Annotated in this window: 45 protein-coding genes and 1 tRNA gene (2 of these 46 only partly in view); 20 read left to right on the top strand and 26 right to left on the bottom strand. The window is 50.9% G+C overall.

All coding sequences use genetic code 11. The features are described 5' to 3' along the window. Positions 1 to 874 carry the 3' portion of a LacI family DNA-binding transcriptional regulator gene (locus KDX31_04675; protein ID UTW04310.1) on the top strand. It extends 197 nt beyond the left edge of the window, so only the last 874 of its 1,071 coding nucleotides appear in the window; its start codon lies beyond the left edge, outside the window; the stop codon is at positions 872 to 874. Between the two features lie 190 nt (positions 875 to 1,064). Here KDX31_04675 and KDX31_04670 read toward each other — a convergent pair whose 3' ends face one another. After that, the gene (locus KDX31_04670) at positions 1,065 to 1,997 is read right to left on the bottom strand and encodes a carbohydrate porin (protein ID UTW05302.1); all 933 of its coding nucleotides are present in this window, start codon (positions 1,995 to 1,997) and stop codon (positions 1,065 to 1,067) included. A 564-nt stretch (positions 1,998 to 2,561) separates the two neighbouring features. Between KDX31_04670 and pgi (KDX31_04665) the strand changes: the two genes are divergently transcribed. Then, positions 2,562 to 4,217, top strand: coding sequence for a glucose-6-phosphate isomerase (gene pgi / locus KDX31_04665; protein UTW04309.1), 1,656 nt, complete (start codon positions 2,562 to 2,564; stop codon positions 4,215 to 4,217). Between the two features lie 183 nt (positions 4,218 to 4,400). On the opposite strand, the gene KDX31_04660 is transcribed toward pgi (KDX31_04665), so the two are convergent. From KDX31_04660 to edd, 9 genes are all read right to left on the bottom strand, one after another. Next, positions 4,401 to 5,339 (bottom strand): helix-turn-helix domain-containing protein, encoded by a 939-nt coding sequence (locus tag KDX31_04660; GenBank protein UTW04308.1) that lies wholly within the window; start codon positions 5,337 to 5,339, stop codon positions 4,401 to 4,403. 112 nt (positions 5,340 to 5,451) lie between these two features. Next, on the bottom strand, positions 5,452 to 6,567 hold the full coding sequence (gene ugpC / locus KDX31_04655; protein UTW04307.1) for a sn-glycerol-3-phosphate ABC transporter ATP-binding protein UgpC: 1,116 nt from the start codon (positions 6,565 to 6,567) through the stop codon (positions 5,452 to 5,454). Positions 6,568 to 6,619: 52 nt separating this feature from the next. Next, a complete protein-coding gene (locus tag KDX31_04650; protein UTW04306.1) occupies positions 6,620 to 7,498 on the bottom strand; it encodes a carbohydrate ABC transporter permease in 879 nt (292 codons plus the stop codon). Then, positions 7,491 to 8,459, bottom strand: coding sequence for a sugar ABC transporter permease (locus KDX31_04645; GenBank protein UTW04305.1), 969 nt, complete (start codon positions 8,457 to 8,459; stop codon positions 7,491 to 7,493). The genes KDX31_04650 and KDX31_04645 overlap by 8 nt, the downstream gene beginning before the upstream one ends. A gap of 93 nt (positions 8,460 to 8,552) precedes the next feature. Then, entirely contained in the window at positions 8,553 to 9,812 is a 1,260-nt protein-coding gene (locus KDX31_04640; GenBank protein ID UTW04304.1) for a carbohydrate ABC transporter substrate-binding protein, read from the bottom strand. Positions 9,813 to 10,038: 226 nt separating this feature from the next. After that, positions 10,039 to 11,442, bottom strand: a complete 1,404-nt coding sequence (locus tag KDX31_04635) for a HAMP domain-containing protein (protein UTW05301.1) — start codon at positions 11,440 to 11,442, stop codon at positions 10,039 to 10,041. A gap of 38 nt (positions 11,443 to 11,480) precedes the next feature. Continuing rightward, complete coding sequence (locus tag KDX31_04630; GenBank protein UTW05300.1) at positions 11,481 to 12,179, bottom strand: response regulator; 699 nt, start codon at positions 12,177 to 12,179, stop codon at positions 11,481 to 11,483. A 186-nt stretch (positions 12,180 to 12,365) separates the two neighbouring features. Next, on the bottom strand, positions 12,366 to 13,331 hold the full coding sequence (locus KDX31_04625) for a glucokinase (GenBank protein ID UTW04303.1): 966 nt from the start codon (positions 13,329 to 13,331) through the stop codon (positions 12,366 to 12,368). Beyond that, complete coding sequence (edd, locus tag KDX31_04620) at positions 13,332 to 15,158, bottom strand: phosphogluconate dehydratase (protein ID UTW04302.1); 1,827 nt, start codon at positions 15,156 to 15,158, stop codon at positions 13,332 to 13,334. 171 nt (positions 15,159 to 15,329) lie between these two features. Here edd and gap point away from each other — a divergent pair, with 171 nt between their 5' ends. The 3 genes from gap to KDX31_04605 all read left to right on the top strand — a co-directional run bounded on the left by gap (position 15,330) and on the right by KDX31_04605 (position 19,767). Beyond that, positions 15,330 to 16,334 (top strand): type I glyceraldehyde-3-phosphate dehydrogenase, encoded by a 1,005-nt coding sequence (gap, locus tag KDX31_04615; protein ID UTW04301.1) that lies wholly within the window; start codon positions 15,330 to 15,332, stop codon positions 16,332 to 16,334. Between the two features lie 13 nt (positions 16,335 to 16,347). After that, positions 16,348 to 17,781: a pyruvate kinase gene (gene pyk, locus KDX31_04610; protein ID UTW04300.1), complete on the top strand. Its 1,434-nt coding sequence runs from the start codon at positions 16,348 to 16,350 to the stop codon at positions 17,779 to 17,781. A gap of 1,038 nt (positions 17,782 to 18,819) precedes the next feature. After that, the gene (locus KDX31_04605; protein UTW05299.1) at positions 18,820 to 19,767 is read left to right on the top strand and encodes a carbohydrate porin; all 948 of its coding nucleotides are present in this window, start codon (positions 18,820 to 18,822) and stop codon (positions 19,765 to 19,767) included. A gap of 105 nt (positions 19,768 to 19,872) precedes the next feature. Here the strand turns inward: KDX31_04605 and KDX31_04600 are convergent, their stop codons facing one another. After that, the gene (locus KDX31_04600; GenBank protein UTW04299.1) at positions 19,873 to 20,445 is read right to left on the bottom strand and encodes a hypothetical protein; all 573 of its coding nucleotides are present in this window, start codon (positions 20,443 to 20,445) and stop codon (positions 19,873 to 19,875) included. A gap of 402 nt (positions 20,446 to 20,847) precedes the next feature. On the opposite strand from KDX31_04600, the gene eno reads away from it, so the two are divergent. From eno to aroE, 9 genes are all read left to right on the top strand, one after another. Next, positions 20,848 to 22,143, top strand: coding sequence for a phosphopyruvate hydratase (gene eno, locus KDX31_04595; protein ID UTW04298.1), 1,296 nt, complete (start codon positions 20,848 to 20,850; stop codon positions 22,141 to 22,143). Positions 22,144 to 22,308: 165 nt separating this feature from the next. Then, positions 22,309 to 23,274: a carbohydrate kinase gene (locus KDX31_04590; protein UTW04297.1), complete on the top strand. Its 966-nt coding sequence runs from the start codon at positions 22,309 to 22,311 to the stop codon at positions 23,272 to 23,274. A gap of 305 nt (positions 23,275 to 23,579) precedes the next feature. After that, positions 23,580 to 24,539, top strand: a complete 960-nt coding sequence (locus KDX31_04585) for a carbohydrate porin (GenBank protein ID UTW04296.1) — start codon at positions 23,580 to 23,582, stop codon at positions 24,537 to 24,539. 501 nt (positions 24,540 to 25,040) lie between these two features. Further along, positions 25,041 to 26,078: an L-threonine 3-dehydrogenase gene (tdh, locus tag KDX31_04580; GenBank protein UTW04295.1), complete on the top strand. Its 1,038-nt coding sequence runs from the start codon at positions 25,041 to 25,043 to the stop codon at positions 26,076 to 26,078. 27 nt (positions 26,079 to 26,105) lie between these two features. After that, the gene (locus KDX31_04575) at positions 26,106 to 27,311 is read left to right on the top strand and encodes a glycine C-acetyltransferase (GenBank protein ID UTW04294.1); all 1,206 of its coding nucleotides are present in this window, start codon (positions 26,106 to 26,108) and stop codon (positions 27,309 to 27,311) included. 357 nt (positions 27,312 to 27,668) lie between these two features. Beyond that, positions 27,669 to 28,691, top strand: coding sequence for a sugar ABC transporter substrate-binding protein (locus tag KDX31_04570; protein ID UTW04293.1), 1,023 nt, complete (start codon positions 27,669 to 27,671; stop codon positions 28,689 to 28,691). A gap of 75 nt (positions 28,692 to 28,766) precedes the next feature. Next, complete coding sequence (locus tag KDX31_04565) at positions 28,767 to 29,846, top strand: ABC transporter permease (protein ID UTW04292.1); 1,080 nt, start codon at positions 28,767 to 28,769, stop codon at positions 29,844 to 29,846. 2 nt (positions 29,847 to 29,848) lie between these two features. Further along, entirely contained in the window at positions 29,849 to 30,646 is a 798-nt protein-coding gene (locus KDX31_04560; GenBank protein ID UTW04291.1) for a sugar ABC transporter ATP-binding protein, read from the top strand. Between the two features lie 60 nt (positions 30,647 to 30,706). Continuing rightward, positions 30,707 to 31,564: a shikimate dehydrogenase gene (gene aroE, locus KDX31_04555; GenBank protein ID UTW04290.1), complete on the top strand. Its 858-nt coding sequence runs from the start codon at positions 30,707 to 30,709 to the stop codon at positions 31,562 to 31,564. A 160-nt stretch (positions 31,565 to 31,724) separates the two neighbouring features. Here aroE and KDX31_04550 read toward each other — a convergent pair whose 3' ends face one another. From KDX31_04550 to KDX31_04540, 3 genes are all read right to left on the bottom strand, one after another. Continuing rightward, positions 31,725 to 32,591: an ABC transporter substrate-binding protein gene (locus tag KDX31_04550; GenBank protein UTW05298.1), complete on the bottom strand. Its 867-nt coding sequence runs from the start codon at positions 32,589 to 32,591 to the stop codon at positions 31,725 to 31,727. Positions 32,592 to 32,677: 86 nt separating this feature from the next. Next, positions 32,678 to 35,314 carry a PAS-domain containing protein gene (locus tag KDX31_04545; protein ID UTW04289.1) on the bottom strand — a complete coding sequence of 879 codons (2,637 nt, stop codon included), beginning with the start codon at positions 35,312 to 35,314 and terminating at the stop codon, positions 32,678 to 32,680. Between the two features lie 27 nt (positions 35,315 to 35,341). Further along, positions 35,342 to 36,079 carry a response regulator transcription factor gene (locus tag KDX31_04540; GenBank protein UTW04288.1) on the bottom strand — a complete coding sequence of 246 codons (738 nt, stop codon included), beginning with the start codon at positions 36,077 to 36,079 and terminating at the stop codon, positions 35,342 to 35,344. A gap of 186 nt (positions 36,080 to 36,265) precedes the next feature. On the opposite strand from KDX31_04540, the gene pgi (KDX31_04535) reads away from it, so the two are divergent. The 5 genes from pgi (KDX31_04535) to KDX31_04515 all read left to right on the top strand — a co-directional run bounded on the left by pgi (KDX31_04535) (position 36,266) and on the right by KDX31_04515 (position 41,485). Further along, a complete protein-coding gene (pgi, locus tag KDX31_04535) occupies positions 36,266 to 37,975 on the top strand; it encodes a glucose-6-phosphate isomerase (GenBank protein UTW04287.1) in 1,710 nt (569 codons plus the stop codon). Further along, positions 37,972 to 38,394, top strand: coding sequence for a VOC family protein (locus KDX31_04530; protein UTW04286.1), 423 nt, complete (start codon positions 37,972 to 37,974; stop codon positions 38,392 to 38,394). The genes pgi (KDX31_04535) and KDX31_04530 overlap by 4 nt, the downstream gene beginning before the upstream one ends. Positions 38,395 to 38,435: 41 nt before the next feature. Then, positions 38,436 to 38,732 carry a SemiSWEET family sugar transporter gene (locus tag KDX31_04525; GenBank protein ID UTW05297.1) on the top strand — a complete coding sequence of 99 codons (297 nt, stop codon included), beginning with the start codon at positions 38,436 to 38,438 and terminating at the stop codon, positions 38,730 to 38,732. A gap of 303 nt (positions 38,733 to 39,035) precedes the next feature. After that, positions 39,036 to 40,457, top strand: coding sequence for a YcjX family protein (locus KDX31_04520; GenBank protein UTW04285.1), 1,422 nt, complete (start codon positions 39,036 to 39,038; stop codon positions 40,455 to 40,457). Continuing rightward, positions 40,448 to 41,485: a DUF697 domain-containing protein gene (locus KDX31_04515; protein ID UTW04284.1), complete on the top strand. Its 1,038-nt coding sequence runs from the start codon at positions 40,448 to 40,450 to the stop codon at positions 41,483 to 41,485. The genes KDX31_04520 and KDX31_04515 overlap by 10 nt, the downstream gene beginning before the upstream one ends. A gap of 566 nt (positions 41,486 to 42,051) precedes the next feature. Here the strand turns inward: KDX31_04515 and KDX31_04510 are convergent. Then, positions 42,052 to 43,947 (bottom strand): GGDEF domain-containing protein, encoded by a 1,896-nt coding sequence (locus KDX31_04510; protein UTW04283.1) that lies wholly within the window; start codon positions 43,945 to 43,947, stop codon positions 42,052 to 42,054. Between the two features lie 292 nt (positions 43,948 to 44,239). Then, positions 44,240 to 45,073 carry a LysR family transcriptional regulator gene (locus tag KDX31_04505; protein UTW05296.1) on the bottom strand — a complete coding sequence of 278 codons (834 nt, stop codon included), beginning with the start codon at positions 45,071 to 45,073 and terminating at the stop codon, positions 44,240 to 44,242. A 220-nt stretch (positions 45,074 to 45,293) separates the two neighbouring features. Between KDX31_04505 and KDX31_04500 the strand changes: the two genes are divergently transcribed. Then, complete coding sequence (locus KDX31_04500; GenBank protein ID UTW04282.1) at positions 45,294 to 47,030, top strand: SulP family inorganic anion transporter; 1,737 nt, start codon at positions 45,294 to 45,296, stop codon at positions 47,028 to 47,030. A 133-nt stretch (positions 47,031 to 47,163) separates the two neighbouring features. Here the strand turns inward: KDX31_04500 and folD are convergent, their stop codons facing one another. The 10 genes from folD to KDX31_04450 all read right to left on the bottom strand — a co-directional run. Further along, positions 47,164 to 48,000: a bifunctional methylenetetrahydrofolate dehydrogenase/methenyltetrahydrofolate cyclohydrolase FolD gene (gene folD / locus KDX31_04495; protein ID UTW04281.1), complete on the bottom strand. Its 837-nt coding sequence runs from the start codon at positions 47,998 to 48,000 to the stop codon at positions 47,164 to 47,166. A 227-nt stretch (positions 48,001 to 48,227) separates the two neighbouring features. After that, the gene (gene hypE, locus KDX31_04490; GenBank protein UTW04280.1) at positions 48,228 to 49,274 is read right to left on the bottom strand and encodes a hydrogenase expression/formation protein HypE; all 1,047 of its coding nucleotides are present in this window, start codon (positions 49,272 to 49,274) and stop codon (positions 48,228 to 48,230) included. A 15-nt stretch (positions 49,275 to 49,289) separates the two neighbouring features. Continuing rightward, positions 49,290 to 50,417 (bottom strand): hydrogenase formation protein HypD, encoded by a 1,128-nt coding sequence (gene hypD / locus KDX31_04485; protein ID UTW04279.1) that lies wholly within the window; start codon positions 50,415 to 50,417, stop codon positions 49,290 to 49,292. A gap of 33 nt (positions 50,418 to 50,450) precedes the next feature. Then, the gene (locus tag KDX31_04480) at positions 50,451 to 51,167 is read right to left on the bottom strand and encodes an SIS domain-containing protein (protein UTW04278.1); all 717 of its coding nucleotides are present in this window, start codon (positions 51,165 to 51,167) and stop codon (positions 50,451 to 50,453) included. A 17-nt stretch (positions 51,168 to 51,184) separates the two neighbouring features. Continuing rightward, positions 51,185 to 51,463, bottom strand: coding sequence for a HypC/HybG/HupF family hydrogenase formation chaperone (hypC, locus tag KDX31_04475; protein UTW04277.1), 279 nt, complete (start codon positions 51,461 to 51,463; stop codon positions 51,185 to 51,187). 46 nt (positions 51,464 to 51,509) lie between these two features. Next, a complete protein-coding gene (gene hypB / locus KDX31_04470; GenBank protein ID UTW04276.1) occupies positions 51,510 to 52,541 on the bottom strand; it encodes a hydrogenase nickel incorporation protein HypB in 1,032 nt (343 codons plus the stop codon). Positions 52,542 to 52,543: 2 nt separating this feature from the next. Beyond that, on the bottom strand, positions 52,544 to 52,885 hold the full coding sequence (gene hypA / locus KDX31_04465; GenBank protein UTW04275.1) for a hydrogenase maturation nickel metallochaperone HypA: 342 nt from the start codon (positions 52,883 to 52,885) through the stop codon (positions 52,544 to 52,546). 297 nt (positions 52,886 to 53,182) lie between these two features. Then, complete coding sequence (gene hypF, locus KDX31_04460) at positions 53,183 to 55,498, bottom strand: carbamoyltransferase HypF (GenBank protein ID UTW04274.1); 2,316 nt, start codon at positions 55,496 to 55,498, stop codon at positions 53,183 to 53,185. Positions 55,499 to 55,802: 304 nt separating this feature from the next. Continuing rightward, positions 55,803 to 55,878, bottom strand: a tRNA-Ala gene (locus tag KDX31_04455). 725 nt (positions 55,879 to 56,603) lie between these two features. Next, positions 56,604 to 57,671, bottom strand: the 3' portion of a protein-coding gene (locus KDX31_04450) for a glutamate--tRNA ligase (GenBank protein ID UTW04273.1). Its footprint extends 426 nt past the window's final position; the window shows 1,068 of its 1,494 coding nt (coding positions 427–1,494); the start codon falls outside the window, past its right edge; the stop codon is at positions 56,604 to 56,606.

The following is a 57,671-nucleotide window of genomic DNA, read 5'->3' as shown; positions in this document are numbered from 1 at the left end:
CGGTAACCAGGGTGTTATCGGCATAGTGCTGCCAGACTGCCTCAGCTATAACCTGAACGACAGTGTTGCCAATCAATTCCTCAATGGCGTCACCACCGAGTTAGAAAGCCAGCATCTGAGCATGCTACTGATCCACTCCCGGGAGCTATCCAGCACTAACCAGGTGCGCCGGCTACAGTCATCCGTCGATGGTTTTATTGTCTACGGACACATTGAAGAGGAAGCAATTTTTGATCAGCTCACGCTGCAAAGTAAAAAACTCATTGCCGTCGACTGCGCTATGGGGAATCACAGCAGTGTAGCCAGTGACAATTTCGGAGGCGCATTCAATAGCGCAAATCTGGCACTGCAACATCATCCAGAATACCCAGCCATACTGGGATTACGCATCATTGACTCTAAACATGTGTGCCGGGTCTACAACGATAACGATCTGTTCAGCAACACCATTTCTGTCGCTGCGCTGCGCCTGCAGGGATACCGTAAAGCGCTGAGTGAACACAATATGATTTTGCCCAATGAGCGAATCTGGCATATCCCGGATAACACTGAAGCCTCAGCCCTGCTCGCCGTGCGTGAAGCACTGCAATGCACCCCCCGGCCTGATGCTCTTTTTTGCATGACCGACACCTATGCACTGACCGCCATTAAAGAGGCAACCAGAATGGGAATCAGAATCCCACAAGAACTTAAAATAATAGGTTTCGATGGTGTCCCCGAGTCGCTTACCAGTTCGCCATCACTGACAACGGTTAAGCAGGACAACTTTGCCAAAGGCGAGATTGCTGCAAGCCTGTTTACCAAACCTGACACCCCTCACGAAACAATACTGGCAACAGAACTCCTCATCCGCGAAAGCTGCCCCCTACCCTGATGTCGGTATAAACCGGTATAAAAAAGCCGACAGAAATCACGGATCTCTGTCGGCAAATGGCACAGAAGCTTATGAGTTAACCCTGCTTGCAGCCGCCAGCCCATAAACTTCCCAGGTGAATCAGCCCCTGCGAGGTTGTAATAGGAAGGGGTTCCATTGCAACAGCTCGCCCGGGGCAAAACGTCAGCTATTAAAACGTATAGTTTAAGCGTATACGCAGTGCCGTCGCTTCATCATCAGCGACATTATCAGCTGAAGAGAAAGAACCTGCGAACGTAACGGAAGCTCCTTCGATATCAAGCAGCGGAACGGTGTACGCCAGATAAGTGGTGGTGACCTTAGGATCAGCACTGCTACCCTGATCAACATCTGAACGAATTACACCAGCACCAAAGTTACCGTAAACCATGTTCGCAATGTAAGAGGTGACTTTCTCGTCAGTATTCTCATCTTTTGAGCGGGCAGCTGCGATGTTGATGTTAGCCGCGCCCAGATCAAAGTTAGTACCGATACCGAAACCACTTTTATCTTGAGTACCACCTGCGGTCAGATCATATTTAACTTTCTCGTAACCCGCAAACAGGCTGAATCCATCAGTACTCCAGGTGATGGCAGGGCGTACACCGGAAACAGCGGTAGTGTCATCGCCCGAAGCATTCTCATCACCAAAAATGGTTGCCAGTTCAAATTTAACATTGTCGTTTGCATTGTAGTGCAATGCGAACTGACCACCGCCATCACCGATACGACCACGCACCATATTGGCTTCATAGACGCTCACACCGCCCGCATGAACAATCAGAGTATCCTTCGCTTTTGGGAACAGATTTACAGCCTCAAAACGCCCGGCCTGCAGATCCCAGGTGTTTGATCCGAACTGAACATATGCATCATCAACAGCTGTTGAGCCATCAACGGTGAGTAGCACAGTCCCCTTTGCCTGAACGAAATATTCACCTTTTTCACGACGGGAAAGAACGTTGACCTCGACCCGGCCATTCTGATCATAAGTAGTCTCTGCTGCAGTATCCGTAGCATCAGTATCTAATTCGAGGTTAGCATTGAAATCGGTACCGGCCATGGACTGACTGGACAAAGCCACCAGAATTGCCGCTCCAAGCATCGACTTTACAAACTTTTTCTTATTGTAATTCACTTCATACTTCTCCGTCTTTTTTTTATATATGTAACCGGAAATAAAGTATTAACTTCCGATTATCACAGGAAGGTAAATTCTTCAGGATCAATAAATCCTTCGATAGATATTATAAAAACGAGTAACAGCCGCAATAAAAACCATCTAAACGCAGTATCTTAAATATCTAAAACCATCTAAACGCTTACTAAAATGCGCAATAATTTAGTAAACAAACCAAAACCCCATAAAACCCATCATCATCAATAAAACCTGAGCAAGCCAAAAAATGCAGAATCTGACATCGTTCACAGCCCATGCTCAGACAGATCGCACACGCAATAATTTTGTTTTTATTACTAATAATTAATGGTATATTCATAATAAATTTTATATTTATATGTTTTATTACTATCTTATGATGATCTGGCAGCAGCTCTTTCCATGCTACAGTGGACCTACCTGCTATCAGGCATTACAGCGATGACGTCATGAAAAGTCACAGTCAGCGGCACCTTTAATTGATGCCAACAATAAAAAAGAGACATATTTATGTATCAGCTCAGCTCTTCAGTTACCTGGAAAAAACTCGTCAAACTGGCTGAAAAAAACAGCAACGACAAAATTTCAGATTATTTTAAAAACGACCCTGAACGTTTTAATAAAATGAGCCTCCAACTGGGGGGAATATTTCTGGATTATTCAAAAAACAAAATCAGTGATGAGGCACTTAAAACATTAATCACGCTTGCAGATCACTCCCCCCTTCATCAGCGCCGTGCACAGATGTTTTCCGGAGATATTATCAACGTAACGGAGAAACGGCCGGTATTGCATACCGCACTGCGCAACCGGGGTGAAGAGCCGGTGGTCGTTAATGGTGAGGATGTCATGCCTTCCATTCGCGCCAGTCTGAAAAAACTGGAAGCGTTCAGCGACAAGGTCAGAAGCGGTGAGTGGAAAGGTTTCAGCGGCAAACGGATCCGCAGTATCGTCAACATCGGTATTGGTGGTTCCGATCTGGGTCCCAATATGGTGTGCCGTGCGCTGCTAAACTACAAGCATCCCGAGCTGAGTTTTCACTTTATATCCAACGTCGATGGGCAGCATATAAAGAAAGTACTGGCCAGTCTTGATCCCGAAACCACCCTGTTTATCGTTTCAACCAAGACGTTTTCAACCCAGGAAACACTGCTGAATGCCAGCACGGCACGACGCTGGTTTATTGACAACACCGGTCAGTCTGACATTGGCCAGCACTTTGTTGCCCTGTCGACCAATCAGGCGGCAGCGATGGAGTTTGGTATCCGCCGGGAAAACATCTTCGAATTCTGGGCCTGGGTGGGTGGACGTTACTCTCTCTGGTCGAGTATCGGTCTGGCAATCGCCCTCTCCATCGGTTACGACCGTTTTATCGAGCTGCTGGAAGGCGCCTACGAAATGGATCGCCACTTTGTCGATGCACCACTGAGCAAGAATATGCCGGTATTGATGGCCCTGATTGGCATCTGGAATATTAATTTCCTGGGGGCCGAAACCCAGGCCATCATCCCTTACGATCAGGCGCTCCATCAACTGCCGGCATTTCTGCAACAGCTGGACATGGAAAGTAATGGCAAATCGGTTGATATGGAAGGTCACCCGGTAGACTTTGCAACCGGCCCTATCATCTGGGGCCAGACCGGCTCCAATGGGCAGCACGCCTTTTTCCAGCTGCTTCACCAGGGTACACGTTTCGTTCCGATCGATTTTATCGCCTCCCTTGAGCCCGATGAGGAAACCGAAGAGCACCACTTTGCCTTGCTCACCAATATGCTCGCCCAGGCCAACGCGTTTATGAACGGTGATCAGCAGGAAGGGATTCTGGACTATCAGACCTGCCCGGGCAATCGTCCCAGCAACACCCTGCTTCTGGATCGGTTAACGCCACACAACCTGGGCGCTCTGATCGCCCTGTATGAGCATAAAGTGTTTGTTCAGGGGGCGATCTGGAACATCAACTCGTTCGATCAGTGGGGCGTGCAACTGGGCAAGCGTCTGGCGACTGAGATCAGCCGTAATATTGAGCTAAAGAGTTCTGAATATGACCCGTCGACTCAGGGCCTGATGAATATCGTACGCAGTAAAATGAGGACTAAACAGCCACCAAAACCCGCTCAAAAGAGGCCAGATCAGGATGCCAAAAGTGCGGCCGTTGTTAAAAAATAGCGCCTTACGGCCTTTAAAACCGCATAGCTGGGGCGGGCCTGTATAGCCCCTCCTCCCTCTGCTGTGCGGCTTTCTCTATATCCGGCTATCCAGTAAATAGCCATTCAGACTAATCAAAACCAGCATCTCAGGGCCAAACCTTTCCAGTCAGAGATCCCCTCCCGGTAGTAGCACTCCCGGGAGTTACTGACTGGCTATAAGGCAGCTAGCACCGGTGAAAGACTTATGACCGTATAAAGATTTAAAGGCGACCCTGCGATATTCAGAGGGTGTCATTTTTTTCACATCGTAAAAGCGCCGATTGAAGTTGGCAATATTATTAAAACCTACATCGAAACATATCTCCGTAATTGACCGGTCACTGTGCGTCAGCTGCTCACAAGCCTTATTGATTTTAATGCCATTAACAAAATCAATATACCGACAGCCTGTCTCCCGCTTAAATAACCGGGAGAAGTGTCCGATACTCATCTCAATATGTGCGGCAACCTGTTCCAGCGTAATCCCGGTATTATAATTTTCAATAATGTAGGATACCGCCCGGTCCAATCGTGCTGATTTTGTTTCATCCTTACAGGACAAATAGGAGGCATCCGACAGTACCCGGTATTCGGTCACTGTCGCTAGCAGATCAATCAGGAACCAGAATCGCAGTACCCGGCGAAATCCGGTTAATGCTGCAATATCATCAAAAATCTCTTTAATCTTAGCAATCGCGTCAACATCAAGAAACTCAATACCATATTGCGCTCTCTCCCAAAAAGGGGTCAACGCCTGCATTTCTGGCACCCCCTTCGTATGGGCCAGAACAAGATCCTGAGAGAAGTTAATCACCCTCTCGGTACAGCCCTGCCCGCCATTGCCTCCTGACTGGTTTACCCAGCAATGCGGCAGATTCGGACCAATCAGTATCAGGCTCTGAGGTGCTAAATGACCAATGTAGTCACCCACAAAGACCTTCCCTTCGCCACGCGTCGTCAGATGCAACTCATAGTCTTCATGATAGTGAAGACAGCTATTCTGGCTTGTTGACTGATCCTGTTCAAAATATCGTATCGACGTTCCTCCCAGAGAATCCAAGGGCTTAAATTCTGGCTGAATACGCACTTTATTCCTGTTCATAAGTCGTTCATCCCAATAGGCAGGGAAAACCAGCCTGTCTTATGCTGGTTCTCCATAGATTTCACGGTCATTTATGGCAAAAACAGAACATGTCTTACTGCAGCTAGCTGATTTAAAGCAAACGCTTCTCTGTCTTCGGATCAAACAGCACTGCTTTAGACATATCCACCATAAACTCCATATCACTACCCGCGGGCTTCTCCTCCATCGGATGAACCCGACAATCGACCTCCTGGCCATTCAGATTAATCAAAACCAGCGTATCGGGACCGGTGGGTTCCGCTACGGCCACCTTTGCCGTAAAGCGGGCAACACTGCTCTGCTCCTGTTTATGCGGTATCACATGAGTGATCTGCTCAGGGCGAATCCCCAGGACAACCTCCTTACCCACCCATGGCTGCAATGAGCTATCACCATGATCCAGAGGTAAAAAATACCGCTCATCATCTGAGGTAGTCACACTCAGACCATAACCATCGTCAATACATTCCAGCGTACAGGTGAGGAAGTTCATTGCCGGTGAACCCATAAAACCTGCAACGAACATATTCGCCGGATCATCGTAGATCTGCTGCGGTGTGCCAAACTGCTGCACCTCACCGTCCTTCATTACCGCGATACGATCCGCCAGTGTCATCGCCTCAATCTGATCATGGGTCACATAGACAATAGTGGTTTTCAGACGCTGGTGCAGTTTCTTAATTTCGGTACGCATCTCTACCCGCAGCTTGGCGTCCAGGTTGGATAGCGGCTCATCAAACAGATAGATCTTTGGATGACGTGCCAGCGCCCGGCCCATCGCAACCCGTTGACGCTGACCACCGGAAAGCTCAGAGGGTTTACGATCCAGCAGGTGGCTGATCTGTAACAGATCCGCGACCCGTTCAACTTCTGCCTCCCGCTCACTCTTTGGCACTTTCCGAATCTCCAGCGCAAATGAGATATTTCCCCGCACCGTCATACTCGGGTAGAGCGCATAGGATTGAAACACCATGGCTATATCACGATCTTTTGGCGCTAATCCGGTTACATTGGTGCCACCGATATGAATATCACCGGAGCTGACATCCTCAAGCCCGGCAATGCTATTCATCAGGGTCGATTTACCACAACCGGACGGCCCCACCAGAATCAAAAACTCACCGTCATTGATACTCAGATCAATGCCCTTAAGCACCTCAACCTTACCGTAGTTTTTCTTAACACTTGAAATCTCTAACGTAGCCATAATGTTGTACCTGTTATTATTTTTTAGCGCGCGTTTAAACCTTTAAACGGCATTAGCCTTTAACTGCACCCGCTGTCAGACCGCGAACGAAATACTTACCTGCCAGGACATACACCACCAGTGTTGGCAGCGCGGCAATCATGGCCGCAGCCATATCAACGTTGTACTCCTTAACCCCGGTTGAACTGTTAACCAGGTTGTTCAGTGCAACGGTGATAGGCTGAGTATCCCCGCCGGAAAACACCACACCAAAGAGGAAGTCATTCCACACCTGAGTAAACTGCCAGATAATGCAGACGACAAAAATGGGGGTTGATAGCGGCAAAATAATGCGCCAGAAGATGGTAAAGAAACCGGCGCCATCGATCTTCGCTGCACTCACCAGTTCACCGGGCACCGAGACATAGAAGTTACGAAAGAACAACGTGGTAAAGGCCATACCGTAGACGATGTGAACAAACACCAGTCCTGTTGTCGTATTCGCCAGTCCCAGCCATCCCAGGGTTTGCGCCATCGGCAGAATAACCACCTGAAACGGGATAAAGCAGCCAAACAGCATCAGTCCAAAGAAGATATCACTGCCGCGAAACTTCCACTTTGTTAGCACATAGCCATTCAAGGCGCCAAGAAAGGTTGAGATCAGCACCGCCGGAAGGGTGATCTGAAATGAGTTCCAGAAGAAGGAACCCACCCCCTCACAACTCACGCCGGTACAGGCAGAAGACCAGGCTTTAACCCAGGCATCCAACAAGAACTCCTCAGGCCAGGAGATCAGGTTTCCGGCACGGATATCCACCATACTTTTAACTGAGGTTAACAGCATCACAATCAGCGGCAGCAGATAGAACAGCACCGCCAACAGCAGGACTACATACAACGCAATACGGCTTACCCTGACACTACGGGCATTGGCATGAATAGAGTCAGGCATTGTTTTTACCTCGCAATTCGGAATAGAGGTACGGGACCAGAATCGCCAGAACCACACCGAGCATCATCATGGCACTCGCGGAGCCCAGGCCGATCTGTCCCCGACTGAAGGTCGTGACATACATAAAAGTCGCCGGCAGATCGGTAGCATAACCGGGACCACCACCGGTCAGCGCCATCACCAGATCAAAGCTCTTGATCGCAATATGGGAAAGGATAATGAAGGCACTGAAAAATACCGGCCGCAGATGCGGCAGAATAATGCGGCGATAGATCATCGGCATGCTGGCACCATCCAGCTGCGCCGCTTTGACGATTGAGCTATCAACGCCTCTCAGACCCGCGAGAAACAGCGCCATCACAAACCCGGATGACTGCCACACAGCAGCGATCACCAGGGTATAGATTGCCATATCGGGATCAACCAGCCAGTCAAACTGAAAGCTCTCATAGCCAAAGTCATGCACCAGTTTTTCCAGCCCAAGGCCCGGATTCAGAATCCATTTCCAGGCGGTACCGGTCACGATAAAAGAAAGCGCCATCGGGTATAGGAATACCGTGCGGATTGAACCCTCTGCCCGAATCTTCTGATCCAGCAGAATCGCCATAACGACGCCGATAAAGAGACAGATAAGGATAAACAGCCCGCCGAATATCAGAATATTCAGCGAGGCCACGGACCAGCGGTCGTTATCCAGCAGCTTCTCGTACTGGGCAAAACCGACAAAATTATAATTGGGTAAAAAACGGGACTTGGTCAGGGAGAGAACTCCGGTCCAGATGACATAGCCGTATATGAACAGCAGCGTCATCATCACCGTTGGCGCCAACACCAGTTTCGGCAGCCAGCGCTGAAGCAGATCTGACAAATTAAAAGAACCTGAACCCTGTGCGGGTGAATCTGCCAATACTCCCCTGGTGGACAGGGTTCCGACAGCATCGGAAGTTGCATTCGTCTTCATAGAGGTAATCCTCAAACGAGCTTGGAGAGGGGTATCACCTCAGTGATACCCCGGAATCGCTCCTTAAGGAGCAGTCAAGCAGAAGTGAAAAGTTTAGATAGCGGCTTTAATTGCCCGGGCCAGCTTTTCGGTTGCCTGTTCAGGCGTCAGCGAATCGCTGTTGAAGTAGTTCGTGACGACATCGTAGATGGCGCCCTGCACCGCAGAGGTGGTAGACATACCATGAGCCATACTAGGCACCAGACCACCCGTCTTAGCTGTGGCGATAAAGTCATCCATAGATGTATGGGCACAGCTATCGAATTTATCTCTTGGCATCCCCAGCCGGGCCGGAATCGAACCTTTGTTGAGGTTAAAGGTTTCCTGAAATTCAGGCTCCATAATCAAACGCGCCAGATCGGCCTGAGCCAGCTTATCACCGGTGTCTTTAAGGTCAAACATCGCAAAGCTATCGATATTAAAGGTGAAGCCATTCTGCGTATCCGGTGCAGCCACACAAAGATAGTCTTTACCAGGTTGCTTGCCGGCGGCGGTAAACTCTCCCTTAGCCCAGTCACCCATCACCTGCATGGCAGCCTTACCATTGATCACCATGGATGTGGCTATATTCCAGTCCCGTCCGGCGGCATCAGCGTCGATATAATTACTTAAGCGTTTAAAGGTTGCCAGAACTTCAGTCATCTTAGCGCTTGTCAGAACGCTTTGATCATGTTCGACAAAGGCTTTTCGATAGAAATCTGCACCACCAAGCCCCAGTGCAACCGCTTCAAACAGCGTCGCATCCTGCCAGGCCTGACCACCATGGGCTAAAGGGACAAAGCCAGCCGCCTTAATCTTATCGGCTGCGGTGAAAAACTCATCCCAGGTCGAGGGAACATCTGCCCCTGATTTTTTGAAGACCTCCGGATTTGCCCAGAGCCAGTTAACCCGGTGAACGTTCACAGGTACCGCCACATAATGGCCTTCGTACTTCATCACATCGCTGACAACACCCGGTAGTAGCTGATCCCAACCCGCTTTTTCTGCAACCCCGTCCAGCGGCGTCAGAAAATCGAGTTCAGCCCACTCCTGGATATCTAAACCTTTAATTTGTGCAGCACTTGGAGGATTGCCCGAAACAGCCCGGGACTTAAGAACAGTCATGGCACTTTCACCGCCACCACCGGCCACAGCAAAATCTTTCCACTGATGACCTTCAGCTTCGAGCAACTGCTTCAGTACAGCCGCAGATTTTGCTTCACCGCCGGAGGTCCAGTAGTGAAGGACCTCGACATTACCCGCCTGAGCAGCAATGGAAACCAGACCGGATAACGCAGCCGCTAATACCGTTTTTTTTGCACGTTTAAGACTCATTGACCTTTACCTTTGTTTGTTTTTATTAGGCTTTGAGGTTTTTCCTGTCACATTCGATGACAAGTCAATGCATTAAAACACGGCATCTGAAAGGTTAGGGTTACAGCAGGAAAGGAAGTGTAACAAAGTGTTACAAACGATGACTCACCCTTGGATGGCCCGCTTCCGATGCGAATACAATGAGCAAAAACAGCCATTTTAAAAGCCTGTGAGCAAACAGGTCCTCTTAATGCCGCGGTAGCCGGATCACCACTTCCAGCCCCCCTCCCTCACGGTTATGCAGCGCTAACTCGCCCCCGTGTGCATGGACAATATTTCGTGCAATCCCAAGCCCCAGCCCCGTTCCTCCGGTATAACGATTGCGTGATGATTCACCACGGAAGTAGGGTTCAAAAACCTGATCAATCATCTCTTCCGGAATCCCGGCACCCCGGTCGCAAATACGAATAGTCAGTAAGTCCGGACTGTTTTCTGCAAAAATTTCCGCCTGCTGACCATAGAAAATAGCATTATCAATCAGATTACCAAGACAACGTTTAAGTGCAATAGGACGCCCCCAGAAGACCGGCCCAACGTCACCAACCACTGTGACATTTCGGCCCAGCACCGCCGCATCATCCTGCAAAGCACCAAGCAAGGCCATAATATCAATCGGCCGTACCTCCTCATGAATATCGGTTCCCCGGGCACACTCCAGAGCGCCAGACACCATCCGGTCCAGCTCTTCCAGGTTACGGCCAAATGTCTCCCGATCCTCCTCTTTATCGAGCATCTCTGCCCGTAATCGTAACCGGGTAATCGGCGTTTTCAGATCATGAGAGATAGCCGAAAATAGTCGCTGTCGATCATCAATAAAGCGGGTGATACGTTCCTGCATGCGATTAAAGGCCTGAGCGGTTGCCTGAATTTCCAGCGGCCCCTGCTCCTTCAGCGGCGGCACATCAATCTCCCGCCCCAACTGTTCAGCCGCTCGCACCAGCTTATCCAGAGGACGGGTGAGCCAGCGGACAATCATCCCGCCTAACAGCAGCAGAATTACTAATAATAATCCCAGAAAGTAGAGCCGGTCTGCGGGGAGATAATCGGTCTTGGTTAGCAAATCAGGCTTGGGCAGCAACGCCGCCAGATATAACCACTCGCCCTCCTCCATGTTAATCTGAGCCACTAAAATGGGCGGTGATTGCGGATCATAGATCAGGCTTTGCTGTGACCAGCGTGGCGGCAGATCCAACAGCAGCGTTTGGTTATTAAACACATGCAGTGTCTCGGGGCGGGAAAAACTAACGATAATCTCAGCCTGATTACCCAGCTTCTTGCGTAACCCCTGAATAAAATTCTCAATCACGATGCCCTTGAGTTTAGAGTCCTCAATATCTTCGATATTAATCAGCTCTTTATTCAGTGATACAAAAAAGCGGGTCCCGCCCATATCCCGTAACTGGGACAGTACTATATGCCGATACTCACTGGGCAGCGCCTTAAAAAAGGTAACGGTAGAGGAGACACTTTCGGCCAGATCCACGGCCATGCTGCTGGCCATCTTCTCATTTTCCCGATTAATCTCCTGCACCCAGACCAGGTTGCTCATCACCTGGGCCAGTAACACACCAAACAACATCACCGTCAGCATACGACCCAGCAGTGACCGGGGAAACCAGAACCAGCGCCTCACCTCTCACGCTCAACTTCAACGGATAACACGTAGCCCGAACCCCTGACAGTCTTAATAATATGGGGATCTTTAGCATCTTCCCCGAGACGCTGGCGCAGCCGGCTTAGCTGCACATCAATACTGCGGTCGTATGGACTGGATTCCCGCCCCCGGGTAGCGCCGAGCAGGTCGTCGCGATTCAGAACTTTATTCGGGTTTTCCAGGAAAAGTAACAGAAGGCTATAGTCTGCCCCACTCAAAGGAATTACTTTACCGGAAGCATCAATCAGATCACGGTTAACCGTATCTAACCGCCACTCGGCAAAACACAGAAAACGCCCCTTAGCCGCAACATTATGAGGCGAACAACTGCGGCGTAAAACAGCCTTGATCCTCGCCAGCAACTCTCTTGGATTAAAAGGTTTGGCAACATAATCATCGGCACCTAACTCTAAGCCGACGATACGATCAGTCTCCTCAGCAGACGCGGTCAGCATAATAATAGGCACGTCAGAATCAATACGTACCCGGCGGCAAAGGCTGAACCCGTCTTCGCCGGGCATCATCAGATCCAGAATGATCAGATCAACGGGGACTGTCTGCAGCTGTTCAATCAGGTGTTCGCCACTTTCAAGGGTTACCGTTTCATATCCATTCTGACCGAGGTAGGAGCCAAGTAATTCACGAATCTCATTATCATCATCAACAATCAAAATGCGCTTAGAGTGCTCACTCGACACGATACGTTTCCTTCAATGAATTAAAGCCTGACCCCGGTCTTGCTAATTTCGGTTTTGATCGCGCTTGCCAACAAACTGAATCAGACGAATTTGAAACCCCTGGTCAGCGATTATCTCCTTATCAGCAGAGACCCTTGCGGATTGTAGTAAAAGTAACACAACTCAGCCAGACACCTCTCTATTTTCCAGTGCTGCGGCTGCGCCTAACAACCCAGGATTTTCTGCGGTACAGAGCCAGACCGGAACATTCTGCATGTAATCAACGAAGCGCCCCTTGTCTTCAAACGCACGCCGAAATCCACTCTGAAGAAAAAACTCCGCCACCTTTGGCAAAATTCCTCCACAGAGGTAAACGCCCCCCCGGGCGCCCAGCGTTAATACGTTATCACCGGCGACATTACCGAGAATACGACAGAACCGCTGTAAAGACTCTACAGCAACAGGGTCATCCCCCTCCACGGCGGCCACACTCACCTCCGCCGGAGATTGACAGCGGACTTCGCTGCCCTGTTGTGCGGATAAAATCTGATACAGGTTCAACAATCCCTGACCGCACAGTATCCGCTCAACCGAGACCCGGCCAAAGCGGGCTACCAGCGCACGCCAAAGATCGATTTCAACTTCGTCAGCAGGGGCAAAACTGATATGCCCCCCCTCCGTTGATAAGGGAATCCAGTCATCATTGGCTTTGACTAATCCGGATACACCCAGCCCGGTTCCCGGACCGATCACCAGCCGTGCTGCGCCCTCAAGAGAGTGACCAGAACCCACCTGAATTTTCTCATCTTCACCTATGTGAAGCATCCCCAGCGCCATTGCGGTAAAGTCATTGACCAGCTTCAGCTGTTTCAGGCCCAGCTGTTGCGCCAGATCTGTTCGGGTAAAGTGCCAGTGATTGTTAGTCATCTTAATCTGCTCACCCTGAACCGGGCAGGCAAATGCCAGACAGGCACGCTCAATGCCTGTTATACCGACCTGATCAAAATAGGCCCGGCACGCTGCATCAATATTGCTATAGTCTGAACATTGTAAAGTGTGGACTGATTCCAGAACCACCGCGCCCGGACGCACCAGTGCAAAGCGTGCATTGGTGCCACCGATATCTCCGACGAGTGCATACTCTGACATCTACTGTATCTCAGCAAAATTAAAAACAGTTGCGCCCTCTTCAGCGCAGTTAACCTGGTCGCGCATCGGCGCAAACAACTCACGCCCCATCGCCTGATGATGTTTCGCCGCAGAAGCAGGCATCGTCTGGCCACGGGATAACCAGGATGAGTCGCCAGCGATCAGCTCCAGAGTGCCGGTCGTCGCATCAACCCGGATCAGATCGCCATCCGCCACCTGAGCTAGTGGCCCACCGAGACGGGCTTCCGGCCAGACATGAATTGCGGCCGGCACTTTACCCGATGCACCGGACATGCGTCCATCGGTCACCAGCGCGACTTTAAAACCACGATCCTGCAGCGTACCTAAATAGGGCGTGAGTTTATGCAGTTCAGGCATACCGTTGGATTTTGGTCCCTGATAACGCACTACAGCGACAAAGTCCCGCTCCAGCTCACCCCGCTCGAATGCAGCACCAATCTCATCCTGATCCTCAAAGACAATCGCCGGTGCTTCCACGATTTGATGCTCAGGTGAAACCGCAGAGACTTTAATCACGCCACGCCCGAGATTCCCCTGCAGCAGTTTTAAACCACCATTCGGGCTAAATGGTTTTTCCACTGTACTGAGGACATTAGAATCCAGAGATTGTTGCACCCCTTCACGCCAGATCAGCTTGCCATCCTCAAGGAAAGGCTCCTGAGTGTAGCGGGATAAACCCTGCCCTACCACGGTCATCACATCTTCATGCAGATAGCCACCTGCCAACAATTCACGCACCAGATACCCCACGCCACCCGCGGCCTGGAAGTGATTGATATCCGCTTCACCGTTGGGATAGACCTTTGCCAGCAGCGGCACCACATCCGACAGATCAGAGAAGTCATCCCAGTTAATAATAACCCCTGCCGCACGGGCAATGGCGATCAGGTGCATGGTATGGTTGGTTGAGCCGCCGGTAGCCAACAGCGCCACAATGGCATTCACCAGAGAGCGTTCATCGACAATCTTATATAACGGTGTGAATTCGCCGTTCTGAGCCGTCAGACGAACAGCCTGCCTGGCCGCCTCGCGGGTCAGCGCTTCGCGCATCTCAGTACCCGGGTTTACAAAGGAGGAACCCGGCAGATGCAGACCCATCACCTCAACCACCATCTGGTTGCTGTTAGCGGTGCCATAAAAGGTACAGGTGCCGGCACTGTGATAAGAATCAGATTCACACTGCAACAATGCATCCCGATCCACCTTACCTTCGGCATACAGCTGACGAATCTTCGCTTTCTCTTTATTCGGCAAGCCGCTGGGCATTGGTCCGGCGGGCACAAACAGCGTCGGCAGGTGACCAAAACGTAGCGCTCCGATGAGTAGCCCGGGCACAATCTTGTCACACACACCCAGATAGAGCGCTGCATCAAACATGTTATGCGACAGGCCAACAGCCGTCGCCATCGCAATCACATCACGGCTAAACAGACTCAGTTCCATTCCCGGCTGTCCCTGGGTAACACCGTCACACATTGCAGGCACACCACCGGCAAACTGTGCCACAGAACCCAGCTCATGCACCGCTTGCCGAATCAGCTCCGGAAACTGCTCAAAGGGCTGATGGGCAGATAACATGTCGTTATATGACGAAATAATGCCGACATTCACCGCGTTAACCATTTTCAGCGCCTGCTTATCATCAGCACCGCAGGCTGCAAATCCGTGGGCGAGGTTACCACAGGATAAACGGGCCCGGTGCACACCCTTGTCTTCGGCATCTCTCATCTGCCGTAAATACGCCTCTCGGGTGACCTGGCTGCGCTTTACGATTCGATCGGTAACTTGCTTAACAACGGTGTGCATAGTGACTCCTGAACTATTCTTTAGTTAGACCGTAACCTATTAAATGAGTGTCTAACTTTATATTTTTGGTAAGTTTACTAATATAAATTTCAAATCTCCATTGATTTTTTACTAAAATTACGTAATATTAGCAACAAATAACAGTAACAACGGAATCCTGAGGTATAGCCAATGACAATTCGCGTCGCAATCAACGGTTTTGGGCGGATCGGCCGCAATGTGCTCAGAGCACTTTATGAAAATAACTACCGCGACAATATTCAGGTTGTTGCTATCAACGACCTGGGCGACGCGGCAATCAATGCTCACCTGTTTCAATACGATTCTGTACACGGCCGTTTTAATGGCGAAGTCGATCATACCGCAGAGAGTATTATAGTTAACGGTGACCGTATCTCTATCAGTGCAGTGCGCAATCCGGCAGAGCTCCCCTGGAAAGAGCTGAACATCGATGTCGTTTATGAGTGTACCGGATTATTCACCGAGCGCGATAAAGCAGCGCAGCATATTACTGCAGGCGCCCGCAAGGTGATTATCTCGGCGCCGGGTAAAAATGTGGATGCAACCGTCGTTTATGGTGTCAACGATCAGGTTCTGCGTCAGTCTCATGAGGTTATCTCAAACGCCTCCTGCACCACTAACTGTCTGGCGCCGATGGCTCAGGTTCTGCAACAGCAGATCGGTATTGAAAGTGGTCTGATGACCACTATCCACTCCTATACCAATGATCAGAACCTGTCAGATGTGTATCACTCAGATCTTTATCGGGCACGTTCTGCAACTCAATCGATGATCCCGACAAAAACCGGGGCTGCCGCAGCAGTGGGCCTGGTGCTTCCGGAGCTGGCCGGCAAATTTGATGGTATGGCGGTACGGGTTCCCACCATTAACGTCTCGCTGGTTGATCTGAGCTTTATCGCTGAGCGACAAACCTCTGTCGAAGAAGTGAACCAGCTGCTTGCGGCGGCGGCAAAAAACTCAGCCGTTCTGGGTTATAACGAATTGCCACTGGTCTCAATCGACTTCAACCATAACCCGCTCTCCTCCATTTTTGACGCTTCACAAACTAAAGTATCCGGCCGTCTGGTGAAAGTGATGTCCTGGTATGACAACGAATGGGGATTCTCCAACCGTATGCTGGATAACACCCTGGCGCTGATGCATGCGCCAGCCTGAGGACACTATAAAAATGTTGAGACGTACCAAGATCATTGCCACGCTGGGCCCTGCAACTACCAGTGAAGAGCAACTCGAAAAACTGATACTCGCCGGGGCTGATGTGGTGCGCCTCAATTTCTCCCATGGCGAGGCTGAAGACCATCGTCAACGGGCAGAACTGGTGCGCAAACTGTCCAGAAAGCACGGCCGGTTTGTTACCATCCTGGGCGACCTGCAGGGACCCAAGATCAGGATATCCCGCTTTGCGGAACAGAAAGTTAAACTGAAAATCGGTCAGCCATTTAGCCTGGATGCAACGCTGGACCGGGATGCCGGTGATGTGACCCGGGTCGGGCTGGATTACAAAGCACTGATTGAAGATGCCCGTGTAGGAGATATTCTGCTACTGGATGATGGCCGTGTTGAACTACAGGTTACCGAAACCTTTGAGCACAAGCTGGATACCGTGGTTCTGGTAGGCGGTTGGCTGTCAAACAATAAAGGCATTAACCGGCTGGGCGGCGGACTGTCAGCCAAAGCGCTCACCGATAAAGACAAAGAGGACATCATCACAGCCGCCGCAATCGGTGTGGATTATGTCGCCGTGTCCTTTCCCCGTGATGCAGCAGATATGAATGAAGCCCGCGAGTTACTCCGGGCAGCAGGGTCGACTGCGGGTCTGGTAGCCAAGATCGAACGGGCGGAAACAGTTGCCGACCTTGAAGTACTGGACGACATTATCCGTGCCTCAGAAGCGGTGATGGTGGCCCGGGGAGATCTGGCGGTCGAAATTGGTGATGCTGAACTGATTGCGGTGCAGAAACATATTATCGCCCGTGCCCGCACCCTGAATACCGTGGTAATCACCGCCACCCAGATGATGGAATCAATGATCAGCAGCCCGATGCCAACCCGGGCTGAGGTATCGGATGTTGCCAACGCCGTTCTGGACTATACCGATGCAGTGATGCTGTCGGCAGAAACCGCAGCCGGGGATTATCCGATAGAAACGGTTCAGGCGATGGATCGGGTCTGCCTCGGGGCAGAACGCCACCCATCATCGAAGCGATCCAAACACCGGATCAATGAAGATTTCCATGACATTGATGAAACCATCGCTCTGTCTGCAATCTATGCGGCTAACCATCTGGTGGGGATTAAAGCGATCATCAGCATGACCGAATCGGGCGCGACACCGCAGCTGATGTCGCGCTTACGCACCTCGGTACCGATCTTCGCCCTGTCGGGTCGTGAAGCGACTCAGTTCAGGGTAGGCCTCTATCGCGGTGTCTATACCATCCCCTTTTATGCCGAACAGTATGACCCGGAAGAGATTAACACCAAAGCGATTCAGGAATTACTGGAACGCAAAATCGTTGCACCGGGAGATATGGTCATCATCACCAAAGGTGATTACCTCAACGCCCAGGGCGGTACCAACACGCTAAAAGTGGTCAGGGTTTAAAGTTGTAGAACTTAGTTAAAAAAGCTTATTTGAAGCGCTTAGTTGAAAAGTTTCTCGTTCGCGGAATGACCTGAGCAGATGCTAAGGTCTTTGGGGCACTCATATCGTTAATATGAGCGCCCCTTTTTTTTAAGATATCATTTTAAGCAAGGCAGCCCTCATAAAGAGTTCGAATAACGAGTTCGATTAAAGAGCCCTTATAAAGAGCTCAATAAATTAAAAAAGAATTAACCTATGAAAAATTAGCCAGACAGACTGACGACAACAGAAACCAATTCATCATAAAATAAAAACAGGTGTTTAATAACTTATATTTTTATTCTAAATAACGACTGAAATTCACGTTATCAAAACACTTAACATTAGTGGTGCATTTATAATTATTACCGCCGCTGCAGGTCGATGTCGATATTACACCCGGGATCGCCAGGAAAGCACGTCCTCAGCCCAAAGTCACAATGATCGACAGCACTGCTGCTGAAGATGCATGTCTTGAAGGTTTCTTATTTTCACTGGCTGAGCGAAACGTGGCGACTATCGCTATCTTCGCAATTTTTGACAGCCCAGCCCCACCTAAAGACAGACTCAATTTTGCGGGCCGCTGCACTGCTTATGCACTTATTGCATGAATTCACAGTTATTTTATGAATCCCCAGTCACCAAGAAGGGTGCTTTTAGCTCCCTCGCGAATTCAACTCCCATCCTGCTTGACCTCGCTATCTAAGGCAATCCTATGGCTAAAAATTGCCACCCCCCGATTCCAATAAAACCACCAGTCAAATCCTACTTACAATCCCGCCAACAGTATTAATTTATTAAAACATTCAATTACAACAACACATCATAATAGTATCAATACCCATACAAAAAAATACAAAACCCAACTGTCAGAAAAATACATAACATCAATCATTTTTGTATTTGTTCAGTAAGAATGCCTCCTATTTAATAAACCACATCAGATTATAAAAATAAAACTGATAAAAAACACAAAAAATAAACATAATAATCGTAAGGGGTTTCACTTTGAATAAGTCAATGTTACTTACCAGCGCAATTCTTAGCTGCACTTTATCGGGTTTCGCTCAGGCGCAACTTGCGTTTGACGCTAACCTTGAACTGGATACCGATGCGGTTGATACCGCAGCCTCCTCCACAACCTTTGATCAGAACGGTTTTGTCGAACTGAATGTCGCCTCAAAACGTGAGAACGGTGATTACTTTGTTGCTGCCAAAGGCGGTGTACGCCTGACAACCGATGGCGATAAAAATGTGGTGGTACGTGATGCCTATATTCAACTGGGCAACAGCAGCTGGGATGCACAGATCGGTCGCTTCGAAGCGATTAACCTGTTCCCGCTGGGTAAAGACACGCTGGTGTCACATGCCGGTGGCGTGTCGGTTTACGAGGCTAATAAAGTACGAGGTTTTGCCGGTGATGATGGTGGTCAGATCGCCCTGCACTTTAAAGCCTCTGACAGCCTGAAGTTTGAACTGGATACGATCTATGGTGACGATGACACTGCCGGCGATAATGGTACCGCTGTATCCGGTTACCGTCCTTCCGTTACCTGGAGTGCTGACGCCTTCAGCCTGACCGCAGGCTTCGAGAGCGTTAAATACGATCTGCTCGCTGGCGGCAATGTTGATCAGACCGGTTATGCATTAACGGCAAACTTTGATCTGTCCGGTGCCAACGTCAATCTCTCTGCATCCCGTCTGGAAGATGACAACACCGATCAGACAGTGAACTCTTATGCGGCCAACCTCACCTACGGTAATTTTGGTGCCGGTGTAATTCACTCCGAAGAGGACAATGCCAGCGGTGCTGACCCTGACGTTACCACCACCTATGTCGCCTATTCAGTTCCACTGTTTGACATAAAAGAGGCCACGGTCACGTTTGCCGGATCTTACTCGAGCGCATCAAATGTGGTGGACGATGAAACCACCGCCGCCCGGGTGCGGTTCAACTACACCTTCTAAACCCGACTAAACAGCGTGAGTCCGGTCGTTGTCCCCCTTCACGGCTTCCGGACCCACGCGCCACACAGTTTGAGTACAACCTCAGCACAACAATGCCTACCGCGGTTAATGCACCTTGGGAACCGACCAGTCTTTCGCTTCACACTCACTGCAATGACTCAGTTCGACGGTCTTGGTAAACACCACGTTGGCATAGTTAAAACTGTCAGACTCCGCCAATCGCTTGACGACAGGAACCTGATATTTAAGCGGATACACGCTCTCCGATTTTATATAACGGCCACAATCATCATCCGTACGAAATACGCAGTACTGATAGCTATACTCTGCAGGTCTGATGAGCGGCACCGTTTCAGATGACAAGCAACGACGATCGCTGTCCCCAATACTACCGGTGACTGAAAACTTACTACACACCTCGGTGGTTCCTGCATAAAGCATCAGATCGCCGTCGTTATCACGGTAATAACTGATTTCAGGCACTTTAGCCCAGACAATTTTTGATCCGGCACCGTTAGCAGCATGCACATAAAACGGCACCGTCGGTACCACCGGATAATGAAAACGATCCTGGTACAGCTCACTTATTGTACTTTGCGGCCCTACCCCAGCAGAGGCTTGCAACGGAATGATGACCAATAAAGGCAGCATCAGCAGACCTGTAATGAACTTATTCATAACCTGACTCCCGGCATTCAGAATATGGAGGATAGTCCGCCTGTACCTCCGAATAATCTGTCCCTCATCACTGCCACGAGTACCCTGACCCGGGCAGACCCTGAAAGCAGCATTGATACTGACAGACCATTACAAACCCTGAGGTTTGTAAAGAGTGACCAATGACCTGATAAGAGACGTCCTCTAAAGGATATGTCCTAAACATGAGATATGACTGAAAATCCGTAGAAACCTCTCTTTTTTTTAGAACCGTTCGGTATTTAGCATGAGTCAAAGCATATAAACAGCATCAATTACGTTTTATTACTAATAAATAGCCATAAAATAATTCAATTTAAACTATATATACGTTATATTTACAAACTATTAATTTACAAAAATAACTCACAGGAGACCATCAGCATGGCCAGTATCATCGAGAGAATAGTTGCACGGGAGATCCTTGACTCACGGGGCAACCCGACCGTTGAAGCCGAGGTGATACTGACCTCAGGAGTGACCGGAGTCGCTTGCGCGCCCTCAGGGGCAAGTACCGGATCAAGAGAAGCGCTGGAACTGAGAGATGGCGATAAAAGCCGTTATAACGGCAAAGGGGTGTTAACCGCTGTTGATAATATCAACTCAAAGATCGCCGCTGTTCTCAAAGGTTTTGACGCCCGCAATCAGCGGGCACTGGATCAGGCGCTGATTGAGACGGACAATACCGAAAACAAATCTAACCTCGGTGCCAACGCGACTCTGGCGGTCTCCCTGGCAGCGGCAAAAGCAGCGGCAGCCGATCAGAGCCGTCCTCTCTATGCACACATCGCATCACTCTATGGTCAGCCAGATCTCTTTAGCATGCCGTTACCCATGATGAACATCATCAATGGCGGAGAGCATGCCGACAACACTGTTGATATTCAGGAGTTCATGATTCAGCCGGTCTCTGCCCCCACCTTTCGTGAAGGCTTACGCATGGGCGCTGAGGTATTCCATTCACTCAAAAAAGTACTTCAGGAGCGCGGGCTGAGTACCGCCGTGGGGGATGAGGGTGGTTTTGCGCCGGACCTGCAAAGCAACGAAGAAGCACTGATCGTCATCCGTGAAGCGGTTGAACTGGCAGGTTACACACTGGGCACAGACTTCACTCTGGCACTGGACTGTGCTGCCTCAGAGTTTTATCGCGATGGTGAGTATCAGCTCAGCGGCGAAGGAAAGTCATTCAGTTCAGAGGGTTTCAGTGATTACCTGGCCGAACTGACTAAACACTACCCGATTGTATCGATTGAGGATGGCCTTGATGAATCTGACTGGGAAGGCTGGGCTTACCTGACAGAAAAACTGGGTAGCGAAGTGCAACTGGTGGGCGATGATCTGTTCGTCACCAATACCAAAATACTTCAGCGCGGCATCAATCAAAAGATCGGTAACTCAATCCTGATCAAGTTTAATCAGATCGGCACCCTGAGTGAAACCCTTGATGCGATCAAAATGGCACAGGATGCAGGTTATCGCGCGATAATCTCCCATCGCTCCGGCGAAACGGAAGATACCACCATCGCAGACCTGGCCGTTGGCACCTGTGCCGGTCAGATTAAAACCGGTTCACTCTGCCGTTCAGACCGTGTTGCCAAATACAACCGCTTGCTGCGCATTGAAGAAGTACTTCAGGATGCTGCGCCCTACCATGGTCGGAGCGAAGTTTTCGGACAATAGCCCGCATCCTCGATTAAGCGATAGGTGATTACAATTGTTAACGGGCGTTAAACCCTCAGTCATTTGCAGTTAACGCACGAGTTTTTAAATAGAGTCATTATAATAAGGGGTGTGGACCCGTTTTTTGCCACACCCCTTCCCTAATAACCGTTCAGGAACACAACCATGCTAAAGGTCATCTCTTTTGGCGAAGCTCTGGTCGATATGCTCTCCAGCCAGGTCAGTGAAAACCAGTCCAGCGGAGTTGAACAGTTCGCTAAATACCCCGGAGGAGCCCCGGCAAATGTCGCGGCCGCCGTGGGAAAATTGGGCGGCAACAGCTACATGGCCGGTAAAATTGGCACTGATATGTTTGGTGTTTTTATGCGGCAGTCGCTGCATGAAGCCGGCGTGAATACCGATTACCTGCTGAATACCGAGGCAGCCAACACTGCACTGGCGTTTGTCTCACTGGACGCAGAGGGAGAGCGCAGTTTCACTTTCTACCGTAACCCCTCTGCCGATATGTTGTTTACAGCGGATGAGTTTGACGATCACTGGTTTGCGGATGCGGGCATCTTTCACTTTTGCTCCAATACTCTGACGGCAACCGGGATCAGAGAGGCGACTCTTGCCGGGATAGACAAAGCTAAAGCAGCCGGTTTTCTGATCAGTTTTGATGTCAACCTGCGCAGCAATTTATGGCCTGCGGGCAGCGACCCGGCAGCCCCCATCTGGCAGGCACTGGCGCTGGCCGATATGGTTAAGCTGAGTCTGGATGAGATGAACTTTCTCGCGGCCAGCTCCTCACAGGATGAGGTGTTACAGCGACTACTGGATAACGGAGTGTCTCTGGTGCTGCTGACCGATGGCGGCAACCCTTTGCGTTACTTCAGCCAACAGAACACAGGAACGGTCATCCCACCCAGCGTCTCTATGGTCGACAGCACCGCCGCGGGGGATGCGTTTATTGGTGGATTTATCTATCAGCTTGCCGCTATGGACTGCCAGCACAGTGAACTGAATACGCTGCTGAACACGCCGGACAGATTAGAAAAAGCTCTGCGATTCGCATCTCAGTGCGGTGCCTACGCGGTGTCCCACAAAGGCGCCTTCACCTCACTACCCGGCATAAACGACCTGCAGTTATAAGTCTCGCTACTCTGCAAGCAGACAACAGCGTCCCAAAAGGTCCTGATAAACATCGTTTTATCGGGACCTTTTTATACGTTTTCCCCACACTGCCTGTTCTGCTTATAAAAGACGCCTTTGCTATACAGACCATGTATCACAAGCCCCGGGATATTCTTATCCAACATTTCAATTATTAACAGACCGTATAAAAACCAAAATCAGACGTTAATTCTCAACCTTTTCAATAGCAGTCTGCGTCAGGTGATCAAACTCCACCTGATAAGCGCTTAACTGAAAATAATAAAACGAAAAGGTGAATCACGTTGAAACAGTCCATTTTATTGACCTCCGCTGTTATTAGCTGCCTATTAGCAGGTACCGCTCAGGCACAACTGGCATTTGATGCTAACCTGGAACTGGATACCGATGCGGTTGATACTGCTGCCTCATCCACAACCTTTGATCAGAACGGTTTTGTCGAACTGAATGTCGCCTCAAAACGTGAGAACGGAGAGTACTTTGTTGCTGCCAAAGGCGGTGTACGTCTGACAACCGATGGTGATAAAAATGTGGTGGTGCGTGATGCCTATATTCAACTGGGCAACAGCACCTGGGATGCACAGATCGGTCGCTTCGAAGCGATTAACCTGTTCCCGCTGGGTAAAGATACATTGGTTGCACATGCCGGTGGCGTATCGGTTTATGAAGCCAACAAGGTGCGCGGATTCGCCGGTGATGATGGCGGCCAGATCGCCCTGCACTTTAAAGCCTCTGACAGCCTGAAGTTTGAACTGGATACGATCTATGGTGACGATGACACTGCCGGCGATAATGGTACCGCTGTATCCGGTTACCGTCCCTCCGTTACCTGGAGTGCAGACGCATTCAGCCTGACCGCAGGCTTCGAAAGCGTTAAATACGACCTGCTCGCCGGCGGCAATGTTGATCAGACCGGTTATGCATTAACGGCAAACTTTGATCTGTCCGGTGCCAACGTCAATCTCTCTGCATCCCGTCTGGAAGATGACAACACCGATCAGACAGTAAACTCCTATGCCGCCAACGTCACCTACGGTAATTTTGGTGCCGGTGTAATTCACTCCGAAGAGGACAATGCCAGCGGTGCTGATCCTGACGTTACCACCACCTATGTTGCCTATTCAGTTCCACTGTTTGACATAAAAGAGGCGACGGTCACGTTTGCCGGATCTTACTCGAGCGCATCAAATGTGGTGGACGATGAAACCACCGCAGCCCGGGTACGGTTCAACTACACTTTTTAAATGACACCTTTTAACAAAGTCTGACCTTCACATCCGGGCACCCTCCCCCTTCGGGTGTCTGAATGCGCTTCCGTCAGTAACAACCGGCACTCGCTTCCCTGATGCCGGTTTTTTTATGCGTTTAAAATACCAGACCTGTCTCTGCCAATGCGGGTGATCGGTACACTGAAGCAACTGTTCAAATTGTGGCGCCAGCCTTCATCCATGGCGAAAACAAGGTACTCAACTAGACTATATCCAGCGGGGTAACAAATGCCGATACAAAACGTGAAGGAGCCTCAGGATAATGTATCGCAACGACTTTAGTTCGGCCATCCATTAATAAAAACGCCCCTTTGACCTGTAACGCATCGCTTCTGAGTCGTATTTCACTTGGGTATATTAGCTTAGGAAACTATTTAGAAAACTATAAAGAATTGCTGTTTCAATCCGTTGTTCAATCACAGTCTTTTTAAAACAATTATTAATCAATACGCTTAATTGCGAAGCGGGTTATTGAACATGAAAGCGTTGGTAAAAAAGAAGTCAGAACCCGGCTTATGGCTGGAAGAGGTCCCCACTCCAGATATCGGTATCAACGATGTCCTGATCAAAATAAAGCGCACCGCCATCTGTGGCACCGATTTGCATATCTATAACTGGGATAGCTGGGCGCAAAAGACTATTCCAGTCCCTATGGTCATCGGCCATGAATTCGTTGGGGAGATCATCGAGGTTGGCTCTAACGTCAATGACTTCCATCCCGGACAGATCGTTTCAGGGGAAGGCCATGTGGTCTGTGGCCGTTGCCGCAACTGTATGGCTGGGCGCCGTCATCTATGCTCACATACCAGCGGTGTGGGGGTGAACAGGCAGGGCGCTTTTGCCGAATACCTGGCTTTGCCGATGTCCAATGTGTGGGAACACCGCCCCGGAATCGATCTCGATATAGCCGCGCTGTTTGATCCCTTTGGCAACGCGGTACACACCGCACTACAGTATGACCTCCTGGGCGAAGACATTCTCATTACCGGCGCGGGGCCTATCGGCATCATGGCCGCCGCCGTCTGTCGCCATGCCGGTGCCCGCCATGTGGTGATTACCGATATCAACCCTCAGCGCTTAGCCCTGGCAAAAAAATTGGGCGCGACCTGTACAGTCGATGTGACCAGACAAAGCCTGAGCACTGTGCGCAAACAGCTGGGCATGACCGAGGGCTTTGATATTGGCCTGGAGATGTCGGGCAACCCCGCAGCGTTTCAGGACTTACTGAGTCACATGTGTCATGGTGGAAAGGTCTCTATATTAGGCATTCCCGCCGATCCAGTGGCTATTGACTGGAGCCTGGTCATTTTCAATATGCTGACCCTGAAAGGTATTTACGGCCGGGAGATGTATGAAACCTGGTACAAAATGTCAGTCTTTATTGAATCAGGACTCGATATTTCCGCCGTCATTACTCACCGTTTCGACTACACGGATTTCCAACACGGGTTTGATGTAATGAACAGCGGAGAGGCCTGCAAGGTTATTCTCAACTGGGACTCATCATTAAGTTAACCACTTTACAAAATCAGGAGAACTGTCGTGCACAATCAGTTTCAGGAACATATAGCTCAGCAGCTGACAGAGCTTGAGACCGCCGGTCTCTTTAAGCGAGAGCGCCTGATCACCTCACCACAGGGTGCCCATGTAGGCGTTGCGCGGGAAATTCAAACCGGGGCCAGACAGGTGCTGAACCTCTGTGCAAACAACTATCTCGGGCTATCCCAGCACCCGCAGGTAAACGCGGCGGCCAAAGCGGGTTTAGAGCAGTGGGGCTATGGGATGGCGTCAGTCCGGTTTATTTGCGGAACCCAGGTCCTGCATAAACAGCTGGAGGATAAGCTCAGTGAATTTCTCGGTATGGAAAGTACTATCCTCTACCCTTCATGCTTCGATGCTAACGGTGGATTGTTTGAAACCCTGCTGACTGAAGATGATGCAATCATTTCCGATGAATTGAACCATGCCAGTATTATCGATGGCATCCGTCTGTGTAAGGCCAGGCGCTATCGTTATCGCAACAGCAATATGGCAGACCTGGAGCAACAGCTACAGGCGGCTGACAAAAACGGCGCGCGTTTCAAACTGATCTCCACCGACGGCGTCTTCTCCATGGACGGCTACATTGCCCGTCTGGATGAGATCTGTGATCTGGCGGAAAAATACCACGCCCTGGTGCATTTTGATGATGCTCACTCAACCGGTTTTATCGGTGCCGGTGGTCGGGGTACGCATGAGTATCGCCACTGTATGGACCGTGTGGATATTATCACCGGCACCCTTGGGAAAGCGCTCGGCGGCGCCAGCGGCGGTTATACCAGTGCCAGTCACGAAATTGTTGAGCTTTTACGGCAGCGTTCACGGCCCTACCTGTTCTCTAACACTGTGGCGCCACCCGTCGTGGCAGGAGCGTTGAAGGCCATTGAGCTGATCACCGAATCCAGCACCCTGCGTGATCAGTTGATTAACAATACCGCCGTGTTCCGGGACGGTTTGGAGCGACAAGGGTTTGAGCTGCTACCAGGGGAGCACCCGATTGTGCCTGTCATGTTGCACGATGCGAAAGTAGCGGGTCTGTTTGCTAACGCTATGTTAGAGCAAGGGGTTTATGTCGTTGCCTTCTCCTACCCGGTAGTGCCAAAGGGAAAAGCCCGTATTCGTACGCAGATGTCCGCGGCATTGACCCAGAATGATATTGAGTTTGCCATTGAAGCCTTTGGCCGGGTCAAGTCTCAGATGGGTATATAATCACACTCAATTGATGAACGCCCATGCAAGGCCTGAAAAATGGCCTTACCTGTGGTGTTCATCCATCACGCCCCCCTTTTTTTCAAATTACCTTTGCAGATTACCCTTGCAACAACGCTATCCCGTCAAAATCCCATCCAAAACGCCTGGATCAGCCGCGCGCCATATTTCAATTGTTAACACGCTGACACTCACCCGAAATTCCCCGTTAATTCCCCTCCTTTTAAATAGACACTGAGATTCAGCAGAGCAGCGTCATTCAGAGATCCCCTTGCTCATAAATACTGATGAACAATGGATTCAAAATCCTCCGTTATACGACAACCCAAAAAGATAAAAATAAAAGGAAAGTTTGCCATGAATAAGAAATCAATTGTTCAAGCCGTTATGCTGGCCACCGCGCTCTCTGCGCCTTTCGCCATGGCAGCTGACAAGCCGGTCGTTGGCCTGATAACCAAAACCAATACCAACCCATTTTTCGTCAAAATGCGTGAAGGCGCACAGCATAAAGCTGATGCAATGGGAATTGAACTGCGGACCTTTTCCGGCAAATTTGACGGTGATAACCAGTCCCAGGTACAGGCAGTGGAAAACCTGATTTCAGCCGGTGCCAAAGGGATTCTGATCACCCCAAGCGATCCGGCTGGTATCGTACCTGCCATCGAGCGCGCCCGTGAAGCCGGTCTTCTTGTAATTGCGTTGGACACACCACTGAGTCCTGCAACCGCAGCGGATGCAACCTTTGCCACCGACAACTTTAAAGCCGGTGAGATGATCGGTCAGTGGGCTGCCGCAACCCTGGGTGATAAAGCGGCAACCGCTAAAATTGCCATGCTTGATCTCAACAGCAGCCAGATCACTGTCGATGTTGCCCGTGATCAGGGCTTTCTGAAAGGCTTCGGTATCGACCTGAATGACCCTGACCGTATCGGTGACGAAACCGATCCACGTATTGTCGGCAACGATGTCACCAGCGGTGCTGAGGAAGGCGGTCGCCGGGCGATGGAAAACATGTTGCAGAAAGATCCCGAGATCAATGTGGTCTACACCATCAATGAACCGGCAGCGGCAGGCGCTTATGAAGCACTGAAGTCCGCAGGCCGTGCCGATGATGTGCTGATCGTCTCTGTCGATGGCGGCTGTCCAGGCGTTGAAAACGTCAAAGACGGTGTGATCGGCGCTACCTCTATGCAGTTCCCGCTGCGTATGGCGTCAATGGGCGTGGATGCAATCCTTAAGTTTGCCACAACCGGCGAAAAACCCCAGACCACAGAGGGACTGGATTTCGTCAATACCGGTGTTGAGCTGATTACCGACAAACCCGTGAGTCATATCGGAGCCAAGAGTTCATCTGAAGGTTTGACTATGTGTTGGGGCTAAAACCCGACGCATAAAGCAACACAACAGCAGGGTGAGTTCACCCTGCTCGTTTCAGAGTAATACCAGGAGAATCCCATGGCTAACTCAAGCACATTAAAAACAACAGAGACAGCTGATCACGAGTTGGTCGCAGCTTCTGCAGGTGGTGAAGTTGCTTCATTTGAAAAAGAGACACTGTCACTTGTTGAGAAGACTCACCGCTTCTTCCATGCAAACCCAACTGCGGCCCCTGCCATCGTATTGTTACTCGCCGTCATCGCATTCAGCATTATTATCGGCGAGCGTTTTCTGCACCCCTTCAACATGTCACTGATTCTTCAGCAGGTGACCATCATCGGTATTCTGGGTATCGCCCAGACGCTGATTATCCTGACGGCCGGTATCGACCTGTCGGTGGGTGCCATCATGGTACTGACCTCCGTCATCATGGGTAAAATGGCGATCGATATTGGTCTGCCCGCTGAGATAGCCCTGCTGGCCGGTATCGCCGCCGGTGCTATAGCCGGTTACATCAATGGCATACTGGTCACCCTGTTCCGCCTGCCCCCCTTTATCGTCACCCTGGGCACCTGGAACATCTTCTTTGCCCTGAACCTGTGGTATTCCAAGAGCGAAACCATCCGTTCTCAGGCCATTGAACAAACCGCTCCACTGCTTCACTGGACCGGACACACCGTCGAATTTTTTGGCGCCAAACTGACCTATGGTTCGTTGCTGATGGTCGCGCTGTTTGCCCTGATCTGGTACGCCCTCAACTGGACCGCCTGGGGTAAGCATGTGTATGCCACCGGTGATGATCCGGGCGCAGCCAGCCTGGCAGGTATCCGCACCAACCGTATCCTGATGTCTGTTTACATCGTCGCCGGCGCTATCTGTGCCATTGGTGCCTGGGCACTTATCGGCCGGATCGGTTCGGTCAGCCCACAAGCGGGCATGACCGCTAACCTCGACAGTATCACCGCAGTGGTGATCGGCGGCTGTAGTCTGTTCGGTGGCCGCGGATCAATCTTCGGCACACTCATTGGCGCCCTGGTAGTCGGGGTATTTCGTAACGGTCTGGCACTGGCAGGAGTCGATGTACTCTGGCAGGAATTTACCGTCGGCCTGCTCATCATCGTAGCAGTCGGTATGGACCAGTGGATTCGGAAGGTGTAATCATGAATAACGATAAAGCTACAGTATTACAGGCACGCGGACTGGTAAAACGTTATGGCCATGTGACTGCCCTGGATGGCGCCGATTTCGACCTTTATCCAGGGGAAATTCTGGCCGTCATCGGTGATAACGGTGCCGGTAAATCGTCACTGATCAAAGCCCTCTCTGGCGCTCTGGTGCCCGACAGAGGCACGGTCAAACTGGATAATGAAACCGTGAACTTCAAAAGCCCGATGGACGCCCGCAACGCCGGTATCGAAACCGTATACCAGAATCTCGCAGTCGCCCCATCACTGGATATCGCCGATAACCTCTATCTCGGCCGTGAACAACTGCGCCCGGGCATTCTGGGTAAGGTATTCCGCATGCTGGACAAGAAAGCGATGCATGATAATGCCCGCCAGAAGCTTTCTGAACTCGGCCTGTTGACCATTCAGAATATCAATCAGGCGGTGGAAACCCTGTCCGGCGGTCAGCGTCAGGGAGTGGCCGTGGCCCGCTCGGCAGCCTTTGCCAAGCATGTGGTGATTATGGACGAGCCCACCGCGGCGCTGGGGGTAAAAGAGTCCCGCCGGGTGCTGAATCTGATTAAAGATGTGCGGGATCGTGGCTTATCCGTGGTGCTGATCAGTCACAATATGCCTCATGTATTTGAAGTGGCCGACCGCATCCATATCCACCGGCTGGGCAAACGACATGCGGTGATTAAACCAGACACCCACACCATGTCAGAAGCCGTGGCCATTATGACCGGGGCGATGGACCCCCATGAACATGCCTCAGGCGCATTCGCTGCCTGAACCAGGCTGAACCCGGGCCCTGACTAAACATCAGGGCCTTTTTTTATAGATAGACCACCGATGAATAAGAACTTTCTCAGCAACCTGACCGGTTCGTTTGCCATGCCGGCGATGGAGAACCCCACCGTAGCTATGGTTGAAGCCGCTTATCAGCATCACCAGCTCGACTGGCGCTATATCAACTGCGAAGTCTCACCGGAGCTGCTTAAAGACGCGGTACGCGGCGCCCGGGCGATGGGCTGGGCAGGCTTCAACTGTTCAATCCCCCACAAAGTAGCGGTGATCGAACATCTCGACGGGCTGGGACAGTCGGCAATGATTATCGGCGCGGTAAACACTGTTGTACGTAATGCCAGGGGCGAATATATTGGCGAAAATACCGATGGCCGTGGCTTTGTTACCGCCCTGAATGAGGTGACCGATCCCCAGGGGGCACAGGTTATCCTGTTTGGCGCGGGCGGCGCGGCCCGCGCGGTTGCGGTGGAGATGGCATTTGCCGGAGCGGCCCATATCACGGTGGTTAACCGCTCCCGCGAACGGGGCGAAAAACTGACCCGACTGATCTGCAAAAAAACACCGGCCACAGCAACGTTTGCAATATGGGATGGGGATTTCCGACTCCCGGCAGACACCGACATTGTAATCAATGCCACCTCCATCGGCCTCTACCCGAATATCGACCAACAGCTTGATATCAACTGGGAAACCCTGAGTTCAGATATGGTGGTTGCCGACGGCATCCATAATCCACCGATGACGCCTCTGCTCCGAACCGCTCAACAGAAGGGCTGCAAATGTGTCAATGGACAGCAGATGCTGGTTCATCAGGGTGCTATCGGCATCCACTACTGGACCGGTATCGAGGTGGATACCAGAGTAATGTATCAAGCGCTTAGAGAGATATTTAACCCGGAGTAAACCCTTTCTGCGGAAAAATCTTCCCTCCGTGCTCTCTGTGTCCTCTGTGGTAGGATTATTTTAAGGCGTTTCACCACAGAGAACACGGAGAGCACTGAGTTCAACCTATGTAACAAGCCTTTCACCTAACCATTATCGACAAATCGCCACCATAGATTACTCACCACCCCTGATAGCTATCCACCGTCTCCCGGGTAATCAGTTCTGCGGGAATCAGTATGCTGGTCTGCTCCAGCGTCTCGCCCTGCATTAACCGGTAACCGGTTTCCACCGCTTTCGCCGCCATATAGTTGGGAAACTGTGCCGCAGTTGCGCGGATCAGTGAGTCTGAACTTCGCAGTTGCTGTTCCGCCAGCGGCGCGCCGTCGACAGAGACGATGATAAACTCACCGCGTCCGGCAAATTGCGCGGCATCCTGTGCGCCCAGTGCAGAGGGATCATTGATGGAAAATACGCCATCGATCTGTTGAAACTGGGTGAGCAGATAGGTCATCGACTCCAGTCCGCCTTCACGTCCCCCGCCACTATTCAGATCGCTCGAAAGCAGCTGAATACCGGGCGATTGCGCCAGCACCGCTTTACATCCCGCCACCCTATCCTTCACCGAAGAGACTTTGGGGCCGTTTATAATCACCACATTACCCTTCCCCCCCAGCTGTTTAGCCAGGTAGTCACAGGCGATCATACCGGCCTGAGTATTATCAGTGGTGATGGTCGCATCGGCACCTTTGGCTTTGACATCCACCGCCAGCACTTTAACCCCGGCTTCCCGGGCTTTTAATACCGCCGCTTCAACACCATCATAGCTGGCTGCGGACAGCAGAATCATATCCATTCCCTGCTTTACAAACCCCTCAATCTGTTCAACCTGACGCTTAACATCATAGGCGCTGGAAACAACCACGACTTCAGCATTATCGCCCACCAGCTGTTTGGCCTGAAACTCAGCGCCCCGGGCGATCTGAATAAAATAGGGGTTGCCCAGATCCGATACCGAGATACCGATCGACAGCGTGTTATCAGCCATAGTCTGTGCCGATGCAGCAAAGGCCGCAACAACCAACGCAGCTGTTAGCAATCGGCAAGCACCCCTCTTCCCCCCTTTAATCCTGCTCACAGGCGATTCCTTCTTTCATCAGTATGCGATTTAAATGTTTCATCCAGCGCCATTGCCAACTCATCCAGCCGATAAGGTTTAGCCAGCACGGTATCGGTTTCTTTCAGTCCATACTGCTCACTCAGATGCTGAACACTCAGCCCCGACGTCAGCAGCACCGGTATTTCAGGCCATTGATGCTCTATTTTTTCTGCCAGATGCAATCCGTTAACGGCCGTTCCCAGGTTGATATCGGTAAACACGATATCAATGTCGTTGTGCTGATTTAGCTGCTGCAGTGCTTCATCGACTGAGGCAACCGCAATCACCCGGTATTCAAGTTTTTCCAGCACCTCCTGTCCGGCATCTCTTACCTGATTATCGTCCTCGACCATCAATACACAGCGGTGCTGACCATAACTGAATTCTGTGACCGGCTCTGCCACCGGTAAAGCGACCTGCTCTGCTTTCCGGCGCAGATAGATGCCGATCGTAGTTCCCTGCCCCTGCTTGCTCTGAACTCTGATATCCCCCTCCGACTGTTTCACAAAGCCATACACCATACTCAGTCCCAGGCCACTGCCCTGACCGATCTCTTTGGTGGTAAAAAAGGGTTCAAACACCCGACGAAGATGGGCTTCAGAAATACCGCAACCGGTATCGGAAACCTCGATATGGACAGCATCGGTAATGCCACCATTCAGCTCAATACCACGACACTGGCGGGTACAGAAAGTCAGGGTTCCCCCCTCAGGCATCGCGGCACTGCTGTTGATGGTCAGATTCAACAGCACATTCTCCAGCTGGCCCGGGTCGACATCCACCAGCCAGCCATCGGCCTCAAGGTCCAGCTTTATCTTAATCGCCGCTCCGACACTGTACTCAATCAGATCCAGCATCCCCTCAATCAACTGATCAACCTCTGTGGGCTCGGGTGTCAGGTGCTGTTTCCGGGAGAACGCCAACAAGCGTTGCGTCAGGTTTTTCCCCCGCTCCGCTGATGCCAGGGCTCTTCGGGCGTACTTAAGCGGTTTTGGCGCGTCATAAAGAGTCGATTCCAGTAGCTGAAGATTGCCATACATCGCCGCCAGCAGATTATTAAAATCATGGGCCACACCGCCAGTCAGCTGACCCAGCACCTCCATTTTCTGGGATTGCCGCAGCTGTGCTTCAACAGTTTTACGCTCGGTAAGATCGCTGTACAGGGTGACAAAACCACCGTCCGGCATCGGACTGCTTCTGAACTCCACCACCCGACCGTTGGCAAAGTGCCGTTCAAAGTGTTGTGATTGCTGTCGCCGCATCTGATTCACTTCATCCTTATCCAGCGCCATGCCATCCAGTGCCCAGCTCTCCTGCGCTTCCTTAGACAACAAACCATGCACCTCTTCTATCGACATTCCCTTCTGCAGACGATCCTTGGGTAACTCAAGAATCAACAGGTATTGAGGGTTCCAGGCAATCAGCCGCCCGTCCCGGTCGAATACGCTCAAACCATCATTGATATTGGTAAACACCGTTTCCAGCAGATGCGACTGTTCCTGCAGATCGTGGCTGATCCGGTCAATCTGAACCGCATTCTCCCGAAACACCTGAAACGCCCGGGCCAGATCACCAATCTCATCACTACGCTCGGTAGCCGGGGTCTGTTGATGGGTATCGCCTTCAGCAAGACGGCTCATCACTAATGTTACCGATGCCAGATTCATCACCAGCTCGCGCACCATCCATACGCCTCCCAGTGCGGCGGCAATACAGAGAAAACTGATCAGTAAAATACCGGTTTTTCCTGAACTGACCGCAGCACCGACCCGCTGACTCTCGTGAGATATCCGACTTTGAATCTGATCAACGAAGTGCTGTACCTCAACGCTGAGCTGTTCTGAGATCGCCCGGGTCGATGCCAGCAGAAAGGCACTGCGCTGTTCCAGACTCAGCTGTTTCAGGCGCAGATCAAACAGATTGTCCGGCCTGACTGCCACGGAATACAGTTCGTCATACCAGTGACCAGAACGGCTGACGGCACTGTTGTTCAAACTGTCGAGCAGCCGTAGAAATCGCTGCCGGGTTGAGGCCAGGCTATCGGCCGACTGAATATGCGAGGCGGTAATCAGTATTTCGACCATCCGCGTCATCGACTCGCTTATATCTGAGTTATTCGCTGTATCAAACCGTTCTGCCTCATCGACCAGGCTTCTGAGCCGGTATTCATATTCCCGCAGATCTTCCCGCAGAAACAGATGCTGACGGGTCAGCTCGATCAGCTCGTTCACTGTGATATCCAGCCGTTGCAGCAGATTCTGAAGGTTGGGAGCGGCGGCATCCAGCTGGGGAATGCTCTGCGCCAGAGAGAGTACTTTTTCGATTTTAGTTTTAAGGGTCTGGCTCAACCCCTCTAACATATAGGGCGTACCGGCACTGGTAACATAGGGGGCAATCGCTGCCAGGTTAGCCGTTCGTTCTGCCAGTTCCAGCGAACGGGAGATATCGGGCAGGGCCTGCTGTTCAAAGATATTCAGCGCCCGGTCGGTATTGTTCAGCCCCTGCCAGCCCACCAGCGCCAGAATCATCGCGGACACTGACAGAATGGTAAACGCCAGCAATAATCGGGTGCGTGCTCTCAGGCCGCTGAAAGGGTTAATTGAAAAAACCATTTCCTTAGGCCTCAGCCATAATAGCTATCAACACTGGATCACCGAGGCACTGAAAATATACCCCACACCCCGTTCAGTGCGAATATAACTGGGTTGTTTTGGGTTAGGCTCAATTTTTCGACGCAACCTGAGAATTAACACATCGATAGTGCGATCATAGACATCTGAATCAAAACCCCGGGTTGCTTCCAACAGCTGATCGCGGCTGAACACCCGGTTCGGCGAGCGGACAAACATCTCCAGCAACTCGTACTCACCATAGGTGAGTGAGACAGGCTCACCATCGGAGCCGATCAGCTCTCTGCTGGTAAGATCCATCACCCAGCCATTAAACGACAGGCGTTCGTGACTGTAAGCATCCTCTTTGCGTACCATCGGCGTGCTGAGCTGAGTTGTTCTGCGCAACATCGCCCGGACTCTGGCCAGCAACTCCCGATTGTTAAACGGCTTCATCAGGAAATCATCGGCGGCCAGTTCCAACCCCAGAATCCGGTCGGTTTCATCCCCTTTTCCGGTGAGCATCATAATCGGAATACTGGAGTGTTCCCGCACTTCCCGAGCCAGCTGCATACCATCTTCACCTTTGAGGCGAAGATCAAGAATAATCAGTGAACAGGGTGCCGTATTCAGCGCCTGACGCATCGACGAACCATCCGCCACGGCCAACACACTGAAGCCACTATCCTCAAGGAGATCCTGCAATAACTCGCGCATGTCGATTTCATCATCGACCACCAAAATTTTTTGCTGGACAGCGTTTGTCATAGACGTTTCCAATTTTATTCTTCTTATTAGTTTATAAATAACACAAGCAGACGCTATAAAAATTTCAATTATTACAAATCTCGTAGAAATGGTTCATGTTTTGTTTACCTGACACGGGCTTAATTGCATAGAAGAAAGCTCCGGACGCATAACCGGGTCATGCACCATAAAATCACGAGGCAGCCCATGTATAATCTCAGTTCCTCTGTTACCTGGAAAAAACTCGAACAGTTAGCCCGGGACAGCCAGAATGACCGAATCACAGATTACTTCACTGCTGATGCCAGCCGCTTTGACAGGATGAGCCTGAAACTCGGCGGGCTGTTTCTGGATTATTCCAAAAACAGTCTCAGCGATGAGATTTTTAAAACCCTGATAAAACTGGCTGAGCACTCTCCGCTGCGTCAGCGACAGGCACAGATGTTCTCAGGCGACATGATCAATGTCACAGAAAAACGTCCGGTGTTGCATACCGCGTTAAGAAACCGGGGCAACGAGCCGGTCATCGTCAACGGCCAGAATGTTATGCCTGAGATTCAGGCAGGTCTGAAAAAGCTACAGGCTTTTACCGATCAGGTGCGCAATGGGGAGTGGAAAGGTTTCTCAGGTAAGCGGATCCGCAACGTCGTCAATATCGGCATCGGCGGCTCTGATCTGGGCCCTAACATGGTGTGCCGTGCACTTCTGCCCTACCAGCACCCGGAGATGAAGTTTCACTTTATCTCCAATGTCGATGGTCAGCACATTAAGAAAATTCTTAAAGGGCTTGATCCTGAAACCACCCTGTTCATTGTTTCCACTAAAACCTTTTCAACCCAGGAAACCCTGCTCAACGCTAACACGGCCAAACAGTGGTTTTTAGAACACAGTGGCTGTAAAGGGGCCGATCTGGGCAAACATTTCGTAGCCGTTTCAACCAACAAAGCGGCAGCGATGGAGTTTGGTGTTAATGAGCAGAGCATATTTGAATTCTGGGCCTGGGTCGGAGGACGCTACTCTCTCTGGTCCAGTATCGGACTGCCGATTGCACTGAGCATCGGCTATGACCGCTTTATCGAACTATTGGAGGGTGCCTTCGAGATGGACCAGCACTTTCTCCATGCGCCCCTGGATCAAAATATGCCGGTGATTCTGGCACTGATCGGCATCTGGTATATCAATTTCCTAGGGGCAGAAACCCAGGCAGTCATCCCCTATGATCAGGCACTGCATCAACTGCCCTCCTTTCTGCAACAGCTGGATATGGAGAGTAACGGTAAGTCGGTGGATATGGAGGGTAATCCGGTGGATTATGCCACCGGCCCGATTGTCTGGGGTCAAACAGGGTCCAATGGGCAGCACGCTTTTTTCCAGTTACTACATCAGGGCACCCGCTTTGTGCCGATCGATTTCATCGCCTCACTGCAGGTTGACGAAGGTACAGAGGCACACCAGTTTGCCCTGCTGACCAATATGCTGGCCCAGGCGAACGCCTTTATGAACGGCGATGCCACAGGCAATCAGCAGGACTACACCAGCTGTCCGGGTAATCGCCCGAGCAATGTCCTGTTACTGGACCAGCTTACCCCGCATAACCTGGGTGCCCTGATCGCACTCTACGAGCACAAAGTATTTGTTCAGGGGTCTGTCTGGAACATCAACTCATTCGATCAGTGGGGCGTACAACTGGGCAAGCGGCTGGCAACTGAGATCAGCCGCAACATTGAAAGCAAGAGCATCGAGTATGATGCCTCAACTCAGGGGCTGATGCAGATAGTCAAACAACACTTTTCAGAGAGCCCCGGAGCAGCCAAAAACTGCGCCTCTGAGCCACAGTCCGGTCAGTCCCTTAAAAAATCTCAGACACCACCGGCAAAAACCATAAAACAGAGAACATCAGCGTCAACCGCACCATGAAAACACTACTCGAAAACAACTTTAACGGTTTACAACATATCGGTATTCCGGTCACAAAGATACAACGCTCCGTTTCCTTTTATCGCCGATTTGGTTTTCAACCGGTGATGGAAAAAACCTTTCCCGAAGGCGATGGCGAAACCACCGCGTTCATGATGCAGAGAGCGGGAGTATTGCTTGAGCTCTATCAGCCACCCGCAAACCAGTGTGAGGCGCTCAGAAACAGAAGCGACGGGCCGGTTGATCATATCGCTTTTTCGGTCACCGATATTCAGGCGGCCTTTGATGAGATGCAAGCCGACGGGCAAACCATTATCGAAGCGGGTCCGGTTCATCTGGATTTTTGGGAAAACGGTTGCAAATATTTCGCGATCCGTGGACCGGATGGTGAAAAACTGGAATTTAATCAGATACTCTGAACAGGAACCCACCATTGAACGACATTATCGCATTGTCAGACATATCCCAATGGATAGGCATCGCCGCCGCATGCTGTACCACCCTGTCGTTCGTACCTCAGGTGATTCAAATCCTGAAAAGCAGAGATACTGCCGGTATCTCTGTCGCGATGTACACCATATTTACTACCGGTGTTTTTTTCTGGGTCGTCTACGGATTTGTTATCTGGGATCTGCCGGTACTGCTCGCCAATAGTGTAACCCTGATATTAACGCTGTCGGTATTAATGCTGACTATCACTCAGCGGCTACGGACACGCAACGTCCGGAAAACAACAGCGCGCCAACGGACTGAGTAAAGTAGACAGCCCCCCTTTCCTGAACGCTTCCCACTGATGCTGCTATGGCAGTAGTGAATATCATCTGTTTATACTGATCTGATGTCACGGATCAAAACAAAGTTAACTTCATACCGGTCATGACTAAACTCCAGGGTGATGATTGCCTTACAGGGTACCCGCCTTCTGCTATCGGGAGTTGTAACCTACGCAGGGCTTGAAATGTGACGTAATCACAGCCATATACGAGTATGAACATGTTTTTCAGACAATTATTAAGCGCCATAGGTTGATAGAGAATATTTAGCAGAACCTGGAAACTATATGTCTAACAACAGACAAACGGATTATTTGAAAAAGATTCACCATGTTGCAGATGATGCTAAAACGCTTATCAACCGGGCGATACAAAATCGCGTATGTATCGGTATCACCGGACTGAGCCGCAGCGGCAAATCGACCTTTATCACCAGCCTTATCAATCAGCTGAAACAGCACGGTGCCAGAAACGCCCGACTCGGCGGTTTCTCCCCCTGGTTAAAAAAACGCATCATCCAGGTGATAGAACATCCGCTGGAAAACAGATACCTGCCCCGGTTTGATTATGAGCAGGCAGCAGACAGCCTGTCGGGAAGCTCGCCACACTGGCCAGCCCCCACCCGGGACATCAGCGGTGTACTGCTGGAGATCAGACTGGCGGATAAAAGCTGGTTTGGCCGGAAAACCCACAAAAGTGTTTTTATTGAGCTGAGGGACTATCCGGGAGAGTGGCTGGTCGATCTGCCACTGCTTAAGATGAGTTTTCGGGACTGGTGTATCGAAGTCGAGAAACAACTGTCGAGAGAACCCAGAAGTCGGTTTTCCAATAATCCTCTGGAATCATTGAGAACGCTCGATCCGTTTTCAGACTACGATGACACGGTAATAGATACACAGCGTGCCGCCTATATCGACTTTCTTCACTCATGCAAACAGCAGTCGCCGCCACTGACCATCATTCAGCCGGGACGATTTATCGAACCGGGCACTCAGGCCGGACATCCCGCGCTGCATTTCATCCCGCTGGTCAGCTGTAGTAAATATAGTGAAGCGCAACTGCAAGCCGCCGACAAAGACAGTTACTTCAAGCAGCTGGAAACGATATTTGAAAGCTACAAGTCCGATATCGTCAAACCATTTTTTAAAGCCTTTATCGAGCCGATCAACCGGCAGGTAGTGTTAGTCGATGTCCTCAATGTCCTGCATGGCGGGGAGGCATATCTCCACGAGATGATGCATGCCTTAGAAGCCATTGGTGAGAGCTTCGAATATGACGGCGGACTGTTTCATTCCAGAATTGAAAAAGTCCTCTATGCAGCCACAAAGGTGGATCAGGTGGTTTCACAGGATCACGATAATGTCCGGCACCTGCTGAGCAGTATTGTCAGAAAGTCTCTCGAACGGATCCAGGGGGCGCAGGCCGATCTCAGGGTAGAAGCGGTCGCTTCGGTCCGGTCGTCGCATGCCCAGACACAGGGTAACGAAGAGATACTCAAAGGGATCTCAACCGATGGCGATGCCATTGGCTTTGTAAACCCGCGTATTCCCGATCATATCCCTTCTGATTCTGAGTTTGCGGCCTTTATAGACTGGAAACTACCGGAATTAAATCCACCGAAAGGTATTCGCGCCAATCAGGATCAGGCTATACCACACATCCGTATGGACGAGGTGCTGCATAATTTAATGGGTGATATATGTCGATAAACTCCGAACAGAATGGCGACTCCCGCATCCCCCGGACATTTAAAATATCCGAATCTGATTTAGAGGGCGTGATCCCTCAATCAATAGAGTCTGAACAGAACCAGAGCGAACTCAGGAATACCGATCCGATAGACTGGAACCGCTACCCACAACCGTTCTTTTCAAGGGCGATGAAACTGACCGCTGCCGGACTGGGTGGTCTGCTCTGCCTGACCATGATAAACGATCTGATCGCCATGATTAACTCAGCGTCAGAGCTTCACTGGATATTTGGCATCGTCGTATCATCGGTGCTTGCACTGCTGGCGCTGATCTCGGGTATGGGTCTTTATCAGTGGCTCAGAGGCGCCAACGATATCGATAGAATCGCCGGGTTTCAAAAGAGCGCCGTTGAATTACAGCAACAACAGAACAGCGGTAATGTCACTTCATTCACAGACAGCCTGGTCAGTTTTTATGCTGGCACACCGCAGGAGAAACAACTCGATAAGGCTCTCAGCATCATGCCGGATTACCTGGATGACGCTGAAAGGCTGATGCATCTGGAAAAACTCTTCATCGAGCCACTGGATACCCGGGTAGAGAACATCATCCGAAAACACAGTGTTCAGACTGGATTAGCGGTCGCCGCAAGCCCCATGCCCTCTCTGGATGCGCTGCTCACGGTTTGGCGCACAACCATTATGATCAAAGAGATCTCAGACACTTACGGCATCAGGCCCAATTTCAACAACCGGATGCGCGTACTCTATCGGGTCGGCAAAAGCACCGCATACTCCGGCCTGTCGCAAACTGCGCTGGATATGCTCGACCTGTCAAACTTCCCCGCGCTCAATCTCGGCGCCAAAGCACTGCAGGGCGCCGGGGCCTGTGTCGCCACCTCCCGCATCGGCATTCAGTGCGCCGCCCTGTGCAGACCGATCCCCGCAGCCCCGTCAAAAACCGGCTACCGGGAAAAACTGGTTTCGTCGCTGTTGCTGATACTGGGGAAAAAGCTTAATAAAGCGCGCAAATCAGCCTTTGAATAAAAGGCTAAGGGCAAAGCCTCTCCACAGAGCGCAGAGAGAATAAGGTGAAGCGCCATTCATCGGGTGCCTCTCGATGGTGGGTCTGTTGTATTCTGTAGGAGCCGCTTTAGCATGCCCTCTGGGTACCAGGCGGCGATACTCCGTGCCGATACAACCCTTTATCGCTGCAGGATGCAGCTCCTACGATTACCACAATGAAACCGATGGCAGAACCACTCTCGTAGGAGCGCCTTTAGCATGCCCTCTGGGTACTAGCGGCGATACTCCGTGCCGATACAACCTTTTATCGCTGCAGGATGCAGCTCCTACGATTGAACCCCACCATGAAACCGATGACAGAACCGCTCTCGTAGGAGCGCCTTTAGCATGCCCTCTGGGTACTAGCGGTGATGTTCTGTGCCGATACAACCTTTTATCGCTGCAGGATGCAGCTCCTACGATTACCACCATGAAACCGATGACAGAACCGCTCTCGTAGGAGCGCCTTTAGCATGCCCTCTGGGTACCAGGCGCGATAGTATGTGCCGATACAACCTTTTATCGCTGCAGGATGCAGCTTCAACCAGTCAGGAGCTGACATCAGGATTTAATAAAAGATCAGGAAGTTCAGCTTGTTCGACACAGTTGCGGCCACGGGATTTGGCACGGTAAAGCGCAGCATCGACGCGTCCCATCGCTTCCACCAGCGACTCGCTCGACACATCGACCGCCGTCACACCAAAACTGGCGGTGACTTTGACCGTTAACTCACCCACACTGATATCCAGTTCCTGCAGCGCTAGTCTCAGGCGTTCGGCCAGATCGGTCGCCTCCTGCAAACTGGTCTGAGGCATCAGAGCGGCAAACTCCTCTCCGCCGATACGCCCGAACGTATCAACGGTCCGCGTCATCGACTGTAATGAATTGATGGCAGCAATCAGTACAGTATCGCCTGTCGCATGGCCGTAGCTGTCATTGATCTGTTTAAACAGATCAAGATCAATCATCACCACGGCCAGCGGGGTTTGATAACGTCTGGCTCTCTCGAGCTCTTTCTCGCCATTTTCAAAGAACGCCCGCCGGTTTAATACCCCCGTCAGCGAATCGGTCTGCGCCAGCAACTCGGCGCGTTTCATCGCCTGCTCGAGTGCAGTGGTACGTTCCGATACCACCCGTTCAAGCATCTCCTGCTCCTGCTCCAAATGCCTGATATGCTTCTGTTCCACAGCCTCTTTTTGCTGCGTAAGATAGTTAATGCGATCGGCCAGCGCTAAAGAGAGAAGCACACCTTCGAGACAGAAGCCCAGTGGGGGTGAAAAGCGGGTCATAAAATCGAACGGGATGAGACCAACATTACGTGTCACCGCGATAAAAATAGCCAGACTCCAGACACTCCAGCCAAGCACATAAAACCGTGCATCACTCCTGCCCTTTTTGTATTTCCACACCCCGATCACTGGAAATAAAACCGTCAGCAGCGCGTACAACAGCGTGAGCTTTAATGAATAATCTCGCCAGCCCAACAGATAGCTGAGCAAAGCCAGTCCGCCTAACACAAAGAGTGCTTGCAGCAGCCGGTCGACGACCAGCGATTCTCGTGTACTCAGGAAACTGCGTGTAAACTGGGTCGCCAGCACCAGCGTCAGCAGTGAAAAGATAACCGGGGCAAAATCGACAAACCACGGACTTCCCTGCCACAGATAGCGATAACCAAGACCCGTGTTGCTAAGCAGCGCCATCATCGCTGCCATAATGTATGAGGTATACCAGATATATTCAGGCAGGCCCGTTGAATATCCGATCAGCAAATTATAGAGCACCAGCAGCAAGCCAATGCCGATGAAGGTTCCGATGATAAAATAGATATTGGCGTAGTGCTGAGAGAAGACCTCCGGCGTCCACAGCAACAGCTGTGTCTCGGCCCTCCCCGGCAGATCATAGGACAGCTGCACCCATACCCTCTGCACAGTGCCTGGCGGCGTATTCACAGGATAAAGATTACTCTCAGCGGCAATCGCACGATCGGCCAACGGGAGATGATCTCCACCGGTCTGAACCGCCCCGCCATCCGTATAGAAAGTCACGTGATCCCAGAGCGGATGAGCCACTTCCAGCAACCATGATAATGATTGATCACCACTGTTTTTCAGATCGATACGCAACCAGAAATCAGAATGACTGATACCAAAGTTACTCTTACCATCCGGTAGCGGTAAAAAGCGTGACGCAAGTGGCTCGCTACGTACCTGCTCCAGGGTATAGACGTGGTCAGTATCTTCCAGGTAGCGGACGCTCAGTTCGGTGCCGACACCCGCCATATTCGATGACAGATTAATCAGCGGCTGAGCATGACAAAAGCTACTGATCAACAACGAAATCAGCAGCATAAAGAGGCGAGCGCTCAGTGCATAACCGATATCTGCACGACCTCTTCTGCCCATCATCGGGCGGCTATTGATAATACCAAAACCTGGAATTTTCATGATAATAATCAGAGCGCCTAAAAGTGCAGTTTGGCTGTATCGCTAACTGCCCGAGTGTATCAGATATAACATTATAGTTATTCCGGGAATTACACTTGTCTGGAAGATTCTAAACAAACTTTTTGCTGAGGCAGGAACGTAGCTCAGTCCCTCCCCCCATTTCCCTGACAACATCAGGATTTCTGGCGACACAGACACCGATCATAGGGCAGAGGGCAGATGTCATTGCTCATAAATTTCAGTCATAGAAAGCAGTGACCATCACACCACTCCAATTTTATGACCTTATCGTTCAAAACCGGGCAAGCAACTCAGCAATGAGTTTCCGGTGTTCACCATGCAGGCTATAGGCAGCATAGGCGCGCATCTCAATGACCGGAGCATCGGCTACCCGGTATAACCGGCCTTCACTGATCAGGGGCTGAACTGTGGATTCGGCCAGATATGCAGCGCCGCCACAACTCAACAGAAGATCAAGCGCAATCCGGCCACTGTTAACCCTCACCGGAGCCAATGGACGCTGAGGAAAATGGGCTTCATGCAGCGCGCCAAACGTGGCCCCCCACTCGACACGGATATAACCCTCTGACACGGCTTTTTTAGCTGTAATATCAGGCTGATCTGACACCAGGATCATCGGGATAGTGGCCACCTCCTGAACAGCAACCCCCTGAATACTCGGTTGCTCATACATAAAGCCGATATCAATCATGCCCTGCTCAATCTTCTCAACCACCCGCAAAGGTGTACTTTCTTCCGCCCGCAACCCCAGTTTCGGCATTGACCGGTAAAGACTGTTCAGCCATTCCTGTAAAAAAAGATCCCACAAACTTGCCACACCGGCGATAACCAGGCGCCGGTTATGGCGCTCACTGAGCGCGGTATCCTCATAGGCGCGCTCCCAGGCATCCAGAATAAAACGTGCATGACGCTCCATGCGCTCGCCTGCGGGCGTCAGACTGATCTCATGATGCCGGCGGATAAAGACAGACAACCCCAGCAACGCTTCAAGCTGACGGATACGTGCACTGACGGTTGAAGATGAGACACACAGGTTTTCAGCCGCTTTACCAAAATTCCGGGTTTCGCTGATCTCAATAAACGTCTGTAGTAACACCGTATCTATATTAAACATCGATCGTTAACATCCACTTTTTTTGGCCGTACTGTCCAGTATATTTCGTTTCTCATGACAAGCATAAGCTTATAACATATTAAGCCATATCTGTCAGAAGCACTCTTCAGAAGCACTCTGAGCCATTCTTTAAGTTGTTATAAGTAGGTTATACATCGTGGACAAGCGTTTGAATCCCCTCCCTTCCCAGTCAGCATCCCAGCGAAGAGTAATGTTCATGTATCGCTGCCTGCCATTTTTGGTTTGGGGCCGACAGATTACCCGACACACGCTCTGGGACGACTTTCTCGCAGCGCTCACGGGGGCTGTTATTGTCCTGCCGCAGGGAGTGGCGTATGCGCTGATAGCGGGCTTACCGCCTGAATATGGCTTATACTCCGCGATTATCATTCCCATTATTGCCGGACTCTTCGGCTCATCGCATCACCTGATTTCAGGCCCCGCGGCTGCGATATCGATTGTTGTGCTGAGCATTGTCAGTAGTGTCGTCCCGCCCGACAGTGCTGAATTTATTCCTGCCGTTCTGGCCCTTACGGTGTTAACCGGCCTGATCCAACTGGGGCTGGGCATTGCGCGTATGGGCGCGCTGGTTAACTTTATATCCCACACCGTAGTGATTGGCTTTACCGCGGGCGCGGCCATTGTCATTGCCACCAGTCAGGTTAAATATGTGCTGGGCATCAACGTTGCAGCCGGGTCATCCTTTCTGGAAACCTGGCAAACACTCTGGAGCCAGCTGGATAACACCAATACCTACTCCCTGGCCATTGCACTCACCACCATCGTTTCAACACTGCTCATTAAAAAAATGCATAAACGCTTACCCGCGATGTTGATCGGTATGCTGGCGGGTAGCCTGGCTTGCTGGCTGCTTCAGGGAACGGCTCATAATGTTCCGATGGTAGGAGCCCTGCCGGGTAAACTGCCGCAATTCGCACTGCCGGACTTCTCGGCACAAAACCTCGGCGCACTGCTCTCGGGGGCGATCACCTTAGCAATATTGGGCCTGGTCGAGGCGGTATCGATTTCCCGGGCAATCGCCATTCGTTCAGGACAGCGTATTGATGGCAACCAGGAGTTTATCGGCCAGGGGCTGGCGAATCTGTTGGGTGGATTTTTTTCCTGTTTCGCCGGATCAGGCTCATTCACCCGCACCGGCGTTAACTATGAGTCCGGTGCAAAAACCCCACTGGCGGCAATATTTACCGCATTGATGCTGGTGCTGATCGTGTTATTTGCCCCACAGATCACCGCCTACCTGCCTCTGCCAGCGATGGGGGGAGGCATTTTGCTCATCGCCTGGAACCTGATTGATAAACATCATATACAGCAGATTTTACTCAGCAATAAACAGGAGGCATCGGTGTTACTGGTAACTTTCGCCTCAACCCTGCTGATCGAACTGGAGTTTGCGATCTACCTCGGTGTGTTAGTGTCACTCATTATCTACCTGAAGCGCACATCAACCCCGGTGATTATGGAAGTCGCGCCAAAGTCGCTTGAGTACGGCACCGATCTGAGAAGTATCTCCCGTTTTCAACTCGATGAATGCCACCAGTTAAAAATCCTGCGTATCGATGGTTCAATTTTTTTCGGTGCAGCTGACCATATCCAAAAGACCTTACAGGCGGTAAAAACAAACGACGGTCGCAACAACCAGATCCTGATTAATTGCGCCGGCATCAATTTTATCGATGTCACGGGTGCAGAGATGCTGCTGCATGAGGCCAAACGACTGAACACAGCAGGCGGGCAACTGAGCTTCTGCAACCTGAAAAATACGGTTCGGGATGAACTTGAAGCGAATGGCTATCTGAAAAAACTAGGGGATGAAAACTTTTACGCCACGGTCGATAGCGCGCTTAGCTCACTGAGACCTCGACTCGATGACAACAGTTGTCAGACCTGTAGCAAACGTGTGTTCCGCCAATGTCCGAAAACAGATTAGCAACTCAATCAGACAAGCCAGGCGGGGAAAGCGACCTGAATAGCGGATGCTTGCTGTGAATAATGGCTATATGAATAGCAGGGGCTGCCTGATCACGACCGGCCCTCCCCCGATAAAATAAACGGAATTAAGGTCAACGCTTCTGAGCTGACTCGACGGTCTGGCTGATCAGTGCATTGATGGTCATCGGACCCACGCCGCCCGGAACCGGTGTCAGCGCCGCGACCCGCTCGGCCAATCCGGTTTTTTCGATATCACCGATGCCGCCGGGATGATATCCGGCATCAACCACCACGGCGCCGTCCTTAATCCACTCTGCTTTAATCAACTCGGGCTGGCCTACCGCCCCGACCAGAATATCGGCCCGGGCAACCTGATCGGCCAGATCGGTGGTACGGGAATGACAGACGGTAACGGTGGCATTGGCATTCAGCAGCATCGCCGCCATCGGTTTACCCAGAATCGGACTACGACCGACGACCACCGCATGTTTGCCTTCCAGCGGAATATCATAATAGCGGAGCAGCGTCATAATGCCGGCAGGCGTCGCGGAGCCATAGGCATCCTCGCCCATCGCCATCAGGCCATATCCCTGGGTGGTCACCCCATCAACATCTTTGTCGATCGCGATCGCATCGAAACAGGCACGTTCATCGATTTGCGGCGGTACCGGGTGCTGCAACAAAATACCGCACACATCCGGGTCATCATTCAACTGCCCGATCACCTCCAGCAGCTCTTCTGTCGTCGTGGATTGCGGCAGATCGACTCTGACAGACTCCATACCGACACGACCACAGGCGTTTACTTTCATCTGCACATAAGTAGCTGAAGCGGGATCGCTTCCCACCAGGATAGTTGCCAGAGCGGGTTTTCTGCCGCCATCGGTCAACAATGCTTCCACGGCAGCATGGAGTTGTTGCTCACGGCTTTCGGCTAACGCTTTCCCGTCAAGAACTAATGCAGACATCATTTAAACCTTTTAAAAATGGAAATATAAAATCGCAGTCCGAGGACTGTTATAAATAACCGGCTTTTATAACCGGTTCAGGTACTGGAAGCAACCATAGTCACCCTTCAGAATCTGTCCGGGGCGCTGATCAGCAAAAAAGTGGTTGTTTCAGGCTCTATACAATCCACCTGATTTTAGCGATCAGACAGTTATCAACCATCTGAACAGATGATGCTGATAAATTTTCAACAGATACGTGGCAGCTGCTCGCCGACCAGCATATCCATAATTCTTTCGCCACCGAAGCCGGTTTTAACCAATACCCGCCCGGCATAACCTTCGATAACTTCACCGATAATGGCTGAATGCTGTCCCGCCGGGTGAGACAACATAACCTGTAAAACAGTCTCGGCTTGATCGCCGGGAACCACTGCGACTAACTTCCCCTCGTTAGCGAAATACAAAGCGTCCAGGCCAAGAATCTCACACACACCACGCACTTCGTTACGCACAGGGATACTCGCTTCTTCAAGACGGATAGCAACTTCAGAGGCTTCTGCAAATTCATTCAGTACAGTCGCCACCCCCCCGCGGGATGCATCGCGCATGGCATGCAACTCCGGGCATACGACCAACATCGCCTGAACCAATTCATGCAGAGGCTGACAATCGGTCTTCAGTTCAACCTCTAACGCCAGATCACCGCGGGCATTCAGAATGGCAGCGCCATGATCACCCACAAACCCATTGACAATAATCTTATCGCCCGGTTTGCAGTTTGCTGCTGATATCTTGATACCTTCAGGAATCACGCCAATCCCGGTGGTATTAATAAAGATCTTATCGCCTTTACCCCGCGGAACCACTTTGGTGTCCCCGGTAACAATCAAAACGCCGGCTTCATCTGCCGCTTTGCGCATTGAACGCACGATGCGCCTTAACAGGTCAACCTCAAGCCCTTCTTCCAGAATCATGCCGCAGGACAGGTATTTAGGGATGGCCCCAGAAACGGCAAGATCATTCACTGTGCCGTTTATCGCCAGCGTACCGATATCGCCACCGGGAAATTCAACAGGATCCACCACATAGGAATCCGTGGTAAAGGCGAGCTGCCCGCCCAGTGCCTGTAGCGCTGACAGATCAAAGCGGGCCTGATCCTCAAGCTTATTCAGATCCTCATTATCAAAGGTGCCAACAAAGACATCTTCGATCAGATCTCGCATCGCTTTACCACCAGCCCCATGCGCCATTGTGATAGTAGATGCCTTCAGAATACGTCTGCGCTTACTCATCGTTTGCCGCCGCTCTCACGCTATATTTTTTGTCTCGATTTTGCCGTAACTGTAATACGCAGAGCAGGCCCCTTCCGTGGAAACCATCAGCGCCCCCATTGGGGTTTCAGGATTACACTGTTTACCAAACAGTTTGCACTGCCAGGGTTTGATCACCCCTTTCAGCACCTCGCCACATTGACAGGATTTGGGATCGGCTATTTTCAAATTGGGTATCGCAAACGCCAGTTCAGCATCAAACCGCGAGTACTCTTTGCGAATACGGACGCCAGAGTGATCGATGGAGCCTAAACCCCGCCATTCAAAGAATTCCCGCAGTTCAAAAACATCCGACACCGCGGTCAGGGCATTCAGGTTACCGCCCTCAGGAACAATACGTTTATATTGGTTTTCAATTCTCGCTTCACCCGCTTTCAGTTGCTCCAGCAGCATCAATAATGATTGCAGAATATCCAGCGGCTCGAAACCGGAGATCACCAGCGGACGATGGTATTGTGTGGATATAAATTCATAAGGCGCCTGACCAATCACCATGCTGACATGACCCGGCCCCAGAAACCCATCGATATACATATCAGGGGAATCGAGAATGGCTTTGATCGTTGGAATAATCGTGATGTGATTACTGAACAGGTAGAAGTTTTCAATGCCTTCTTTTTCTGCCTGCTTCACGGTAAGGGCCGTGCTCGGCATTGTGGTTTCAAAACCCAAACCAAAAAAGACCACTTTCTTATCGCGGTTCTGACGGGCAATCTCAAGCGCATCCATCGGTGAATACACCATCCGGACATCACAATCTTCGGCGCTGGCCTGCTGCAGACTTTTCTTTGATCCGGGCACCCGCATGGCATCCCCAAAGGTGGTAAAGATCACGTCTGGCTGTTCAGCGATAGCAACACAATCATCGACCCTTCCCATTGGCAGCACACAGACCGGGCAGCCGGGGCCGTGGACCAGTTCAATTTTTTCCGGGAGCAGCTCCTCAAGGCCATAACGAAAAATTGAGTGAGTATGGCCTCCACAGACCTCCATAATCTGCAGCGGTTTTTCCTGAGCCGGTGAAATCTCATCGGCCAGCCTGTGTATCCGCTCGAGTATTTTTTTAGCCATCTCCGGATCACGGAATTCGTCGACAAATTTCATAACCATCACGTCTCAGACATTACTCTTATTAAGCTAATCCAACTGGCGACCATGCTCACCCAGAAAACCACGTTCATCCGCCAGCAGTGTGTGCACCAGATCCCAGAGAATGTGGTAACAGACCAGATGACACTCCTGAATTCGATGCACACTGTCAGTTTTAACGATGAGACAGTGATCTACGGCTTTATTCGTTGCCAACTCTCCGCCATCACCGCCCGAGAAAGCGATCACACGTAAACCCAGCTGTTTGGCTTTTTCACAAGCCGTGGTCAGGTTTTCAGAGTTGCCACTGGTTGAAAACACCACCAGGACATCTTCCGCTTTTGCCAGCGCCAGCAGCTGTCTTTTCAGTACATGATGAAAACCGACATCATTGGATACCGCCGTTAACATGGCAGAATCCTGAGACAAATTAATCGCGGGCAGCGCCGGACGACCGGTGGTCACCGGATGCATAAATTCCAAAGCCAGGTGAGCGGCATCACAGGATGAACCACCATTACCCGCGGTCAGTAAACGCCCTCCGGTTCGATATGACTGGGCGATTGTATTGGCGATCTCTGCCAGCATCTCACTGTATTCAGCAAAGAAAGCCTGTTTGGCCGCGATGCTCTCAGCGGTTTTGATCTTTATAGAATCCAGAAGCTCAGCTGATTTATCCCGCACGTCAGGTTTATTACCCGCGGCTGACCCGGAAAATGGATACAGCGCGTTCAGCATACTGTTGGTATCTTTTGCATCGGTCATAGTACAGGACCCCTGATTCAGGAAACAGAATTGTGCATAGCGCTCAGCTCTTCCTGCAGCTCTCCAAGCTCAGCAAGCACCTGTAAGGTTTTTTGCGCTTCGTCTTCATCAATCAGACTCATCGCAAACCCCACATGTACCAACGCCCACCGGCCGGGCAATGCACTCAGATCACCCTCATCGGGGACAACGCAACTCAGGTTTACGACACGTTTAACACCGCAAATATTGATCATGCCGGTCATAGCATCGGCATCAATGATCTCAACAATCTGTCCGGGAATACCTAAACACATAAAAGCTCCAAGGGTTACTGCTGCTGTACGACTGGAAGGGGAAGCTTCATAGCAAAGCCCTGAACTGATCAGCTTCCGATTGCAGGGCGTCTATCCGCGCTTGAATCATCTGCCTGCGATGTCGTTCCAGCCACTCAACCCACTCCTGCATACCTTCACCTGAACGCGCAGAGAGTTGAATCACCTGAATATCCGGATTGACCTGCTTCGCATACGCAATACAGCGCTCAACATCAAAATCCAGGTACGGTAACAGATCAGTCTTGTTCAGAATCATCAGGCCGGAGGCATGAAACATATCCGGGTATTTAAGCGGCTTATCTTCACCCTCGGTAACAGAGAGAATAGCCACTTTACTGGCTTCACCCAGATCAAAGGCGGCAGGACAAACCAGATTGCCGACATTCTCAATAAACAACATACCGCCTTTCATATCGGAAAGCTTTTCCATGGCATGACCGACCATGTGAGCATCAAGGTGACATCCTTTGCCGGTATTCACCTGCACCGCCTCAACCCCGGTTTCCCGAATACGCTCGGCATCATGAGCGGTCTGCTGATCCCCTTCAATGACGGCAACAGCGTATTGTTCTTTAATACGAGTGATCGTTTCTGTCAGCAGTGTTGTTTTGCCTGACCCGGGACCGGACACCAGATTCAGAACGAATAGAGATTGCTGTTCAAAGCGCTTACGGTTCTGTTCTGCGTACAGATTATTCTTGCCTAAAATATCCTGTTCAATCTGCACCATCCGCGACTGACTAAGGCCTGCCACATGCGCATGGGCCGGGCCTTGTCCAAAATGGAGATTGTCACCTTCTGTTACCATCGTTTCAGATACTAAGCGCTTAGATTCGGTGCTCGTAGATACCGAGCTCTTAGATACAGTGCCCTGAAATTCCTGTCCCTCAGATACAGCGCCCTCAACCACAGAGGCATGATCATGGTTATGGCTGTGCGCATGGCGATGGCGATGGCGATGGCGATGGTCATGAGCGTGATGCTCATGTTCGTCATGATGGTGGTGGTCGCCCTCAATCTTAACGTCACCTTCTGAACACCCGCAGACTGTACACATGATTACTCCACCTCCAACTCTTTAATCCGCATCTCTTCCCCCTGAGTAATCTGCAGCTGATAACTGCCACACTCAACACAAGCATCAAATCGCTTCTCAACAGGGACTGTTTTCAAGCATTGCATACACAATGCTTCGCCCGGTATTTTTATAATTTTTAGTTTAGCGCCTTCTGCAAGACTATTTCGGGTAACTGCATCAAAGCAGAAGCGCAATGATTCCGTTTCAATCATGGCCAGCGGCCCTATTTCGAGCCACACCGTTTTTACCCGGCTATAATTCTGAGCTTTGGCCTGATCTTCCAGCACCTGAATAATGCCCTCAGCAATCGACATTTCATGCATTATTTGTGTCCAATTCCAGTCGCCAGTTGACGCATGGTTCTACCCGCTTTATCAAAGACTCCGTAAAAAGAAGCAGTGTCTCTTTACTTACCCGGGTTCTTTCCAGCCTTTGCACCAGAGTACTACTAACCAGAGTACTGGGAGATATCTGTAATTCCCAAGGTATCCAGAATAAGCTAATCGGCACTATTAAGGTACTACATAAGGTACTACATAAGGTACTACAGCCGGCATAATCCATCGACCGGTGTAGAGCCAATACGGCAATTTCCACTGTTTAAATAACGGACTGAAAGGCTAAGCAGAAAGCACTCGTGCAGCACCAATCAACGCCTGGCCAAATGACAGGCCGGCATCGTTGGCCGGAAGCTGCTGATGGGTAAGCACATCGAAGCCCTGCGCTTCTAACGAAGCAAGCAGCGCGTTGAAAAGAATCGCGTTCTGCATCACCCCACCACTGAGCACAATGGTGGTGAAATCTTCTTGTGTACGCAGCTGATTAACCATATCCACCAATACATCGCTGAACCCCTTATGAAACGCCAAGGCCATATCGGCTTTAGTGCGCTGACCGAGTCGCAGATCTTCCAGCAAAGCCTGCCAGAAAGGCGCAGGGTCTATCAGGTTATCCGTGATGGAAAATACATAAGGCGGTGTGCGCGGATCCCCCTGATGCGCCAGTGATTCCAGCTCTATGGCGGCTTGTCCTTCGTAACTGATGGCATCGGCATGACAACCCAGCGCGGCGGCAACGGCATCAAACAGACGCCCCGCTGAGCTGGTCATCGGTGTACTCAGTCCTTTCTCAATCATCCGATCAAACGTCAGGCAGACCGGAGAAGCCAGCTGCGGAAACAATGCCTGATATGGCTGAAGGTCTTCTAATGGCAACGCCTGCTTCAGCTGCGCATACAAACACCGCCACGGCTCGGTAATCGCTTTAACACCGCCCACCAGCGGGAAAGGCTGCAAATGAGCGAGCCGCCTGATCTGCTGATAATTGCCGAACAAAAACTCCCCACCCCAAAGAGTTTCGTCCAGTCCGAATCCAGTACCATCCAGACAGATGCCCAACACCGGTTTACCATCAATCGGATACGCATTTTCCCCCAGACAGGAAGCCAGGTGCGCATGATGGTGCTGAACTTTCAACAGCGTCTTGCCCTGCCCTGCAAGCTGTTCTCCAAACTTTCCCGACAGATATTCCGGGTGCAGATCACACACAAACAGATCACTTTCGAACTGATAGAGATTACGATACAGATCAAGGGTCGCCTGATACTGATCGTAGGTTCTGGCATCTTCCAGATCCCCGAGATGCTGAGTAATAATTGCCCTGCCCGACTGCAACAAACACAGCGTATTTTTCAACTCCCCCCCCAGCGCCACCAGGTCAGGTGCCTTTGCAAAACCCGGAGGCAATGGCAGCGAAGCCGGCGCATAACCTCTGGCACGGCGCAGGTAGTGCATCCTTCCGGCAATATCGCGCACAACCGAATCATCCACCCGGTTCTGTATGGGACGGTCGTGAAACAGAAAAAGATCAGCAATATCGGCCAACTGTTCTCTGGCATCGTCATTACTAATCGCCTGCGGTGAACCGGAGCGATTACCACTGGTCATCACTAACGGAACATCGATATGCTCCAGCAACAGATGATGAACCGGTGTATAGGGCAGCATAAAGCCCAGTTGGTACTGCCCGGGTGCAATATTGTCGGCTATTGGCCGATCACAGGCAGGCTGCGGATCTAACAGCACGACAGGCGCGGAATTCCCCGTGATAAGTTCTGATACCCGCGTATTCACTTGAGCATATCTACTGAGAACACCGATATCCCTGACCATCAGGGCAAACGCTTTATCGGGGCGATGTTTACCAATGCGCAACGCTGTAACCGAAGCCGGGTTCGTCGCATCACAGGCCAGATGGAAACCGCCTAAGCCTTTAATTGCAACGATCCTGCCTGCGCGAATAGCTTCATTCAGGCAGATAAAAGCATCCTTTGCCGCTATCCTGTTGCCCAGTTTATCTTCCAGCCACACCTGCGGACCACATGTCTTACAAGCATTGGGTTGCGCATGAAAACGCCGGTCAGCCGGATCATTATATTCAGCCGTACACTCAGAACACTGCTGAAATGCGACCATCGTGGTGAATTCACGATCATAGGGAATCTGACGAATAATACTCAGGCGAGGCCCGCAGTTGGTACAGTTGATAAAAGGATAACGATAACGGCGATCAGATGAATCAAACAGTTCATTACGGCACTCACTGCAGGTTGCCGCATCAGGCGCGCAACCGGTACTCACTTCGCCCTGCTGACTGGATGCAATTTCAAACGTGTCATAACTGACAAACGCAACCGTTTGCGTTGAAGTCCGATCAATTCGCGCCAATGGCGGTAGTTCATCACCTAAACGCTGCGCAAACCGTTCTACCGTTGCCTCATCAGCATTCAGATAAATTGTTACGCCTTCAGAATCATTAAAAACAATCCCATTGAGTCTCATTGCACGCGCCAGGCGCCAGATAAAAGGCCGGAAGCCAACCCCCTGAACCAGGCCGGAAACCTTGATAAGAAAAGTATTTACGGAGGACGACATCATTTCAACAAGCACACCCGATATTCACCCACAGTTAAACTATAGAGTTGATACGACCCACCAAAAATAACGTCACTGTTGAACAACGGACTGTTTTTCTGGCCAGCATGCCCGAAAAACTCCATCCGGCTTAAACACCAACAAGCAAATCATACCAGCTTATTACTGGCACGTAGACAACCTCGAACACACAGAATAGGCCATTAAGGCTCAGCGTTTAATGAAGGCGAACGAAACAGAAATTTCAGACAAAAAAAAACCAGCAAAGTGCTGGCCTGATGGTTTCCTCTATCGAGGAGGAAGGAATTGGTGGAGCCTAGCGGGATCGAACCGCTGACCTGTTCGCTGCCAGCGAACCGCTCTCCCAGCTGAGCTAAGGCCCCAAAACCAAGTGGCGGCTATATTAATGGCGACCCCGTTGTCTGTCAAGCAATGAAGTTGACTATTTTTCTGGTCAAACAGTGTTGATTTTTAAACGGTTATTTAAGTGGTTCTTTTTGATAAATGGGTTTGTTGTGATGGGACTAATTGTAGGAGGCGCGTCTCGCGCCGATAAGGGCTCAGATGAATCGCGACGAGGTACCCAAAGGGCATAATACGTAATATTTGTAGAGGTTTATGTCAGGTTATCAGCAGGACTCCATTATGGCGTGAAAAACCTAGATATATCGCTGCTGGAAGCAGCTCCTACGAGATCATTCCACTCTGTAGAAGCCCCAGAAATCTTAACCTATCGCTGCAGGTACCCAGAGGGCATGCTAAAGCAGCTCCTACTAGACCATTCCACTCTGTAGAAGCCCCAGAAATCTTAACCTATCGCCTCTGGTACCCAGAGAGCATGCTTGCGTCGCTCTCACAGCCCTACAGCTTCTGATCTTTCTCTGTAGCCTCTGTGCCCTCGGTGTTCTCTGTGGTGCAAATAATTCATAACCACAGAGAACACCGAGGGCACAGAGAAGAGCTCTTTAGTTTCTATATTGATCATCATCTGTAGGAGGCATTTTCATAGGAGATTTGATCGCCCATAAAATGGACTCCTACACTCACCTTAATCATTGAACGAAAAAAGCCCTGCGAGGCAGGGCTTTTCGTGTACAAATAAGCGGTATCAGTTCAGGGCTTCAGCCAGTTCGCGGTATTCTTTCTCCCAGCGCTTGGCTTCTTTCTTTGAAGGACCACCGACGGTGTCCAGGGCATGACGTACCCGGGCGCGGCTCATGTCCGGGCCGAGGATCTGCATCGAATCCACTACGGAGACACTGGCACTGGTGCCGGCGATAGCGACAAACAGTGGGAACAGGAAGTCACGGACTTTATAACCCATCGCATCACCCAGCGCCTTGCACTGGGTAAACAGGTGGTCTTTGTTCCAGTTCTGCTCGGTGTCCAGCATCCAGGAGGCAAACTGCAGGATACGACGGATATCATCTTTCTGCAGGCTCTTGTGGGTAAAGCTCTCTTCGCTGATTGGCAGCATACCGGAGAGCAGGAAGCCTGCCACCGGGGCTACATCGGAAAACTTCTCAACCCGCTGTTTAATCAGCGGAATAATCTGCATCAGGTATTCCGGGTTCAGCGCCCACTGCTGGAAGGCGGCGGCGAACTGTTCATCGGACAGCTCTTCACGAATCCACAGGCCGTTCAGCCAGCTGAGTTTTTCCTGATCGAAGATCGGGCCACCCAGCGACACACGGTTGATATCGAAGTGTTCGATCATCTCGTCCAGTGAGAATTTTTCGCGCTCGTCCGGCATCGACCAGCCCATGCGTGCCAGATAGTTCAGCAGTGCTTCGGCCATATAGCCCATGCGCTGATAATAGATAATGCTGGTCGGGTTCTTGCGCTTCGACAGTTTGGACTTATCCGGGTTACGCAGCAGCGGCATATGACACAGCACCGGCATATCCCAGCCGAAGTAGCTGTACAGCAGCTGGTGCTTGGGGGCGGAGTTAATCCACTCCTCACCGCGCAGTACGTGGGTGATCTGCATCAGGTGGTCATCGACGACGTTGGCCAGGTGATAGGTCGGCATGCCGTCGGATTTCATCAGAATCTGGCAGTCAACCTGGGTCCATTCGACTTCGATAGTGCCGCGCAGCATATCGTCAAACACGCAGACGCCCTCTTCCGGCACCTTCATCCGCACGACATAGGGCTCGCCCGCTGCTTCACGCTT

The sequence above is a fragment of the Amphritea atlantica genome, from assembly GCA_024397875.1.
Lineage (GTDB): Bacteria > Pseudomonadota > Gammaproteobacteria > Pseudomonadales > Balneatricaceae > Amphritea > Amphritea atlantica_B.
This window is presented reverse-complemented; position numbering and strand designations above follow the sequence as displayed.

Excerpts from the sequence above, each read along its gene's own strand:
- KDX31_04635 (UTW05301.1), bottom strand. The coding sequence starts at position 11,442 with ATGCTGACGGTGATGTTGTTTGGTGTGTTACTGGCCCAGGTGATGAGC.
- aroE (UTW04290.1), top strand. The coding sequence starts at position 30,707 with ATGAATAAGAACTTTCTCAGCAACCTGACCGGTTCGTTTGCCATGCCG.
- hypC (UTW04277.1), bottom strand. The coding sequence starts at position 51,463 with ATGTGTTTAGGTATTCCCGGACAGATTGTTGAGATCATTGATGCCGAT.
- KDX31_04625 (UTW04303.1), bottom strand. The coding sequence starts at position 13,331 with ATGTCAGAGTATGCACTCGTCGGAGATATCGGTGGCACCAATGCACGC.
- KDX31_04670 (UTW05302.1), bottom strand. The coding sequence starts at position 1,997 with ATGCTTGGAGCGGCAATTCTGGTGGCTTTGTCCAGTCAGTCCATGGCC.
- tdh (UTW04295.1), top strand. The coding sequence starts at position 25,041 with ATGAAAGCGTTGGTAAAAAAGAAGTCAGAACCCGGCTTATGGCTGGAA.
- KDX31_04520 (UTW04285.1), top strand. The coding sequence starts at position 39,036 with ATGTCTAACAACAGACAAACGGATTATTTGAAAAAGATTCACCATGTT.
- edd (UTW04302.1), bottom strand. The coding sequence starts at position 15,158 with ATGCACACCGTTGTTAAGCAAGTTACCGATCGAATCGTAAAGCGCAGC.
- KDX31_04545 (UTW04289.1), bottom strand. The coding sequence starts at position 35,314 with ATGGTTTTTTCAATTAACCCTTTCAGCGGCCTGAGAGCACGCACCCGA.
- KDX31_04540 (UTW04288.1), bottom strand. The coding sequence starts at position 36,079 with ATGACAAACGCTGTCCAGCAAAAAATTTTGGTGGTCGATGATGAAATC.
- hypF (UTW04274.1), bottom strand. The coding sequence starts at position 55,498 with ATGATGTCGTCCTCCGTAAATACTTTTCTTATCAAGGTTTCCGGCCTG.
- KDX31_04510 (UTW04283.1), bottom strand. The coding sequence starts at position 43,947 with ATGAAAATTCCAGGTTTTGGTATTATCAATAGCCGCCCGATGATGGGC.
- KDX31_04590 (UTW04297.1), top strand. The coding sequence starts at position 22,309 with ATGCTAAAGGTCATCTCTTTTGGCGAAGCTCTGGTCGATATGCTCTCC.
- KDX31_04650 (UTW04306.1), bottom strand. The coding sequence starts at position 7,498 with ATGCCTGACTCTATTCATGCCAATGCCCGTAGTGTCAGGGTAAGCCGT.
- KDX31_04660 (UTW04308.1), bottom strand. The coding sequence starts at position 5,339 with ATGAACAGGAATAAAGTGCGTATTCAGCCAGAATTTAAGCCCTTGGAT.
- hypB (UTW04276.1), bottom strand. The coding sequence starts at position 52,541 with ATGTGTACAGTCTGCGGGTGTTCAGAAGGTGACGTTAAGATTGAGGGC.
- eno (UTW04298.1), top strand. The coding sequence starts at position 20,848 with ATGGCCAGTATCATCGAGAGAATAGTTGCACGGGAGATCCTTGACTCA.
- pyk (UTW04300.1), top strand. The coding sequence starts at position 16,348 with ATGTTGAGACGTACCAAGATCATTGCCACGCTGGGCCCTGCAACTACC.
- KDX31_04480 (UTW04278.1), bottom strand. The coding sequence starts at position 51,167 with ATGACCGATGCAAAAGATACCAACAGTATGCTGAACGCGCTGTATCCA.
- ugpC (UTW04307.1), bottom strand. The coding sequence starts at position 6,567 with ATGGCTACGTTAGAGATTTCAAGTGTTAAGAAAAACTACGGTAAGGTT.
- KDX31_04530 (UTW04286.1), top strand. The coding sequence starts at position 37,972 with ATGAAAACACTACTCGAAAACAACTTTAACGGTTTACAACATATCGGT.
- hypA (UTW04275.1), bottom strand. The coding sequence starts at position 52,885 with ATGCATGAAATGTCGATTGCTGAGGGCATTATTCAGGTGCTGGAAGAT.
- folD (UTW04281.1), bottom strand. The coding sequence starts at position 48,000 with ATGTCTGCATTAGTTCTTGACGGGAAAGCGTTAGCCGAAAGCCGTGAG.
- pgi (UTW04287.1), top strand. The coding sequence starts at position 36,266 with ATGTATAATCTCAGTTCCTCTGTTACCTGGAAAAAACTCGAACAGTTA.
- KDX31_04550 (UTW05298.1), bottom strand. The coding sequence starts at position 32,591 with ATGGCTGATAACACGCTGTCGATCGGTATCTCGGTATCGGATCTGGGC.
- KDX31_04500 (UTW04282.1), top strand. The coding sequence starts at position 45,294 with ATGTTCATGTATCGCTGCCTGCCATTTTTGGTTTGGGGCCGACAGATT.
- pgi (UTW04309.1), top strand. The coding sequence starts at position 2,562 with ATGTATCAGCTCAGCTCTTCAGTTACCTGGAAAAAACTCGTCAAACTG.
- KDX31_04515 (UTW04284.1), top strand. The coding sequence starts at position 40,448 with ATGTCGATAAACTCCGAACAGAATGGCGACTCCCGCATCCCCCGGACA.
- hypE (UTW04280.1), bottom strand. The coding sequence starts at position 49,274 with ATGAGTAAGCGCAGACGTATTCTGAAGGCATCTACTATCACAATGGCG.
- gap (UTW04301.1), top strand. The coding sequence starts at position 15,330 with ATGACAATTCGCGTCGCAATCAACGGTTTTGGGCGGATCGGCCGCAAT.
- KDX31_04605 (UTW05299.1), top strand. The coding sequence starts at position 18,820 with ATGTTACTTACCAGCGCAATTCTTAGCTGCACTTTATCGGGTTTCGCT.
- KDX31_04560 (UTW04291.1), top strand. The coding sequence starts at position 29,849 with ATGAATAACGATAAAGCTACAGTATTACAGGCACGCGGACTGGTAAAA.
- KDX31_04600 (UTW04299.1), bottom strand. The coding sequence starts at position 20,445 with ATGAATAAGTTCATTACAGGTCTGCTGATGCTGCCTTTATTGGTCATC.
- hypD (UTW04279.1), bottom strand. The coding sequence starts at position 50,417 with ATGAAATTTGTCGACGAATTCCGTGATCCGGAGATGGCTAAAAAAATA.
- KDX31_04645 (UTW04305.1), bottom strand. The coding sequence starts at position 8,459 with ATGAAGACGAATGCAACTTCCGATGCTGTCGGAACCCTGTCCACCAGG.
- KDX31_04640 (UTW04304.1), bottom strand. The coding sequence starts at position 9,812 with ATGAGTCTTAAACGTGCAAAAAAAACGGTATTAGCGGCTGCGTTATCC.
- KDX31_04570 (UTW04293.1), top strand. The coding sequence starts at position 27,669 with ATGAATAAGAAATCAATTGTTCAAGCCGTTATGCTGGCCACCGCGCTC.
- KDX31_04565 (UTW04292.1), top strand. The coding sequence starts at position 28,767 with ATGGCTAACTCAAGCACATTAAAAACAACAGAGACAGCTGATCACGAG.